The organism is Streptomyces albipurpureus, assembly GCF_023701525.1.
GTDB lineage: Bacteria > Actinomycetota > Actinomycetes > Streptomycetales > Streptomycetaceae > Streptomyces > Streptomyces albipurpureus.
Genome location: NZ_JAMQAW010000104.1, coordinates 1 through 56,046, shown reverse-complemented (window position 1 = coordinate 56,046; position 56,046 = coordinate 1). Strand labels below are relative to the sequence as shown.

Annotated in this window: 52 protein-coding genes, 1 tRNA gene and 1 pseudogene (1 of these 54 only partly in view); 27 read left to right on the top strand and 27 right to left on the bottom strand. The window is 68.9% G+C overall.

The features are described 5' to 3' along the window. Positions 1-511, top strand: partial view of a TetR/AcrR family transcriptional regulator gene (locus tag NBG84_RS39310; RefSeq protein ID WP_250924584.1) — the 3' portion only. Its footprint begins 263 nt before the window's first position; 511 of the gene's 774 nt are visible here — the last part of the coding sequence; the start codon falls outside the window, past its left edge; the stop codon is at positions 509-511. A gap of 168 nt (positions 512-679) precedes the next feature. On the opposite strand, the gene NBG84_RS39305 is transcribed toward NBG84_RS39310, so the two are convergent. The 3 genes and pseudogenes from NBG84_RS39305 to NBG84_RS39295 all read right to left on the bottom strand — a co-directional run. Continuing rightward, the gene (locus NBG84_RS39305; RefSeq protein ID WP_250924530.1) at positions 680-1,810 is read right to left on the bottom strand and encodes a selina-4(15),7(11)-diene synthase; all 1,131 of its coding nucleotides are present in this window, start codon (positions 1,808-1,810) and stop codon (positions 680-682) included. Positions 1,811-2,366: 556 nt separating this feature from the next. Then, the gene (locus NBG84_RS39300) at positions 2,367-2,888 is read right to left on the bottom strand and encodes a YfbM family protein (RefSeq protein ID WP_250924529.1); all 522 of its coding nucleotides are present in this window, start codon (positions 2,886-2,888) and stop codon (positions 2,367-2,369) included. 31 nt (positions 2,889-2,919) lie between these two features. Continuing rightward, a pseudogene (locus tag NBG84_RS39295) lies at positions 2,920-3,576 on the bottom strand (MFS transporter); the annotation flags it as partial. 270 nt (positions 3,577-3,846) lie between these two features. Between NBG84_RS39295 and NBG84_RS39290 the strand changes: the two are divergent. The 3 genes from NBG84_RS39290 (at position 3,847) to NBG84_RS39280 (ending at position 5,571) form a co-directional block, all read left to right on the top strand. Further along, entirely contained in the window at positions 3,847-4,380 is a 534-nt protein-coding gene (locus NBG84_RS39290; RefSeq protein WP_250924528.1) for a helix-turn-helix domain-containing protein, read from the top strand. 25 nt (positions 4,381-4,405) lie between these two features. Continuing rightward, a complete protein-coding gene (locus NBG84_RS39285) occupies positions 4,406-5,125 on the top strand; it encodes a hypothetical protein (RefSeq protein ID WP_250924527.1) in 720 nt (239 codons plus the stop codon). 104 nt (positions 5,126-5,229) lie between these two features. Continuing rightward, a complete protein-coding gene (locus NBG84_RS39280) occupies positions 5,230-5,571 on the top strand; it encodes a DUF2516 family protein (protein ID WP_250924526.1) in 342 nt (113 codons plus the stop codon). Between the two features lie 27 nt (positions 5,572-5,598). Here the strand turns inward: NBG84_RS39280 and NBG84_RS39275 are convergent, their stop codons facing one another. From NBG84_RS39275 to NBG84_RS39265, 3 genes are all read right to left on the bottom strand, one after another. After that, the gene (locus tag NBG84_RS39275) at positions 5,599-6,942 is read right to left on the bottom strand and encodes a PP2C family protein-serine/threonine phosphatase (RefSeq protein ID WP_250924525.1); all 1,344 of its coding nucleotides are present in this window, start codon (positions 6,940-6,942) and stop codon (positions 5,599-5,601) included. A gap of 980 nt (positions 6,943-7,922) precedes the next feature. After that, the gene (locus tag NBG84_RS39270) at positions 7,923-9,053 is read right to left on the bottom strand and encodes a C40 family peptidase (protein WP_250924524.1); all 1,131 of its coding nucleotides are present in this window, start codon (positions 9,051-9,053) and stop codon (positions 7,923-7,925) included. A gap of 264 nt (positions 9,054-9,317) precedes the next feature. Further along, positions 9,318-10,100, bottom strand: coding sequence for a class I SAM-dependent methyltransferase (locus NBG84_RS39265; RefSeq protein ID WP_250924523.1), 783 nt, complete (start codon positions 10,098-10,100; stop codon positions 9,318-9,320). Positions 10,101-10,414: 314 nt separating this feature from the next. Between NBG84_RS39265 and mshA the strand changes: the two genes are divergently transcribed. The 4 genes from mshA to NBG84_RS39245 all read left to right on the top strand — a co-directional run bounded on the left by mshA (position 10,415) and on the right by NBG84_RS39245 (position 14,670). Further along, positions 10,415-11,755, top strand: a complete 1,341-nt coding sequence (mshA, locus tag NBG84_RS39260) for a D-inositol-3-phosphate glycosyltransferase (RefSeq protein ID WP_250924522.1) — start codon at positions 10,415-10,417, stop codon at positions 11,753-11,755. Then, the gene (locus NBG84_RS39255; RefSeq protein WP_250924521.1) at positions 11,748-12,287 is read left to right on the top strand and encodes a type III secretion system chaperone family protein; all 540 of its coding nucleotides are present in this window, start codon (positions 11,748-11,750) and stop codon (positions 12,285-12,287) included. The genes mshA and NBG84_RS39255 overlap by 8 nt, the downstream gene beginning before the upstream one ends. A 235-nt stretch (positions 12,288-12,522) precedes the next feature. Next, positions 12,523-14,130: an MFS transporter gene (locus NBG84_RS39250; RefSeq protein WP_425608788.1), complete on the top strand. Its 1,608-nt coding sequence runs from the start codon at positions 12,523-12,525 to the stop codon at positions 14,128-14,130. Between the two features lie 315 nt (positions 14,131-14,445). Further along, a complete protein-coding gene (locus NBG84_RS39245) occupies positions 14,446-14,670 on the top strand; it encodes a hypothetical protein (RefSeq protein ID WP_250924520.1) in 225 nt (74 codons plus the stop codon). Positions 14,671-14,767: 97 nt separating this feature from the next. Here the strand turns inward: NBG84_RS39245 and NBG84_RS39240 are convergent, their stop codons facing one another. Beyond that, entirely contained in the window at positions 14,768-16,084 is a 1,317-nt protein-coding gene (locus NBG84_RS39240) for an MDR family MFS transporter (protein WP_250924519.1), read from the bottom strand. Between the two features lie 141 nt (positions 16,085-16,225). Between NBG84_RS39240 and NBG84_RS39235 the strand changes: the two genes are divergently transcribed. Further along, on the top strand, positions 16,226-16,987 hold the full coding sequence (locus NBG84_RS39235; RefSeq protein WP_250924518.1) for a phosphoglyceromutase: 762 nt from the start codon (positions 16,226-16,228) through the stop codon (positions 16,985-16,987). A gap of 119 nt (positions 16,988-17,106) precedes the next feature. On the opposite strand, the gene NBG84_RS39230 is transcribed toward NBG84_RS39235, so the two are convergent. The 3 genes from NBG84_RS39230 to phoU all read right to left on the bottom strand — a co-directional run bounded on the left by NBG84_RS39230 (position 17,107) and on the right by phoU (position 18,798). After that, positions 17,107-17,514, bottom strand: coding sequence for a DUF4760 domain-containing protein (locus NBG84_RS39230; RefSeq protein WP_250924517.1), 408 nt, complete (start codon positions 17,512-17,514; stop codon positions 17,107-17,109). 221 nt (positions 17,515-17,735) lie between these two features. Beyond that, entirely contained in the window at positions 17,736-17,882 is a 147-nt protein-coding gene (locus tag NBG84_RS39225) for a hypothetical protein (RefSeq protein WP_250924516.1), read from the bottom strand. Positions 17,883-18,120: 238 nt separating this feature from the next. After that, positions 18,121-18,798, bottom strand: coding sequence for a phosphate signaling complex protein PhoU (phoU, locus tag NBG84_RS39220; RefSeq protein ID WP_250924515.1), 678 nt, complete (start codon positions 18,796-18,798; stop codon positions 18,121-18,123). A gap of 200 nt (positions 18,799-18,998) precedes the next feature. On the opposite strand from phoU, the gene phoR reads away from it, so the two are divergent. Then, positions 18,999-20,342 carry a two-component system sensor histidine kinase PhoR gene (phoR, locus tag NBG84_RS39215; protein ID WP_250924514.1) on the top strand — a complete coding sequence of 448 codons (1,344 nt, stop codon included), beginning with the start codon at positions 18,999-19,001 and terminating at the stop codon, positions 20,340-20,342. A 5-nt stretch (positions 20,343-20,347) separates the two neighbouring features. Continuing rightward, the gene (gene phoP, locus NBG84_RS39210; RefSeq protein WP_486679385.1) at positions 20,348-21,019 is read left to right on the top strand and encodes a two-component system response regulator PhoP; all 672 of its coding nucleotides are present in this window, start codon (positions 20,348-20,350) and stop codon (positions 21,017-21,019) included. Positions 21,020-21,173: 154 nt separating this feature from the next. Here the strand turns inward: phoP and NBG84_RS39205 are convergent, their stop codons facing one another. Continuing rightward, positions 21,174-21,995, bottom strand: a complete 822-nt coding sequence (locus tag NBG84_RS39205; RefSeq protein ID WP_308312161.1) for a DUF461 domain-containing protein — start codon at positions 21,993-21,995, stop codon at positions 21,174-21,176. Positions 21,996-22,699: 704 nt separating this feature from the next. On the opposite strand from NBG84_RS39205, the gene NBG84_RS39200 reads away from it, so the two are divergent. From NBG84_RS39200 to NBG84_RS39170, 7 genes are all read left to right on the top strand, one after another. Continuing rightward, a complete protein-coding gene (locus NBG84_RS39200) occupies positions 22,700-23,182 on the top strand; it encodes a CarD family transcriptional regulator (RefSeq protein WP_003953493.1) in 483 nt (160 codons plus the stop codon). A 313-nt stretch (positions 23,183-23,495) separates the two neighbouring features. Then, on the top strand, positions 23,496-24,254 hold the full coding sequence (gene ispD / locus NBG84_RS39195) for a 2-C-methyl-D-erythritol 4-phosphate cytidylyltransferase (RefSeq protein ID WP_250924512.1): 759 nt from the start codon (positions 23,496-23,498) through the stop codon (positions 24,252-24,254). Then, the gene (gene ispF, locus NBG84_RS39190; protein WP_250924511.1) at positions 24,241-24,729 is read left to right on the top strand and encodes a 2-C-methyl-D-erythritol 2,4-cyclodiphosphate synthase; all 489 of its coding nucleotides are present in this window, start codon (positions 24,241-24,243) and stop codon (positions 24,727-24,729) included. The genes ispD and ispF overlap by 14 nt, the downstream gene beginning before the upstream one ends. Before the next feature lie 198 nt (positions 24,730-24,927). Then, the gene (locus NBG84_RS39185) at positions 24,928-25,332 is read left to right on the top strand and encodes a PPOX class F420-dependent oxidoreductase (protein ID WP_250924510.1); all 405 of its coding nucleotides are present in this window, start codon (positions 24,928-24,930) and stop codon (positions 25,330-25,332) included. A 102-nt stretch (positions 25,333-25,434) separates the two neighbouring features. Continuing rightward, positions 25,435-26,835 carry a cysteine--tRNA ligase gene (cysS, locus tag NBG84_RS39180; protein ID WP_250924509.1) on the top strand — a complete coding sequence of 467 codons (1,401 nt, stop codon included), beginning with the start codon at positions 25,435-25,437 and terminating at the stop codon, positions 26,833-26,835. 92 nt (positions 26,836-26,927) lie between these two features. Beyond that, the gene (rlmB, locus tag NBG84_RS39175; RefSeq protein ID WP_250924508.1) at positions 26,928-27,878 is read left to right on the top strand and encodes a 23S rRNA (guanosine(2251)-2'-O)-methyltransferase RlmB; all 951 of its coding nucleotides are present in this window, start codon (positions 26,928-26,930) and stop codon (positions 27,876-27,878) included. A 121-nt stretch (positions 27,879-27,999) separates the two neighbouring features. Further along, positions 28,000-29,664 carry a DoxX family protein gene (locus tag NBG84_RS39170; protein ID WP_250924507.1) on the top strand — a complete coding sequence of 555 codons (1,665 nt, stop codon included), beginning with the start codon at positions 28,000-28,002 and terminating at the stop codon, positions 29,662-29,664. A gap of 266 nt (positions 29,665-29,930) precedes the next feature. On the opposite strand, the gene NBG84_RS39165 is transcribed toward NBG84_RS39170, so the two are convergent. From NBG84_RS39165 to NBG84_RS39155, 3 genes are all read right to left on the bottom strand, one after another. Next, a complete protein-coding gene (locus NBG84_RS39165; RefSeq protein WP_250924506.1) occupies positions 29,931-30,656 on the bottom strand; it encodes a nucleotidyltransferase family protein in 726 nt (241 codons plus the stop codon). Positions 30,657-30,700: 44 nt separating this feature from the next. Continuing rightward, on the bottom strand, positions 30,701-31,123 hold the full coding sequence (locus NBG84_RS39160; RefSeq protein WP_250924505.1) for a hypothetical protein: 423 nt from the start codon (positions 31,121-31,123) through the stop codon (positions 30,701-30,703). 198 nt (positions 31,124-31,321) lie between these two features. Beyond that, positions 31,322-32,458 carry an ABC transporter ATP-binding protein gene (locus tag NBG84_RS39155; RefSeq protein WP_250924504.1) on the bottom strand — a complete coding sequence of 379 codons (1,137 nt, stop codon included), beginning with the start codon at positions 32,456-32,458 and terminating at the stop codon, positions 31,322-31,324. Between the two features lie 175 nt (positions 32,459-32,633). Here NBG84_RS39155 and NBG84_RS39150 point away from each other — a divergent pair. Further along, positions 32,634-32,707, top strand: a tRNA-Thr gene (locus NBG84_RS39150). A gap of 175 nt (positions 32,708-32,882) precedes the next feature. Here the strand turns inward: NBG84_RS39150 and NBG84_RS39145 are convergent. Then, positions 32,883-33,224, bottom strand: coding sequence for a YbaY family lipoprotein (locus tag NBG84_RS39145; RefSeq protein ID WP_250924503.1), 342 nt, complete (start codon positions 33,222-33,224; stop codon positions 32,883-32,885). 110 nt (positions 33,225-33,334) lie between these two features. Between NBG84_RS39145 and legP the strand changes: the two genes are divergently transcribed. Continuing rightward, positions 33,335-35,197, top strand: a complete 1,863-nt coding sequence (gene legP / locus NBG84_RS39140; protein WP_250924502.1) for a Dot/Icm T4SS effector Zinc-dependent metalloprotease LegP — start codon at positions 33,335-33,337, stop codon at positions 35,195-35,197. Positions 35,198-35,494: 297 nt separating this feature from the next. Here legP and NBG84_RS39135 read toward each other — a convergent pair whose 3' ends face one another. Next, on the bottom strand, positions 35,495-36,892 hold the full coding sequence (locus NBG84_RS39135; RefSeq protein ID WP_250924501.1) for an NAD(P)/FAD-dependent oxidoreductase: 1,398 nt from the start codon (positions 36,890-36,892) through the stop codon (positions 35,495-35,497). A gap of 167 nt (positions 36,893-37,059) precedes the next feature. Between NBG84_RS39135 and NBG84_RS39130 the strand changes: the two genes are divergently transcribed. Both NBG84_RS39130 and NBG84_RS39125 read left to right on the top strand, forming a co-directional pair. After that, the gene (locus tag NBG84_RS39130; protein ID WP_250924500.1) at positions 37,060-37,944 is read left to right on the top strand and encodes an aminoglycoside phosphotransferase family protein; all 885 of its coding nucleotides are present in this window, start codon (positions 37,060-37,062) and stop codon (positions 37,942-37,944) included. Positions 37,945-37,970: 26 nt separating this feature from the next. Next, entirely contained in the window at positions 37,971-38,447 is a 477-nt protein-coding gene (locus tag NBG84_RS39125; protein ID WP_250924499.1) for a GNAT family N-acetyltransferase, read from the top strand. A gap of 147 nt (positions 38,448-38,594) precedes the next feature. Here NBG84_RS39125 and NBG84_RS39120 read toward each other — a convergent pair whose 3' ends face one another. From NBG84_RS39120 to NBG84_RS39100, 5 genes are all read right to left on the bottom strand, one after another. Then, positions 38,595-39,575, bottom strand: a complete 981-nt coding sequence (locus NBG84_RS39120; RefSeq protein WP_250924498.1) for a zinc-binding dehydrogenase — start codon at positions 39,573-39,575, stop codon at positions 38,595-38,597. Positions 39,576-39,670: 95 nt separating this feature from the next. Further along, complete coding sequence (locus tag NBG84_RS39115; protein WP_250924497.1) at positions 39,671-40,840, bottom strand: NAD(P)-binding protein; 1,170 nt, start codon at positions 40,838-40,840, stop codon at positions 39,671-39,673. Positions 40,841-41,040: 200 nt separating this feature from the next. After that, on the bottom strand, positions 41,041-41,538 hold the full coding sequence (locus NBG84_RS39110) for a hypothetical protein (protein ID WP_250924496.1): 498 nt from the start codon (positions 41,536-41,538) through the stop codon (positions 41,041-41,043). 223 nt (positions 41,539-41,761) lie between these two features. Then, a complete protein-coding gene (locus NBG84_RS39105; RefSeq protein ID WP_250924495.1) occupies positions 41,762-42,385 on the bottom strand; it encodes a response regulator in 624 nt (207 codons plus the stop codon). Then, positions 42,382-43,647, bottom strand: coding sequence for a sensor histidine kinase (locus tag NBG84_RS39100; RefSeq protein ID WP_250924494.1), 1,266 nt, complete (start codon positions 43,645-43,647; stop codon positions 42,382-42,384). The genes NBG84_RS39105 and NBG84_RS39100 overlap by 4 nt, the downstream gene beginning before the upstream one ends. A 222-nt stretch (positions 43,648-43,869) precedes the next feature. On the opposite strand from NBG84_RS39100, the gene NBG84_RS39095 reads away from it, so the two are divergent. Next, positions 43,870-44,427, top strand: coding sequence for a GlcG/HbpS family heme-binding protein (locus NBG84_RS39095; RefSeq protein ID WP_425608787.1), 558 nt, complete (start codon positions 43,870-43,872; stop codon positions 44,425-44,427). Positions 44,428-44,473: 46 nt separating this feature from the next. Beyond that, complete coding sequence (locus NBG84_RS39090) at positions 44,474-45,871, top strand: M1 family metallopeptidase (protein ID WP_250924492.1); 1,398 nt, start codon at positions 44,474-44,476, stop codon at positions 45,869-45,871. Between the two features lie 197 nt (positions 45,872-46,068). Here the strand turns inward: NBG84_RS39090 and NBG84_RS39085 are convergent, their stop codons facing one another. Then, positions 46,069-46,644, bottom strand: a complete 576-nt coding sequence (locus tag NBG84_RS39085; protein ID WP_250924491.1) for a TerD family protein — start codon at positions 46,642-46,644, stop codon at positions 46,069-46,071. 226 nt (positions 46,645-46,870) lie between these two features. Here NBG84_RS39085 and arfB point away from each other — a divergent pair, with 226 nt between their 5' ends. After that, positions 46,871-47,299 (top strand): alternative ribosome rescue aminoacyl-tRNA hydrolase ArfB, encoded by a 429-nt coding sequence (gene arfB / locus NBG84_RS39080; RefSeq protein WP_250924490.1) that lies wholly within the window; start codon positions 46,871-46,873, stop codon positions 47,297-47,299. Between the two features lie 248 nt (positions 47,300-47,547). Here arfB and NBG84_RS39075 read toward each other — a convergent pair whose 3' ends face one another. Next, positions 47,548-48,021 (bottom strand): flavin reductase family protein, encoded by a 474-nt coding sequence (locus tag NBG84_RS39075; protein WP_250924581.1) that lies wholly within the window; start codon positions 48,019-48,021, stop codon positions 47,548-47,550. Positions 48,022-48,576: 555 nt separating this feature from the next. Here NBG84_RS39075 and cdgB point away from each other — a divergent pair. Continuing rightward, positions 48,577-50,211, top strand: coding sequence for a diguanylate cyclase CdgB (gene cdgB, locus NBG84_RS39070; protein WP_250924489.1), 1,635 nt, complete (start codon positions 48,577-48,579; stop codon positions 50,209-50,211). 170 nt (positions 50,212-50,381) lie between these two features. Then, on the top strand, positions 50,382-51,368 hold the full coding sequence (locus tag NBG84_RS39065) for a carbohydrate-binding protein (protein ID WP_250924488.1): 987 nt from the start codon (positions 50,382-50,384) through the stop codon (positions 51,366-51,368). Positions 51,369-51,534: 166 nt separating this feature from the next. On the opposite strand, the gene NBG84_RS39060 is transcribed toward NBG84_RS39065, so the two are convergent. From NBG84_RS39060 to NBG84_RS39045, 4 genes are all read right to left on the bottom strand, one after another. Next, positions 51,535-52,392 (bottom strand): class II fructose-bisphosphate aldolase, encoded by an 858-nt coding sequence (locus tag NBG84_RS39060; protein WP_250924487.1) that lies wholly within the window; start codon positions 52,390-52,392, stop codon positions 51,535-51,537. A 123-nt stretch (positions 52,393-52,515) separates the two neighbouring features. Beyond that, positions 52,516-53,442, bottom strand: a complete 927-nt coding sequence (locus NBG84_RS39055) for a 1-phosphofructokinase family hexose kinase (RefSeq protein WP_250924486.1) — start codon at positions 53,440-53,442, stop codon at positions 52,516-52,518. A 184-nt stretch (positions 53,443-53,626) separates the two neighbouring features. Further along, a complete protein-coding gene (gene nagA / locus NBG84_RS39050; RefSeq protein ID WP_250924485.1) occupies positions 53,627-54,820 on the bottom strand; it encodes an N-acetylglucosamine-6-phosphate deacetylase in 1,194 nt (397 codons plus the stop codon). Next, positions 54,820-55,758 (bottom strand): ROK family protein, encoded by a 939-nt coding sequence (locus tag NBG84_RS39045; protein ID WP_250924484.1) that lies wholly within the window; start codon positions 55,756-55,758, stop codon positions 54,820-54,822. The genes nagA and NBG84_RS39045 overlap by 1 nt, the downstream gene beginning before the upstream one ends. Between the last annotated feature and the right edge of the window lie 288 nt (positions 55,759-56,046).

Below are 56,046 nucleotides of genomic sequence, written 5' to 3'. Positions count from 1 at the left end.
GGCGGTCGGCCCGCCCCCGCCGGCTCCCGCGCCGGAGGCGGGGTGGCGGCAGGCGCTGGCGGGGTGGGCGCGGGCGCATCGGGGGGCACTGCGCCGCAACAGCTGGGTGCTGCGCATTCCCATCTCCGGCCCGCCCGCGACCCCCAACTCGGTGGCCTGGTGGGAGCAGGGCCTTTGCGCACTCGAAGGGACCAAGCTGGACGAGGGCGCGAAGATCTCGGTGATCCTGCTGGTCAGCGGCTTTGTCCGCAATGAGGTGCTGCTGCTGACGGAGATCGGCGAGGCCGTCGCATCCAGTGGGACGGGGCCGGAGGAGGTCATGCGCCGCTATGAGCGCACCCTGAAGCGGCTGGCGGACCCCGCGCGCTATCCGGCGGTGGCGCGGATGCTCAGTGCTGGGGTCTTCACCGGCGCGGATGAACCGGACTTCGACTTCGAGTTCGGGCTGGGGACGGTCCTGGACGGAGTGGACGTACTGATCGCCAGGAGGAGCGGGGAACGCGGGGGCTGAGCGGGGCGGGTTGGGTCCCAGGCCAGAGCGGTGACAGCGGCAAGGGGCAGCAGGTGGCCGCCCGTGTCTCCACGGACGGCCACCCCGGTGATCCGGGTTGCTTGAGGGGCGGCCCCGGCCGGCTGAAGTCGGATGCTGCGCGATCCGCGACGCGCTGGAGAAGCGCTACTAGGCCGGTGCGGCCAGCCGGGACGGGGTTGCCGGGGCTTCCCTCGTACCGGAGGTCTCCAGGTACCCGCGACCGACGGTCTCCGGGACCAGGCTCCACCACCAGGTGATGACGGGGATGTCGAGCGGCTGATCGCTGCTGTCCGTCGGGACGTCACTGAAGGTCGTCGGGAGGTCGGCGGGGTCTTCCGGGGTCGTGTAGCGGTGGGAGCTGATGCCCCAATCCTGTGCGCCTCGGATGAAGTGGGTGATGCTGGCCAGATATCGGTGCAACTGCGGGCTGGCGTGTGCTGTGAGGTGCTGGTGGAGCCTCATGTAGAGGCACATCACCCGGTCGCGTTGGGCCACCGCGGTGGTCAACGCCTCATCGGGACTGAGCTGGTGGTGGTGCTCCAGTACGCGCAGCACATTGAGCCAGTAGCCACGAGACCGGCTCTCCTTGTGGTGGGAGAGGATGTCGTTGTCCCAGGTGATGATGAAGGATGCCATTTCGGCTGCGGCGCGCGTGGCGGGGTGGTCCCTCTCATGCGGCTGGAGTTCATAGCCGTGGGCGATCTCCAGCAAGGGGAGCACGACGGTGGTGGCACCGTCGTAGAGCCGCATCAGGGTGTAGTCGTTGAGATCGGGGACGGTTCCGGCCCGGCGGTGATCCGCCTCCCAGGTGACGGAGAAGAAGTACTCGCGCAGGGCGTCTATCCAGCGCGCGGCCTGTCCATGGGTGCCGTGGCGGGAGATACGGGCACGCAGGTCGCGCAGCCCGGTGGCGAGTGGATCGGTGGCCAGTAGCGCTGTGTCGGGGTTCTGGGCGACCCGTAGCAAGCGGTGGAGCACGGCCGTCAGGTCACCTGGCCGGTGGCCGAGATCACTCTCCTCGCAGTAGCCGTCGTCGACGCCGAAGAGCCAGAGAACGAAGTCCGCCAGGATGCTGACGACCTCTTCTTGGCCGTCGGGAAGGATCATGGCCGAGAAGGTGCCTATGTCATGGCGTACGAGCCGCGCACGGAGCTCCGGATTGCCGATGCTGAACGCCTCGGCCCAGGCGGCTGTCTGGGCGTCAATTGCCGCATGGCGGGGATGGATGGCTGGGGGTATTGGCGAGAAGATCGGCGGAACGGTCAGTTCTGGCCCCACCTTCGGCCACCTCTCTGCAAGTGTGATGTGCGTGTCACCCATTGCTGGTGCGTCGAGTGACACCACGCGACTGATCAACTACGGCGCATAGTACTCACTGGTCAGGGGGTCTCCAATGGGGCCTTCACGCCACGCCTGACAGTCTGTACGCGACCGCTATTCGCTCCGGCGTGTATCGGCGACGGGGAATTGCGCCGTTGGTGCGCCCCATGTTTGCGCCGCTGGCGCCCGAAGATGCCCTGATGGCGGGCTGCTGGCCGCGCTGGCTCGAATGCGACACGCCGGGGGCGTCTACTGGCCACCTCGGTGGGCTGACGGATGGTCAAGCGAGCCAGGGAAGAGATGTGCGCCACACCTTCGCTAGGGCCAGGGAAGGCCTACATAGCTAGCGAAAGGGGTAAATCCCCCACTGGAGGGAGTGATTGTCGGGCCTCAGGCTCGGCGTGTCGCCCTATTCGGACGGGTCTATCCGATCTGGATCTGGCCGAAATAATAAGGTCTCATTGTCCGGATGTCATGGTATTGAGTCGCTGTGCCCCATTGGGTCGTTGGGGGGTCAATCCAGCCAGATGAGCATTCCATTGCCATCGAGAGCCGCCGCTTGGAAGAACGAGACCAGGGCCGTGAAGTGTTCGCGTACGTACTCCAGGGATTCGCCCCGCTCCCAGAGCACCCGGGGATAGACGTCGGCGCGGGCCAACTCCTGTGCGGTGACCCCCGCGATGAGTTCTTCCCCCGTCAGTTCGGCGAGGGCTGCGGCGGCCACCTCGACCTGCGGCGGGGTGAGGTAGCGAGGTGGCCCGTACCCCCAGTCGTCCGCTCCGGGGACCGACTCCTCGCCCCGGGTGATGTCCACGGGGAAGTCCCTGCGGCGGAGCAGGAACCCCAGGGCGTCCCAGGCCGTGTCGATGTCGAGGGAGCGGGACTGTGCCGGCTCGCTCCTCCCCGTCTCATCCGCCTCGTCGCTCAGCTCCTCCTCGATCAGCTCATCAATGAAGTCCGATGCCCATTCCGGGTCCTTGACGGCCCGTTCGAGTTCGGCGGCGGTCACACGTACATACTCGGCGATCATGCTCATGCTCAAATGCTAAGGCGGGCCACTGACAGCGGGCGAGGGCGCCGAGCCCAAGGGTGTGCGCCGAACTCCAGCCGCGCTCCTCGGCTTTGACCGCCGCGTAGATAACGATCGTCAACCCTGGGGTGATGAGGGCGGCTCCGATGGCGTCCGCACCGGCCTTGAGGCCGAGCCCGCGGTCGGTGGGGAGCGCGCCTACGGCGAAGGCGAGGGCAGCGATACCGATGGGCCGATTGATGAAGAAGACCCAGTGCCAGTCGAGGGCGTCGGTGAGTATGCCGCCGGCCACTTGAGCGAGGGAAGCGCCGACCGCACCGGTGGAGCTGAAGGCGGCGATGGCTTTGGCGCGTTCCCCGGGCTCGGTGAGGAGGGTGACCAGGATCCCCGGACTGGCAGCGGACGCCATGGCGCTTCCCGCGCCTTGGAGGAAGCGGGCGGCGATGAGCACCGAGGGTGTGGTGGCGGCGCCCGCGATGAGCGATGCCACGGTGAACACCGCGGTTCCGCCGAGGAGCATCCCCTTGCGGCCGGGCAGGTCGCCGAGTCGTCCGGCGAGCAGCGGCAGACTTTCGAACGCGATCAGACAGGCGTTGACGACCCAGCTGAGACCGGCGGGGGAGAAGCCCGGATCGTCCTGGATGGCGGGCATGGCCACGGTCACGATGCTGCCGTCGAGGATCGTCATCCGCATCCCCGTGGCGAGGACGGCGAGGGCTGACCGGCGCCGATGCGGGTCTGCCCGCTGCCGCGGCAGCCCCCTGCCCCGGGTGGGCGGCTGCCGCGCTGGCGGAGGTCCGGATTCTCTCCGGTGGATGTAGATGGGGCTCACCCTGACTGGACCCCGGGTAGGGGGCCGGGTGCGGGCCTCAATGGGTGCCCTCGCCGATATCGAACTGTTGCGCGTAACACTTTTGCAAGCACTTGCTTGCAATAGTTAGCAAGCATGTTGCACCATCGATCCATGGCATCACTCAACGTCGGCAATCTCGGTGAGTACCTCCGCGAGCAGCGGCGAAACGCCCAGCTCTCGCTTCGGCAGCTCGCCGATGCCGCCGGGGTGTCCAATCCATATCTGAGCCAGATCGAGCGCGGGCTGCGCAAGCCGAGCGCGGAGGTGCTTCAGCAGGTCGCCAAGGCGCTGCGGATCTCCGCGGAGACGCTGTATGTGCGGGCCGGCATCCTCGACGAGCGGAACCGGGATGAGTTGGAGACGCGCGCCGTGATCATCGCGGACCCCTCCATAACCGAGCGGCAGAAGGCCGTACTGCTCCAGATCTACGAGTCCTTCCGCAAGGAGAACGGATTCGAGACCGCCACGGGGACGGATGATCCGGATGCCCCGGGTGCGGTCGAGGACGCCGGAGTGGGTACCGGAACCCACAGGGGTACCGGAACCGGAACTGGCGAGGACACCCGCATGGACATCGACCCGGACCCCACCGCCGACGGCCCGAGCGCGGCCGACGGCCCTGGGTCCGACCGACCCTCAAGCTGATCTGCGTCCCAGGAGGACCAACCTCATGGCCATCACCGATGACCTCCGCAAGACCCTGACCGACCCCAAGCCCCTCTACTTCTTCGCCGGCACAGCTGACCTGGCAGTCCAGGAGGCCAGGAAGGTGCCCGCGATCCTTGAGCAGCTCGCGGCCGAGGCGCCCGGGCGGATCGAGGCAGTGCGCAACACCGACCCCAAGACCGTGCAGGAGAAGGTGACCGTCCAGGCCAAGGAGGCCCAGGTCACCGTGCAGACCAAGGTCAATGAGGTGCTCGGGGGGTTCGACGCCGACTTCAGGAAGCTCAGCGAAACCGCTCAGGACCTGGCGCTGCGCAGTGTCGGCGTCGCGGCTGAGTACGCGGTCAAGGCCCGGGAGACCTACGAGAAGGTCGCCGAGCACGGCGAGCAGGCCGTGCGCAACTGGCGCGGTGAGGCGGCCGAGGAGATCACCGAGATCGCCGTCGCCGTCGAGCCCGAGCCGGCGAAGCCTCAGCCGGCGAAGGCCCGCCCTGCCAGGTCCGCTCCCTCCAAGACCGCGGTCCGCTCGCAGCCGAAGACCGAGCCGAAGACCGAGCCGAAGACCGAGCCGAAGACGGAGCCGAAGACGGAGCCGAAGACCGAGGTGAGGAACGGGGTCAAGGCGCCGCAGCCCAAGCCCGCGGCCCGGAAGGCTTCGCCGGCCCCCGGCAAGAGCACCACGGCCCGCAAGCCGGCGGCCAAGAAGACGCCCCCGCCCGCCCAGTAGGCATATGCGTAGGGTCAGAATGGGCCGGGCACCTTTGGGGTGTCCGGCCCGTTCTCCAGGTACCTTTGCGGCGAGGTGCCATATCAGACAAGGCGGTGCTCCCCATGCTTCGCGAGAACTTCGACGCGTCCCTCTCGCTCGTGCTCTTCCTGGTCTTCGTGGTGTCGTCGGTGACCGCGCTGGTCATGGCTGCGATGGCGCGCGAGGACGCCTACCGCGCCGCTGAGAAGCAGACGAAGAACTTCTGGTTGATCCTCCTCGGCGTCACCGTCGTGGTGAACCTGCTCCTGAACATCCTGTTCCTGTCCATCGCCGGGTTGATCGCCACCATCGTCTTCCTCGTCGATGTGCGCCCTGCCCTCAAGCAGGTCGCGGGCGGCGGTGGCGGTAAGCGCGGCGGTTCCAGCAGCGATGGCCCCTACGGCCCGTACAACGGCGGTAGGTGACCGAACCGGCCCGGCGCTGAGCAGGGGCTAGCCCCTGCTCAGCAGCAGTACCGCCACATCATCGGTGAGCTCTCCGCCGTTGAGTTCCCGCACCTCGGTCACCGCCGAGTCCAGCAGTTCCTCGCCCTGCAGTCCCGCCGCCAGCTGCCGGTTGATCATCTGAACCATGCCCTCGTCGCCCAGGCGCTGCTTCTGGCCCGGGCCCGAGCGGCCCTCGATCAGCCCGTCCGTGTACATCATCAGGCTCCATGCCCCGCCCAGCTCCACCTGGAGGCGCGGCCAGCGGGCCTTGGACAGCAGACCGAGCGCCGGGCCACCGCTCTCGTACGGCAGCAACTGCGCGGCCCGGCCCGCCCGCGTGATCAGTGGCGATGGGTGACCGGCCAGACACAGCCCCGCCCGTCGCCCATCCGGTGCGATGTCGACCGTGCAGAGCGTCGCGAAGATCTCTTCGCTCTCCCGCTCGTGCTCCAACACCCGCTGGAGGGTCGACAGCAGTTCGTCCCCGCAGAGTCCGGCGAAGGTCAACGCCCGCCATGCGATACGCAGCTCCACACCGAGCGCCGCCTCGTCCGGGCCATGGCCGCAGACATCACCGATCATGGCGTGGACCGTGCCGTCCGGGGTGCGGACGGTGTCGTAGAAGTCGCCGCCGAGCAGCGCCCGGGAGCGGCCGGGGCGATAGCGGGCGGCGAACCTCAGGTTCGAGCCTTCGAGCAGGGGCGTCGGTAGCAGCCCGCGCTCAAGCCGGGCGTTCTCCTGGGCCCGGAGTCGGGACTCCGCCAACTTGATCTGCGCGGTGTCGGCGCGCTTGCGCTCCACCGCGTACCTCACGGTCCGGCTCAGCAGCCGTTCGTCCAGCTCATCGCGGAAGATATGGTCCTGCGCCCCCACGCGTACGGCCTCTGTGGCGCGTTCCGCGTCGTCCGAGGTGGTCAGGGCGAGGACGGCGTGCCGTGGCGCGAGGCGCAGCACCTGTTTGAGCGCTGCCAACGCATCATCGCCCGAGGTGGGCAGGGCGAGATCGACCAGCACGCAGTGGACGTCATCGGTGAGCAGCCGCTCGGCCTCGGTGAGGTTGCGGGCGCTGCGGATGCGTACCCGAGTGCCCGCGGTGGCGGGCAGCTCGGGAACCGAGAAGGGCCCGGTGGGATCTTCCTCGATCACCAGCAGGGTGAGATCGGTGTTGCCGGGTCCGGCAGGGGCAGCGGACTGCGCGCTGTGGCTGCCGAGGCTGGCTCTGTGGACGCTGTCGCCAGCGGTACGGCTGGCGCCTGGAGCACCGCCAGTGGGTGCGCCGACGGTTGCGGCGCCGCCAAGCGCGGTCTCCGCGGCGGGGACTTTCCGCTGCCGCGGTACGGGTACTGGCATTGATCCGGTTTCCTTCCCTCCCCCGAGGGCACGGCGGGACGACGTTCGACAACCCGCCAGACGGGGACCATAGCGCTAGCCCCGGCGGTTGCGGAATGGCGGCGGGGGTGGGGGTGGCGTCATCTGACCGGGATAAGAAGGCGGTTGGCGGGGCTCCATGACGAACATCACGCCCGTCGGGCACGTTCGGTTACTGGGGGCGGGGGACTCAGGGCGTCGCTGTCGCGCGGGTGGCGGGCCCCGAGACGGCCATCAGGCCCCTGAGCGGGATGCGAGAGCCGCCCTGGGGGTGGGCAGGGGGGAAGTATGGCAGGTGGGGTGGCAGGAGACGGGGTGGTCTCAGCAGCCTGCGCCGGTCTGTCGCGCGGTGCTGCTCGCGGCCCTCTTCGGGATGCCATCCGCCCGTTCGTCTGGCTTCCCATGGCGCCGGGAGGGGTCTCAACAGCCCTCCACGGTGTTCCCAACGGCCTCTGCGGGCCATCCCGGACTTTCCTGGGCTACCGAGCGTGCTCGGCGCTCTACGGGGCGCTGCGATTGCTCACCAGCCTCGTGGGTCCCAACTGTTTCACCGGGACGGCCCACGCATGGCTGATTCTGGTCTCTTCGCGCGATGGTTCGCGGGAGTACTCAATGAAGGGGCTGCCGTGAAACGTCCCTTATGTGTCGTTCGCGAGACCGAGTGGTTCGCAAGTCGAGTTTGTCCACGAGACGTAGTTGGCAGGGGCTCTCCAGGAAACTGGTCGTGAGGGCACAGCCGATGCCGCTCTTCCAGCCACTCCCCGCACCGCCCCGCGCCAGCCGTACCGCCCACGCTGCCTGACACCGCCCGGCGCTGGCCGGTAGCACTCCAGCCGGCCGGTGGCACCCGGACGGCATGCTCACCCACCGCGAGCGCCGACGTTCGACCGCCACCGTGGCCACCACCGGAGCCGGACCGGCGCCCGCTCCGGGGCACATCAGCCCTCCCGGTGTCGTCAGGATCAGGGGCGTACGACTCCGAGGATCTTCATCGAACCCGCACCCGTCAGTGTCACATTCCGTCCCGGGCGCGGGGCGTGCACGATCGTCCCGTCTCCGACGTACATCCCCACATGACTGGCGTCCGCGTGGTAGATGATCAGGTCGCCGGGCTGCATGCTCTCCACCGCGACCTTGGGCAGTTGTCGCCACTGCTCCTGTGAGGTCCTGGGGATGGGCTGCCCGGCCGCCGCCCACGCCTGGGAGGTCAGCCCCGAGCAGTCATAGGACCCCGGCCCCTCCGCACCCCATTCATACGGCTTGCCGATCTGCGACCTGGCGAACTCCACCGCGGTCTCGCCCTGGGAAGCCGCCGCCCCGGGAGCGGCGGCGGTCTCCTGAAGCGGAGTGGATCTCATCCACTCCCGTTGTGCCTTCTCCGCGGCCTGCCGCTCAAGCACCAGCATGCGCTCGTGCTCTACCGTCTTCAGCCGGCCCTCTATCGCCTCCGCGGCGGCGATCTTGGTGGCGATCTCCTTCTTCGCCTTCGCCTGCCGGACGCGATTGGCCTCCAGCTTGCGCCACTCGGTGCCGGCGTCCTTGGTGTACGACTCCAAGTCGGCCTGGGTCTGCTCCAACTCGCGCATCAGATCCCGGGTCGCCTTCATCCCGTCCTTGATCCGGCTCGCGCCGTCGAGGAAGAGTCGAGGATCATCGGTGAGCATGAGGTGGGCTTCGGGGGGCAGCCCACCGCTCTGGTACTGAGCGCGGGCGGCCGCTCCCGCACGGAGTTTGAGATCGTCGATGCGGGCCTGGCCCTGGATGATTCGCTGGGCCAGTTTCCCGATCTCCGCCGACTGCTTCTTGGCCTGTTCCTCGGCGAGGTTGTAGGCGTCGGTCGCCGATACCGCCTGGTGGTAGAGGCCCTCTATCTCCAGGCGGACCTCGTCCAGCGTCTTCTTCGCGGCGGGGGCCGTGCCGCTCGCGCCGCCCCTCGGGAGCGGTTCGGGAGCCTTCGGCAGCAGGGGCGCGCCGGGGGCCGCGGCGGGTGGCCCAGGAGCGAGAGGAGAGGCGAAAGCCGTGCCGGGTGCCGTCAGGACAGTCAGCGCGCAGACCAGTGCGATCGCCGCGGTGGCACAGTGGCGTCGATTCACGCCTTCCCCTCCAGTAACACAGTTGATTGACCGTCAGTACCTGTCGGCGCTGTCGTGATGCTGTGTTGGCGTTCCTCCATGCGGCGGAGTCACCCCATTGATCCCCCGAAGTCACTGACGAACGGCACCACCTGGGCGTTCCCACCTAGCCGTTCCCATCGCGCACCCTGCTCACCCCTCAACAGGGCCCCTGCCATGGCGCCCATGGGCGATGTCACTCACACCGCCGTCCCGCGGCCCGCGCACCTCCGGTCGTCGGGACGGTCACCCGGAACGCGGCGCGAGTGCTTCCCACTCCACCGTGACCTCTCCCTGACGCCACCTTCTGCTGTCGTCGCTCAGCGGCCAGTCGGTTCCCAGGGCGCGAACCGCCGTGATCCAGCGCTGCCGTGCACTGAGTGAGGCATAGGGTGCGGCCGTCGCCCAGGCGCGGTCGAAATCACGGAGGAACGCATGGATCGGCTCGCCCGGCACATTGCGGTGGATCAGCGCCTTGGGCAGTCGCTCCGCGAGGTCGGACGGGCGAGCCAGGGAACCCAGCCGGGCCGCGAAGGTCACCGTGCGCGGGCCACCGGGCCCCAGGGCCACCCACACATGCCGACGTCCGATCTCATCGCAGGTGCCCTCGACCAGCAGTCCGCCGGGGGCGAGCCGCCCACACAGCCGCGCCCAGACCGAAGCCACGTCCCCCTCCTCGTACTGGCGCAGCACATTGGCCGCGCGGATCAGGGCGGGCGCGGGCTCGATGGGGATCTCAAAGCCGCCGTGCCGAAAGCTCAGCCCTTCGCGTTCGTAGGGCTTGGCCGCGCTGACTCGCGCCGGATCGATCTCGATGCCCACGACCTCGCAGCGCGGGTCGGCGGTTCGCAGCCTTCGCAGTAGTTCGAGGGTGGTCCACGGGGCGGCTCCGTAGCCGAGGTCGACGGCCGTCGGGCGATCGCAGCGGCGCAGCGCGGGGCCGTGGACGGCAGCGATCCAGCGGTCCATCCGGCGCAGCCGGTTGGGGTTGGTGGTCCCGCGGGTCGCGGTGCCTACGGGGCGGGTCATGCGTTCGAGCGTATGCGCCGTGGTGTGCGGTCGGAGCCGTCTGGTCCGGCTGCCCGCCCGATGGCGATGAGGGAGTTCTGGACAGACTCCCGTCCCGGGCGAACGGTAGACCGTAGGCCCCTCGAAGAGTGAGCCATAGCTAATCGCCCCAAAGCGGCACAAGGCGACTCGCTGCGGAGAGCTCAGCTCGTTGGTAATAATTTGGTAAAGCGGACATCCGCCGGAAATGGAAGAGGTCGGTCCGCTGTTGACGGCGGGTGGAGGGCTGCCTGTGGCCGCAGCTTGACATGCCCTGAGCGAGGAGGACCTTCGAGGTGAGCCAGTATGTCTCCCGCCTCTCCAGCACGTTCATGGCTCCCCGCATCAGATTTCCCGGCGGTCACCGCAAGCCGCGCCGCATCGCCATGCTCAGCGTCCACACCTCGCCCCTCCACCAGCCGGGGACCGGCGACGCGGGCGGTATGAACGTCTACATCGTCGAGCTGGCCAAGCGACTGGCCGCCATCAACATCGAAGTCGAGATCTTCACCCGGGCCACCGCGGGCGGCCTGCCCCCCGTCGTCGAGCTCGACCCCGGGGTGCTCGTACGCCATGTGGACGCCGGCCCCTACGAGGGCCTGGCCAAGGAAGAGCTACCGGGCCAGCTGTGCGCCTTCACCCATGGTGTGATGCAGGCCTGGGCAGGGCATCGCCCCGGCCACTACGACCTCGTCCACTCCCACTACTGGCTCTCCGGCCATGTCGGCTGGCTCGCCGCCGAGCGTTGGGGAGTGCCGCTGGTGCACGCCATGCACACCATGGCCAAGGTCAAGAACGCCGCACTCGCCGACGGTGACGTCGCCGAGCCCGCGTCCCGTGTCATCGGGGAGACCCAGATCGTCAACGCCGCCGACCGGCTGATCGCCAACACCGCCGAAGAGGCCGACGAACTCGTTCGCTTCTACGAGGCAGACCCGGCCAAGGTCGCCGTCGTCCACCCCGGGGTCAATCTCGACCGGTTCCGCCCCGCCGATGGACGTGCCGCCGCCCGCGCCCGGCTCGGGGTTCCCCAGAACGCCTTCGTCCCCCTCTTCGCGGGACGCATCCAGCCGCTCAAGGCCCCCGACATCGTGCTACGGGCGGTCGCGCAACTACTGGTGCGGGAACCTTCCCTGCGCGCACGGATGTACGTACCCATCGTCGGCGGTCCGAGCGGCAGCGGGCTGGCGAGGCCCGAGGGGCTGCAGAAGTTGGCCGCTCGACTGGGCATCGCCGATATCGTCCACTTCCACCCCCCGGTGGGCCAGGAACTGCTCGCCGACTGGTTCCGTGCCGCGTCCACCCTGGTGATGCCCTCGTACAGCGAATCCTTCGGCCTGGTCGCGATCGAGGCGCAGGCCGCGGGCACCCCGGTGATCGCCGCCGCGGTCGGTGGACTACCGGTCGCGGTCCGCGACGGGCGTACCGGCATCCTCGTCGACGGCCATGACCCCTCCGACTACGCGGCGGCCCTCCACCGGCTCCTCCTCGATCCCGGCCTGGTCACCCGGATGGGCGCGGAGGCCGCCCGCCATGCCGAGCACTTCGGCTGGGACACCGCCGCGGCGGCCACCGCGGACGTCTACACCGCCGCGATGTGCGAACGCCGCCGCCGGGTACGCTCGCAACATGTCTGACGTACGACAGCCCGCAGGGATCATCGAGAGCGCGCTCGACGACGCGGGCCTGGAGTGGGAGAGCCCGGCGAGCGGCTCCTATGTGGTCACCCTCCCGGGCACCCGCAAGTTGTCGACGGCCTGCTCGCTCCGGATCGGCAAGCACTCCCTGTCGGTGAACGCCTTCGTCATCCGCCATCCCGACGAGAACGCCGCCGTGGTGCACCGCTGGCTGCTGGAGCGCAATCTCAAGCTCTATGGAGTCAGTTACGCGGTCGACCGGCTGGGCGATGTCTATGTGACCGGACGGCTTCCGCTCTCGGTGATCACCGCCGATGAGCTGGACCGACTGCTGGGATCGGTCCTCGAAGCATCGGACGGGGCGTTCAACACCCTGCTGGAGTTGGGGTTCGCGACCGCCATTCGCAAGGAGTACGCCTGGCGGGTGTCGCGCGGTGAGTCCACCAGGAACCTGGACGCGTTCACCGGGCTGACCGCCGGGCTGCCCGCCGGACCCCCCGAGGGACTCGGCGAGGACAAGGACCAAGACTAGGGAACAGGGCCAGGAGCAGGACGGGGCAGGTCTGCCTGACGTTCGCCCAGCCCGCTGTGGCGAGGCTGGTGAGCCGTAGCCTCCGCGGTGATGCTGGTGGGCCCTCCTGTCCCACCAGGCCCAGGGCACCCCGCAGGGGCGGGGATGGGACGGCCCACTGTCTTGATCTTGCTCTGGTGGACCGCCCCTTGATGCGCCCCGGACCGGTACGGGTCAGAATCTGCGCATGAGTCAAATGTCCGGTGAGTCCGGGTTCGGGCGACCTGTGAAGGGAGCCGCGGCACCACAGGATCGGGCCCCTCACCAGCGGCTCGCCCTTGCGGCCATGATGTTCGCGGTGTCGATGACCTTCATCGACCAGACGATCGTCGCCATCGCCGCTCCCGACATCACCGATGAACTGGGTCTCTCCTCGGCCGGAATGCGATGGGTGGTCAATGCCTATCTGCTGGCCCTCGCGGCGTTCTTCGCGCTCGGCGGGCGACTGGCCGACGTCTTCGGCCATCGCCGGGTGATGCTCGTCGGCACCCTGGTCTTCGTCGTCTCGTCGATCCTGTGCGGCTGCGTACCGGCGGGCGGTTTCGCCCAATCATGGATGATCATCTTCCGGGCGACCCAGGGGCTGGGTGCCGCGCTGATGTTTCCGGCCGCCCTCGCCGTGGTCGTCGCGGTCTTCCCGGTCGAGCGGCGCGGGCGGGCGCTTGCCCTCTTCTTCGGTGTCTCCGGTGGTCTCACCGCGTTGGGACCGCTGCTGGGCGGTTGGCTCACCACCTGGACCTGGCGGGCGATCTTCTGGGTCAATGTGCCGGTCGCGCTGATCGCGATCGCCCTGACCGTACTGGCCCACATTCCCAACGTCGTACGGCGCGAACGGCTCGATGTCCCGGGCGCGGCGCTGGTGGCCGTTGGCATGGGGCTCAGTGTGCTGGGACTTCAGCAGGCGTCCGGGTGGGGCTGGGGCGCCGCCACCACCTGGCTCTGCGTCGGCGGCGGACTCGCCGTCCTGGTCATCTTCTGCCTGTACGAACTCCGTGTCGCCGAAAATCCCCTGATCAAGCTTCAGGTCTTCCGCGATCGCGCCTTCGCCGCCGATTCCGCGGTGCTCTTCTTCGCGATGCTGGCCTTTGTGCCACTCTTCTTCTTCGCCTCCGTGTACGCGCAGGTGTCCCTCGGCTCCACCCCCAATGAGGCCGCTCTCTATCTCCTCTACTTCTTCATCGGATTTGCGGTCACCTCCCAGATCGGTGGACGCATTCTGGACAAGCGCGGAGCCAGGCCGGCAATGCTGCTCGGCTGCGCGCTGGGCGCGGCCGGATTCGCCCTGTGGGCCGGAAAGCTGACAGACCTCTCCTTCAGTGCCCAGTGGCCCTATGTGGTTCTCGCCGGCGCGGGCATCGGTTTTCTGCTCGCCCCGGCGTCGACGGACGCGGTGAACCGCTCGATCAACGCCTCCTACGGCGAGGTCACCGGCATCACCCAGACCGTGCGCAACTACGCGGCCGCGGTGGGCCTCGCCGTCTTTGGGACCGTGCTCGCCCATGTCACCACCGACCGGGTGGCCCAGACACTGGAGTCGCGCGGGCTGCCGGAGCAACTGGCGCGGCAGGCCGCGCGGAACGTCGCCCAGTCGGTGACCGGCCACGGGGACGGCCGTGAGCCCGCGGGGGAGGGGCCCATCGCCGAATTGGTGAGGAAGTCGTCCCAGGCGTTGCGCATGGACTTCGCCGAGGCCAACCAGTGGGTGTTCTACGGGATGGCGATCGCCCTCGGCCTTGCGTTCGTGTGCGCGCTGGCCCACCCGGGTACCCGGGTCACGGCAGGCACAACAACCACCGAAGGTTGAGGGGCAGGGGTAGAGAGCGCGCCATGGGGAAATGCGGAACCATCGATTCGAGGTGACCTGCAACACAATGCCGTTGTCGGCGGTGAATCCGCTTGTGAACTCCACCGCATGAGTCGCACAGGCCAACCGCGCTCATTCGGCCACAGATGACGCTTCCTCATATGGGTACCGTGTGCAACTACCCTGTTGTGCACTCTGTTTGCAGGCGTACGGCTTCGTTAAATTACCCGCCATCACCCGTCATCAGGAATAACTCCCGACTCGGAACAGTGCGATTGTTCGCTCCACACCCACCTGCCGAAAAGGGAGAGACACATGCGCCGGACCAGACGCATCATCCTGCCCCCGCTCCTCGCCACGCTCCTGGTGTCGGGAACGGGCGGACTCGCCGCGGCCCACGCCGGCCCCCAGCAGCACTCCGGCCACACTCCGAGCGCGGGGGCCGCCCTTCAGGCCGGCAGTCCAGGCGCGATCACCCTCGGCGATCACCATGCGCCCGCCCCGCCGCGTCATGGTGCTGTCCAGGGCCAACGAGGCTGAGAACTGTCCCATCCCGGCCGAGGAGGGCCCCATCGCGTTCTTCCCGGAGATCGCACGCCAGGCCTCCAGCGCGGAAGTCCCGGAGAGCGGAGGAGTCCTAGAGAGAAGAGGAGCCGGCAGCGGTGGGCGACTTCTCACCACCGCTCGCCCCCTCACCGTTCGAAGCGTCCGAGGCCGCCGGCTCGCCATCAGGCTGCTCCGGGGGCAGCTTGCGCATCAGCCCCCAGTACCCCGCACCGGCCGCCGTCCCCAGGACCGCGCACATCCCCCACAGCCACTGGGCCCCCAGCCCATCCACGACCGTACCGGCGAGCACCGGGGCGACCATGGCCGCCGTGGCCCAGGACAGGGTGTACACGCCCTGGTAGCGCCCCCGGCCGCGCACCGGCGAGAGCCTGACCACCAAGCCCATCTGCGTCGGCGCGTTCACCATCTCCGCCAGCGTCCAGACGCACACCGTCAGCGCGTACACCGCGATCGACCCGGCGAACGCGGTCAGCCCGAAGCCGTACCCCGCCATCAGTGCCGAGAAGATCAGCAGTCGTCGTGAGTCGCGGTGCTCGATAAAGCGGGTGAGCGGAATCTGCAACGAGACGATCAGCACGCCGTTGAGGGCCATCACCAGACCGAAGTCGGCCGCCGAGAAACCAGCCGCCCCCATGGCCAGCGGCAGCCCGACGAACCCCTGCATAAAGATGAGCGCGATCAGGAACGACAGCCCGACCGTGCCCATGAAGCGCCTGTCCCGCAGCACCGTGCCCAGGCTCACCCGCTCCTCGGGCACCGCCGGCCGGGTCGGCCCCGCTGCGTCGGTGCTCCCCGGCTGGGACTCGGGCACCTTCACATAGATGAAGATCGCGCAGGCCAGGGTCATGACGGCCTCCCCGAGGAAGCCCACCAGATAGCTGTACTCCGCGATGAACCCCGCCGCCACGGCCGAGACGGCGAAGCCCAGGTTGATCGCCCAGTAGTTCAGGGAGAACGCCCGCACCCGGTCCTTGGGCGGCACGATGTCGGCCATCATCGCCTGCACGGCGGGCCTGGAGGCGTTGGTCGCCGCGCCCACCACCGTGGCGACGACGGCGATGGCCACCGGATGCTGCACAAACCCCAGCACCGCCACCGACACGGCCGAGGAGCCCTGGGAGATCAGCAGGGTGGGGCGCCGCCCCAGCCGGTCGGTCATCACCCCCGCACCGATCGACGAGACCATGCCGCCGAGCCCGTACAGCGAGGCCACCAACCCCGCGTACGAGGCCGAGTAGCCCCGGTCCAGGGTGAGATACAGGGTCATGAAGGTCGCGACGAACCCTCCGAGCCGATTGACCAGGGTGCTGGTCCACAGCCACCAGAACTCGCGGGGCAACCCGGAGACGGAGTCCTTGAACGCGCGTCTGAGCCGAGCGATCGGCATATATCCCCCCAGTGGCCCGGATCAGGTCATGTAATAGCTCTATCGGTATAGGGCACATTACATATGCTGACTTCCGGTCGCCAGGGAGTTGACGCGGACCATCCAGCGAGACGGCGAAGGGCGTCCACTAGGCTCGGACACATGGCCGACGCACCGTACAAGCTGATCCTCCTCCGTCACGGCGAGAGCGAGTGGAACGCCAAGAACCTGTTCACCGGCTGGGTGGACGTCAATCTCACCGAGAAGGGCGAGAAGGAGGCGGTCCGCGGCGGAGAGCTGCTCAAGGACGCCGGCCTGCTCCCCGATGTACTGCACACCTCGCTCCAGCGGCGCGCCATCCGCACCGCCCAGCTCGCACTGGACTCCGCGGACCGGCACTGGATCCCCGTCCACCGCTCCTGGCGGCTCAACGAGCGGCACTACGGCGCGCTCCAGGGCAAGGACAAGGCGCAGACCCTCGCCGAGTTCGGCGAGGAGCAGTTCATGCTCTGGCGCCGCTCCTACGACACCCCGCCCCCGGCGCTGGAGGACGGCACCGAGTTCTCGCAGAGCGACGACCCGCGCTACGCCACCATTCCGCCGGAGCTGCGCCCGCGCACCGAGTGCCTCAAGGACGTCGTCGACCGGATGCTCCCGTACTGGTACGACGGCATCGTCCCGGACCTGCTGGCCGGACGTACCGTCCTGGTCGCCGCCCATGGCAACTCGCTGCGCGGGCTGGTCAAGCACCTCGACGGCGTCTCGGATGAGGACATCGCCGGTCTGAACATCCCGACCGGCATCCCGCTGGCGTATGAGCTCGACGCCGACTTCAAGCCGCTCAAGCGGGGCGGCACCTACCTCGACCCGGCCGCGGCCGCGGCGGCGATCGAGGCGGTCAAGAACCAGGGCAAGAAGAAGTAGCCTTTGTGATCATGCCCCCGACCTGCGCTTACAGCGCGAGACGGGGGCATTTTCACGGCCTGGGGCACCTATCCGCGGTTGCTCCGCAGATAGGGGGCTTGCCTCGGTCGCGGGGCCGGCTAGGGGCCGGCTGCGGGCAGCGGCGGGCATCGCGCGAGGCGGATCGAGGCATGAACCGCGGACATGGGCCGCGCCTTCGCTCTCGCGGCGAGGTCTTCGAAGTAGCTCATGGCGTGGGTGGTGAGCGCCCGCTCCCGGCAGATGTAGGGAGCCAGGGCATCCCACATGGTCACGATGTTCAGGCCGTACGAGCCGATCACCAGCCGCTCGTCCACCACGCCATGGGCGACGAGCTTGCCCACGTCGTCGTAGAACAGGCTGACCCGGCGCAGAACCTCCGGGGGCAGCCTTCGATACCCGTGCTCAGGCGAGTGTTCGATCGCCAGTCGAGTTCCGATGTACGCGATCGCTTCTGAGAACTCTGGTTCGCGAGTCTCTCGAAACAGCTCGATGACTATGGGCAGCACATGGGAGTTCAGGCGAGACGCAGCTGACGATGTGCGACGGCTACCGAGGTTGCCAACGCCGCCAGGGCTATGAGGACGGCAAGCAGATTCAGCGACAGGCTCATGGCGGAGGCTAGGCGCCATCCCCTGGTCCCCGCACGGTCTCTGCCATCGCCACGGCCCGCACTCTCCGCCGACGCCAGGCCCTGTACGACATCGCCGTACAGGGCCCGTGCGCAATTTCAGCAGCTGCCGCCGCACTGGCATGAGCCGCCGGACTGGCAGCCGCAGCCGCAGCCCGCGCCGCAGCCGCAGGCGCCGAGCAGGGGCAGTCGCCTCGCTTCGGTGGTGGTGTCCTGCTGGGGGTCTGGCATGGGGGAATCGGCCATGGGTCCCTCCTGATGGGCGTACGAGCCGTACAAGACGTACGAGAATTGCCGCCTCTCGCCCTTTCATGCCCGCCGAAGCGGGCGCATCAACAGCGCGCGGAGGCACGACCGTCCGCCCGGCGGCCATCATGCGATCCGGCGTACGGCCCCGCCGTCGAAACCCCGTGCGATGTGAACTCCCCAGCTGCCCCAGGGTCTGTCGTCTGGATCGAGCCCGGCAAGATCCAAACGAGAAGCCCTAGGTGGCGTCCACCGGGGTCACGGGCTGGATCTCGTCCGCGTGCTCGCCCGTGACCAGATAGACGACCCGCTTGGCCACCGACACCGCATGGTCCGCGAACCGCTCGTAGTAGCGGCCCAGCAGCGTCACATCCACCGCGGTCTCGATACCGTGCTTCCACCGGTCGTCCATCAGGTGCTGGAAGAGCGTCCGGTGCAGCAGATCCATCTCATCGTCGTCCGTCTCCAGCTGGAGGGCCAGATCGACGTCCTTGGTGATGATGACCTCGCCCGCCTTGGCCATCAGCCGCTGCGCCAGCTGCCCCATCTCCAGGATCGTCGCCTGGAGGTCCAGGGGCACAGCCGAATCCGGGAAGCGCAGCCTAGCCAGCTTGGCCACATGCTGGGCCAGATCGCCCGAGCGCTCCAGATCGGCGCTCATCCGCAGCGAGGTCACCACGATCCGTAGGTCCGTGGCCACCGGCTGCTGCCGCGCCAGCAGGGCGATGGCGCGCGCCTCCAGATCGTGCTGAAGGTCATCGACGCGCTGATCGGCGGCGATCACGGTTTCGGCCAGTTTCAGATCGGCGTCCAGCATGGCCGTGGTGGCGCGTCCAATCGCCGACCCCACCAGCCGGGCCATCTCGACAAGACCTTCGCCGATGGAATCCAGTTCCTCGTGGTACGCGTCCCGCATCGGGTTCCCTTTCTGGCTGTGAACAGAGGTCCGGGTGGGGAACTCAGACCCCCACGCTCCCACGGTGCGGTGATAACCGGTCCAGAGCCTCCCAGCCAAATGAACCGGTTCCGTCCCCTTGGTGAACTCTGGGCGACGAGTGTTCCCGGTGCCACCCGATTGGCTGTGACCATGTCCGTGACCACGCATAACCTGGATGCATGGACGTGAACGCGGCGGTTGCCGCAGCAGCAGCGATAGCCGGTCTGCTGACCGGCGTGATCGCGATGCTGGCGTTCCGCTGGAGCGAGCGGGAGCAGCGCACACCCACCCGTAGCTCGTTGCACACGGATGCCGTACTGCCACCTGGCGTGGACACGGTCCTCTCCGTGCTGCGCTCATCCGCGGTCGTCCTCGACGAGGGCGACTCCGTGGTCAAGGCCAGTTCCGCCGCATATGCCCTAGGGCTGGTCCGTGGCGGAAAACTCACTGTTGACGCGATGCTGAACATGGCCCGTGACACCCGTCGTGACGGAGAGATACGCCAGGTGGAGCTGGATCTACCCCGGCGGGGCACCGGCCGAGGCGAGGCCCTCGCGGTCTCGGCCCGAGTCGCGCCCCTCGGGTCGCGGCTGGTGCTGCTGCTGGTCGAGGACCTCACCGAAGCCCGCAGGATAGACGCGGTACGGCGCGACTTCGTCGCCAACGTCAGCCATGAACTCAAGACCCCGGTGGGCGCCCTCTCGCTGCTCTCCGAAGCCGTGATGGACGCATCGGAAGACCCGGAGGCGGTCACCCGGTTCGCCGGACGGATGCAGATCGAGGCGACCAGGCTCACCAATCTCGTACAGGAGCTGATCGACCTCTCCCGGGTGCAGAATGACGATCCACTGGACGACGCCGAGCCGGTACGGGTGGAAGAACTGGTCGCCGAGGCCATCGACCGCTCCCGGCACCCCGCGTCCACCAAACAGATCACCATGGCCGCCGCGGGAGCAGAGGAACTCCGCATCTGGGGCAATCGCGGCCAGCTCGCAGCCGCCCTCGGCAATCTCGTCGAGAACGCCGTCAACTACTCGCCCGCCCGCACCCGCGTCGGGATCTCCGCACGCCGGGTCTCCGATCTGGGCGTCGACCTGATCGAGATCGCCATCACCGATCAGGGCATCGGCATCCCCGAGAAGGACCGTGAGCGGATCTTCGAACGGTTCTACCGCGTCGATCCCGCTCGCTCCCGCGCCACCGGGGGCACCGGACTCGGGTTGGCGATCGTTAAGCATGTGGCCGCCTCGCACGGCGGGGAGGTCACCGTCTGGAGTACCGAAGGACAGGGCTCCACCTTCACCCTGCGGCTACCCGAAGCCGGCACCGCCAGGGACCGCTCGACCATCGGCCAGGACCCGGCCACCAGCCAGGTCCCAGCCACCCGTACGGATGGGCCCGACGGCGACAACCCGCCCGACGGTCGACCCGCCAACGGCACGGATCGCCCTGCCGAGGACGACAACCGGCCCTACGACACCGATCCGAACACCGAAACCCCTGCCCCGGAGGTCCTTCCGTGACCCGAGTGCTCGTCGTCGAGGATGAGGAATCCTTCAGCGACGCCCTGTCCTACATGCTCCGCAAGGAGGGCTTTGAGGTCGCCGTGGCGACCACCGGCCCCGAGGGGCTCGACGAGTTCGAGCGCAATGGCGCCGACCTCGTCCTCCTCGACCTGATGCTGCCCGGGCTGCCGGGCACCGAGGTCTGCCGCCAGTTGCGCGGTCGATCCAATGTGCCCGTCATCATGGTGACCGCCAAGGACAGCGAGATCGACAAGGTTGTCGGGCTGGAGATAGGAGCGGATGACTATGTCACCAAGCCCTTCTCCTCGCGGGAACTGGTCGCCCGCATCCGCGCGGTGCTGCGCCGCCGCGGAGAGCCGGAGGAGGCCACCCCGGCCGCCCTGGAGGCCGGTCCGGTCCGGATGGACGTGGACCGCCATGTCGTCACCGTCTCCGGCGGCAAGGTCGACCTCCCCCTGAAGGAGTTCGACCTACTGGAGATGCTGCTGCGCAACGCCGGGCGGGTGCTCACCCGGATGCAGCTGATCGACCGGGTCTGGGGCGCCGACTACGTGGGCGACACCAAGACCCTGGACGTCCATGTGAAGCGGCTGCGCGCCAAGATCGAGCCGGACCCGGGGGCGCCGCGCTATCTGGTGACGGTCCGTGGCCTGGGCTACAAGTTCGAGCCCTAGCAGCCTGGGGTCCCATAGGACCCCTTGGGCCCGGGTAACGGGAAATGCCCCACCGAATCGCCCGGTGGGGCATTTCCCGTCGCTGTGGGTGCTTCGCTGAGCCACCGGAGGCACCGAGGTGCCGGCCGGGAGCGGCCAAGACGCCCCGGAGGGGCTAGCGCAGAGCGGAGTCGGCGGAGTCGCCCTCCGCCTCGCCGTCGCCCTCTTCGTTCCGGCCCTGCTCGTTCTGCTGCTCGCCCTGCGCCTGGTCGGCCTGGTCGCCCTCGGTGCCGGGCTGGCCCTCCGTGCCCGGCTGGCCGGAGTTCGCGGGGTTCGCCGGGTTCTCGGCGTTCCCGGCGTTCTCGGCGTTCCCGGACGGAGAGCTCCCCGGCTCACCGGCGGACTCCGACGGCTTCGGGGACTCAGCGGGCTTCGTGGGGGCCGGCTTCGGCGGTGCGGTCGGACCGAAGTCCTTGAAGTCGCCCGTCGAGGCCATCACAAAGGCCTTGAGCTTCACGTCGCCGGTGGCGCTGAAGCGGAAGACCGTCTCCTGCACCCCGCCGATGTTCTTCGTCAGATCGCGCCCGTTGTCGACGACCGCGGAGGCGTTGCCCTTGCCGCCGATGACGATCGAGCCCTGGGCCGGAACGCTGATCGGACCCGATCCCTTCGCCGGCTTCAGCTTCACCGTGCCGGCGCCGGGCAGGGTGATCGAGTCGATCGTCTGGGCGGCCCGGCCGTTGTTGAAGACCGTGGCGGAGACGGCTGCGGGCCCCTCGGAGTCGGCCTTCGGCTGGGTGATGACGTTCGCGTTCTGGACACTGATCGTGTCGACCGTCACCGCTGCCGTGTCCGGCTTGACGCCGAGGGACTGGGCGTTGTTGCCCGCACCGCAAGCGGTGAGCGCGGCGATCGACAGCGCGGCAGCGGTCACGGCGAGGGCACCGCGTCGAAGGCCGCGGTTGCGGCCTCCCGACGGAGTGTGATGGAGGCTCACGGCGGCGGCATCTCCTTGGACGTACGGACTGCGGACGGGTCGGGCCAACGCCTGCCGACTGACGGTGGGCGGGCCGGCTGAACCGGCGCAATACCGGCCGGGACCGCGACAGTTCGCGATACCGGCCGAGACGACATCAGTTCGTCGCCAGATTACAGAGCCGCCTCTCCGGCCCTGCACCCGACCCGCCCCTTCGCGCCGCACCGGCCCCGAACGCAACTCCGAAGGCGTCTTCCGACTACCCGACCGGAAGTCGGCGGCACTGTTTCCGATGACGCTCACAAATCACCGGTGATCAATTGCCGGAGCCGCTCCGCATTCCTTCCGAATACCTTCGGCGTGAAAACCTCCCCCAGGACTTAGTCACACCTCCGCACGCCTGTGTTGATCAATTCGGGATTCACCCGCCCATCAGGCCGAACGGGTGAACGACGGCCGAACGGAGTACGGGAAGTTCACCATGAAGAACCCGGCATATCGGGACGTTAGGCCCCGTCTAAGGGGTCGGTACGGGGCGTAACGTGCGCGTTTCGCTTTGCCCGTGCAGCGGCTCCGACCTGCGAATACCGCCTTCCGGAAGCCGTTCGCAGCACGTTCCTGTTGCTGTTGTCAAGCCCCGAGATATGCCCTGACCTGCGAAAACGCCATTCAGAAGAAGCCGTATCCGTGTTACCCTGGATAGCCACGGAAGGGGTACCTGTCACATGACGTTCAAGGTTGGCGACACCGTGGTCTATCCCCATCACGGGGCCGCGCTGATCGAGGCCATCGAAACTCGCCAGATCAAAGGCGTGGACAAGACCTACTTGGTGCTCAAGGTCGCTCAGGGCGACCTGACAGTTCGCGTGCCAGCGGACAATGCGGAGTTCGTCGGCGTACGCGATGTGGTCGGTCAGGACGGGCTCGACCGGGTCTTCGAGGTGCTTCGCGCACCATACGCCGAAGAGCCGACTAACTGGTCCCGTCGCTATAAGGCAAATCTGGAGAAGCTTGCCTCCGGTGATGTCATCAAGGTCGCTGAAGTGGTTCGTGACCTGTGGCGTCGTGAGCGTGAGCGCGGACTCTCCGCAGGTGAGAAGCGCATGCTCGCCAAGGCTCGCCAGATCCTGGTGAGCGAGCTTGCTCTCGCGGAGAACACCAACGAAGACAAGGCCGAGGCTCTGCTCGACGAGGTCCTCGCGTCCTGACGCGTGACGCACCAATGCCGCGGTGCCCGATGACATGTCATGATCACCATTGATCATGGCCTTGTCGCCGGGCGCTGCGGCATGTTTCGTGGTCCGCCCAGGTGTGGTGCTGGTACTACCCGTGCTGGCCCGCGCCGTGCCGCTACCCACTACCGCCCCCTAGGAATCACAGCACCGAATCCCTATGGTGTGCCGGGCCCGGGCGGCTGGCGCAGACCAGTAGTCACGGAAGGGTCCGTCAAGGCGTCGCGCCCGGCACGCTTGAGGCCATACCCATGTCGGCCGAGGAAACAAACCTGCCGGAGTGCAACCGATGTCAGACGTATCGCATCCGCCCCGCACCGCAGCGGTGATTCCAGCCGCCGGACGAGGGGTGAGGCTCGGCCCCGGCGCCCCCAAGGCGCTCCGCACGCTGAACGGCACGCCGATGCTCATCCACGCCGTACGAGCCATGGCGGCCTCCCGGGCGGTCACCCTGGTGGTGGTCGTCGCCCCGCCCGATGACGCGCCGGGAGTGAAAACCCTCCTGACGGATCTCGCGCTGCCCGACCGCACCGATATCGCCGTCGTCCCCGGCGGTGAAACCCGACAGGAGTCGGTACGGCTCGGGCTCGAAGCCATCCCCGACGACATCGAGATCGTCCTCGTCCACGACGCCGCCCGTCCGCTGGTCCCCGTCGACACCGTGGACGCCGTCATCGAGGCCGTACGGGACGGGGCTCCGGCCGTCGTACCGGCACTGCCGCTCACGGACACCGTCAAGGAGGTCGAGCCGGCACCGCCAGGGCACCCCACCGACCCCGAGCCCGTGGTCGCCACTCCGGAGCGCGCCCGGCTACGGGCCGTCCAGACCCCTCAGGGCTTCGACCGCGACACCCTCGTCAACGCCCACCGCACCATGGCGGCCGCCGGCGGCGACGGCGCCACCGACTGCGCCGGCATGGTGGAGCGACTGGGTGCTCCCGTGGTGGTGGTGCCCGGCCACGAAGAAGCCTTCAAGGTGACCCGACCGCTCGATCTCGTACTCGCCGAGGCAGTGCTCGCCCGCAGGAGGGCCAATGACGGCTTCTAGCATTCCGCTGGTGGGCATCGGCACCGATGTGCACGCCTTCGAGGCGGGCCGTGAGCTGTGGTGTGCCGGGCTGTTCTGGGAGGGCGAGACGGGCCTCGCCGGCCACTCCGACGCCGATGTGGCCGCCCATGCCGCCTGCGACGCACTCTTCTCCGCCGCGGGCATCGGCGACCTCGGCGCCCACTTCGGCACCGACCGCCCCGAGTGGTCCGGTGCCTCCGGCGCCACCCTGCTCGCCGAGGCGGCCCGGCTGGTGCGCGCCGAGGGCCTGGAGATCGGCAATGTGGCCATTCAGGTGATCGGAGTGCGCCCGAAGATCGGAAAGCGCCGTGCCGAGGCCCAGAAGGCGTTGGGTGCCGCGATCGGCGCAGCGGTGTCCGTCTCCGGTACGACAACGGACGGACTGGGGCTGACGGGGCGGGCCGAGGGCATCGCCGCCATCGCCACCGCCCTGGTGTTCCGAACGGGTGAGTAGTTCGTCAGTCTGAAACATCCGGCGGGTGTGAGGCGCTGTTCGCGGCGGGTAGGCGTAGGGGGACCCCACCCCCGAACCGCGGCGACGAGTTCTCAGCCGGACCGGGCTTTGCGGGACACGAGCAGACACGACCGGGTTCGATCATGTTTCATCGAACCCGCACTCCTTGGCGTTCACCCAACCCGAAAGGCCGCGTATATGACCGCCGAACTCTCGGACGAACTGAAGACGCTTCTCGACTCCCCCGTTTTTGTGAACATCGCGACCATTCAGCCCGACGGCAGTCCTCAGGTGTCGCCGGTCTGGGTGAAGCGGGACGGCGACGACGTTCTGATCTCGACGACCGTCGGTCGTCGCAAGGAGCAGAATCTGCGCCGTGATCCCCGGGTGACGGTCCTGGTGCAGCCCTTCGACGCCCCGTACACCTACGCCGAGATCCGTGGCACCGCGACCCTCACCAAGGAGGGCGGGCAGGAACTCATCGACGAACTGGCCGTGAAGTACGTGGGCAAGAAGTACGCGGAGTTCAATCCCGCCGCGGGCCAGGACGACGAACGGGTGGTTGTCCGGATCACTCCGCGCAAGGTTGTCGGACGTATCTGAACCCGACAAAGTCAAGGGCCCCAAAGGCCACAATCGCAAAGTTTGGCCCCGCGTCCCACACTGGGTCGCGGGGCACTGCCATGCGCCCACTACCCTTGTTGCGTGACCATTCGCCTGTACGACACCAGCGCCCGGCAGATCCGTGACTTCGTCCCGCTCACGCAGGGCTGTGTCTCGATCTACCTCTGTGGCGCGACCGTGCAGGCCGCACCGCACATCGGCCATATCCGCTCGGGACTCAACTTCGACATCATGCGCCGCTGGTTCGAGTACCGCGGCTATGACGTGACGTTCATCCGCAATGTCACCGACATCGACGACAAGATCATTCAGAAGTCGGCGGAACAGAACCGCCCCTGGTGGTCGATCGGCTACGAGAACGAGCGCGCCTTCAACGACGGCTACGCCGCACTCGGCTGCCTTCCGCCCACTTATGAGCCCCGCGCCACCGGCCACATCACCGAAATGGTCGAAATGATGCGCGGACTCATCGAGCGCGGACACGCCTATGAAGCCGACGGCAATGTCTATTTCGACGTCCGGTCCTTCCCCGGCTATCTCCAGCTCTCCAACCAGGACATCGACGAACTGCGTCAGCCTTCCGGCGAAGGCGAGACCGGTAAGCGCGACCCGCGCGACTTCGCCATGTGGAAAAGCGTCAAGCCCGGCGAGCCCAGCTGGGAGACGCCCTGGGGCCGTGGCCGCCCCGGCTGGCATCTGGAGTGCTCGGCCATGGTGCACAAGTACCTCGGCTCCAGCTTTGACATCCATGGCGGCGGAATCGACCTGGTCTTCCCGCACCATGAGAATGAGATCGCGCAGGCCAAGGCCTTCGGCGATGACTTCGCCCAGTACTGGGTGCACAACGCCTGGGTCACCATGAGCGGTGAGAAGATGTCCAAGTCCCTCGGGAACTCGGTCCTCGTCTCCGAGATGGTCAAGCACTGGAAGCCCATCGTCCTGCGCTACTACCTGGGCACCCCGCACTACCGCTCGATGATCGAGTACAGCGAGGAAGCCCTGCGCGAGGCCGAATCCGCCTTCTCGCGGATCGTCGGCTTCATGCAGCGCGTCGCCGAGAAGGCGGGGGGCAGCGTCGAGCCCGCCACCGAGGTGCCGCTCGCCTTCGCCGAGGCCATGGACGACGACCTCGGCGTCCCGCAGGCCCTCGCCGTCATCCACACCACCGTCCGGCAGGGCAATTCGGCGCTCGCGGCGGATGACAAGGAAAGCGCCGTCGCCCGGCTGGCCGAGGTCCGTGCCATGCTCGGTGTCCTGGGCCTCGACCCGCTCGATCCCCACTGGGCGGGCGAGACGGAGAGCGGCGAAGACCTCCATGGCGCGGTCGACACCCTCGTCCGGCTGGTCCTCCAGCAACGCGAATCCGCCCGCAGCCGCAAGGACTGGGCCACCGCCGACGCCATCCGCGACCAGCTCCAGCAGTCCGGCCTGGTCATCGAGGACGGCCTGGACGGACCGCGCTGGACCCTCGGACCGCGCTGACCCATCCGCGATGTGCCGCCCGGCTCTGAGGGCGGCACACTTTCCCTCATACGTACGTACGCCTTCGAGCTTTCAGGAAACAGGTAGTAGCCATGGCCGGGAACAGCCAGCGCAGGAACCGCCGCACGTCCAACAAGAAGGGCGCGCAGGTCGGCAGCGGTGGCAATCGGCGCCGCTCGCTTGAGGGCAAGGGACCGACCCCCCCCGCCTCAGCCCGCAAGGGACACGTCAAGAACCGCGTCGCCAACGCCAAGGCCAAGCAGACCGCCCGCCGTCCCGTCGCCCGACGCGGCGGCAAGGGCAGCTCCGAGATGGTCGTCGGCCGCAACCCCGTCTTCGAGGCGCTGCGCGATGGGGTGCCGGCCAACACGCTCTACGTCCAGCAGTTCATCGACAACGACGAGCGGGTCCGGGAGGCCCTTCAGCTGGCGGCCAAGCGCGGCAACATCCATCTGATGGAGGCCCCCCGGCCCGAGCTGGACCGGATGACGGGTGGCCTCAACCACCAGGGAATGGTGCTCCAGGTCCCGCCGTATGAGTACGCCCACCCGGAGGACCTGGCGGTAGCCGCGCACGACGAGGGCGAGGACCCGCTGATCGTCGCGCTCGACGGGGTGACCGACCCGCGCAACCTGGGCGCCGTCGTACGCTCGGTCGCCGCCTTCGGCGGCCACGGAGTGGTGGTGCCCGAGCGCCGCGCCGCGGGTATGACCGCGGGCGCCTGGAAGTCCTCGGCGGGCACCGCGGCCCGTACGCCGGTGGCCCGCGCGACCAACCTGACCCGCGCCCTTGAGGGGTACCAGAAGGCGGGCATCACCGTGGTCGGACTGGCCGCGGACGGTGAGCACGAGGTCGGCGAGCTCGCGGCCCTCGGCGGTCCGGTGGTGATCGTGGTCGGCAGCGAGGGCAAGGGCCTGTCCCGGCTGGTCGGCGAGACCTGTGACTTCCTCGTGCGCATTCCCATGCCGGGCGGAGCCGAATCGCTGAACGCGGGCGTCGCGGCGGGCGTGGTCCTCTACGAGGCTGCCAAGCGGCGCGCCTGACCCCGCGTGGCGGGTTGACGCCGGCCCGCCACGCCGTTCACAGGGCGCTCACCAGCCTTGACGGGCCTCGGACAGATCGGGTCCTCCGTGGCAGTGTCCAAACACCTTGTCACTCGGTTAGATGAGTGTGGACACCAGAACGCCCCGGCCCGGGTTCGATGATCAGCCTGCGTTGAGCATGGTCAAGGTTGACTGCGACCCCGCGCAGGTCATCGTGAACCACGCCAGCTTCCGGGTGCGGCTCGCCCAGAGCCCGCGCCCCGCACGCGCCATGGCGGACACCTCGCGTGTCCCCCATCTGGGCGCGGCCCAGGCGGGGCGGCGGCGGGCTCCCGTCGTCTGGAGCGGCAGGTCCGCACCGGGGGACGTCGGGGCGACCGGGCTGCTCCAGGCCGTGCGCAACACGGCCACCACCGGATACCAGCACACCGGACACGAGGGCCACGACCGCTATGACGGCGGGTCGACCCAGGTGATCCCGCGAGTCGACCTGGGCGGCTCGGTGGACGATCCGACCGCGCCCCACCCGCTCGCCGTGCCGCACAGCCGCTCGGAGAGCCCCCTGCTGCCCCCGATGCGGCAGGCGGTCGGCGCCTACGACGGCTATGACTCGTACTCCTCGTATGAACAGGGTCCCTACGAGGACGAGTTGGACGAGTCGGACGAGTCGGACGATGCCGTCGGGGACACCCGGCCGCACCGGGCCGGTCAGGACGCGGTCCGGCACGGCTACTACCCCGGCCGGCGGATGAACCTCGGCGTGGTGCTGCTGCCGATGCGGGTCTTCCTCGGCTTCATCTCCATCTACGCCGGCATGGGCAAGCTCAGCGATCCCGTCTACTTCGACGGCGGCGAGCGCGGCTCCATGGTGAAGTGGCTCACCTCGCTGCACCCGTGGGGACTGGCCGAGCCGCTGCGCGACTTCGCGCTCTCCCACCCCGTGGGCAGCGGTCTGACCGTCGCCTTCCTCCAGGTGGTCGTCGGTGTCCTGACGGTGCTCGGCCTGTGGCAGCGGGTCGCCGCCGTCGTGGGGGCGCTGCTGTCGGCCGCGCTGATCCTGACGGTCAGCTGGCGGACCGTCCCCGCCTATGACGCCCCCGACATCATCTATCTCGCCGCCTGGTCCCCGCTGATCATCGCCGGCGCACCCGTCTACTCCGTGGACGGCAGACTGGCGAGCGAGGCATGGCGCAAGCTCGGACCGCGCTCCGAGCTCTGGCAGCTGCGGCAGCGGGTGCTGCGGCGGGGTGCGGTCGTCGCCACGGTGGTCGTCGGGCTCACCCTGCTCGTCGGTTCGCTGCTGGGCGGGGCCGTTCGCTCCACGGACATGGTCACGGTGCCCGGTCCCAACCAGGACCCCACCAACCATCTGCCCGGCTCCTCGCTGCCGCAGGACGAGCCCACGGGTGAGCGCAGCTCATCGGGCCCGGTCGGTGAGAAGGACGCCAAGCCCGAGCCGTCGGTGAGCCGGGTGGAGGCTCCGAAGAAGGAGCAGGCCACCCCGTCCGGTGAGGAGGCGCGTGAGCCCGGCCGTACGGCGCAGCAGCGGTCCAGCGAGCCCCAGGGCAACGGGGGCGACACCCGACAGGCGCCGAGCCGCTCAGAGCCCGTCCAGCAGGCCCCAACGACGAGCTCGGGCCCGTCCTCTTCGGGCGGTGGCAGCGGCGGCAGCGGTGCGGCCGACAGTGGCTCCGCGGACCCGGGGGCCGGCAGCGGCGGCGGCTCGGGCACGGGCGGTTCCGGTAGCGGGGGCAACGAACGGGTGATCGGCGGGCTGCTCGGCTGAGGAACGCGCTGACGCGCACCGCGAGGAGGCGGCCACCGGAGGGATTCCGGTGGCCGCCTCCTTCCTGCTGTGTCCACCCTCGGTGGGGCCCGCGGACGGAACGTCCTCGCTGAAAGCGTTCAGCGGCTCCGGGAGAGCGGAGGGAGAGGCTCGACGGTGGCCCTTCGGCGCTGCGGCGGCTCGCATGTGACCGCCGTGACCGCCCTGACCGCCCTGCGGGCTGACCGGGCTGATCTGCCGGTGGGATCGACCGATGGGCAAACGCCCTACGTGGCCTGCTGAGCGGCCAGTTCCTTCGCGGCCTCGGTCAGGTCCTTGGCGGTGTCGATCGCCCGCCAGTAGGCCCCCTGGGGCAGTGGGAAGCCCGCCAGCAGGCGCTCGCGGGCCAGCTTGGGGAAGGTGGTGCGCTCATGGTCGCCGCGGTCCGGCAGCAGTTCGGCGAAGGCCGCGGAGAACACATAGACGCCCGCGTTGATCAGATAGGGCGACGGCGGGGCTTCGATGAAGTCCGTGATGTGGCCGAACGCGTCCGTCTCGACCGCTCCCCAGGGGATACGGGGCCGGGCTAGCGCGAGTGTGGCGGCGGCGTCACGCTCACCGTGGAAGGCGGCCATGTCCCGCAGCGGGAAACGGGTCCAGATGTCGCCGTTGGTGGCGTACCAGGGCAGATCGGGCCGGGGTAGGCGGGCGGCGGCGTACTTGAGGCCGCCGCCGCGGCCGAGGGGTTCGGGTTCGACGACGGTGGTGACGCGCAGCGGCAACTCGGTGCTCGCGAGCCACTTCTGGAGCACCTCGGCGAGATGGCCACAGGAGATGACGGCGTCGGTGACGCCTTCCGCGGCGAGCCAGGAAAGCTGATGGCCGATGATCGGGGTCCCGGTTCCGGGGATCTCGACCATCGGCTTGGGGCGGTCGTCGGTGTACGGGCGTAGCCGTGAGCCCTGGCCACCCGCCAGGATTACGGCCTGCGTCGGATACGTGGGCGTACTCATGCCCTGGACGATATGCCGCGCGGGCCGTGGCTCCCCAGAGGCGCTCAGCTGCCCTGGGTCTGTGCGGCGACCCCGGTGGCGAAGGACGTGTCGCAGACGGGCTTGGAGAAGGACTGGGCGCGGGTGGGGCCAAGGCGCTCCACGGCGGCGCGGCCGAGGTCGCGGGCGATCGACATGCAGTGCTTGGCGAGCGACGGACGGGCTTCCACCTCGCGCTGGAGGTGGGTGAGGGCGGTGCCGGGGTCCTTCTCCTGGAGTTCGGTCAGGAGCCGGTCGCGCAGGACGTCATGGGGCGCGCGGGGCTTGGCGGGCACGGAGACGTTCTGCGAGGAGGCGGTGAGCATCTGCGACTGGCTCGGCTGGCCTGCCCACGGAACGCTGGTAACTGCGAGGGTTCCGGAGAGCACCAGGACGACGGGCAGAACGAGAGCGAGAGTGCGGCCGATTCGGCGGGCTGAGTGGGTCACGCGAGCGAGCGTAGCGGTCAGTGATGATTTGGCGACATTTAGTCACTCGGGCGGGGGACGGTTCGACGAGCCCTTTCGAATCCCGTGTTGACGTCGAGTGCCGAAATGCCCGGAGCGGTGGGGCTTTTGGTCGGATACGCGAAACGGCCCCGCCGGAACTGCGGGGCCGTCACTGTGCGTTGAGCTCGTCAGGCGGACTCAGTCGGTGAGGCGCTCACCGGTCGAGGTCGCGAAGACGTGCAGCTCGTCCGGGCGCGGTACGACGTGCAGCTCGGCGCCCTTGTCGGGCACGGAGCGACCGCCGACGCGGACGACCAGGTCCTGGTACTTGCCGCCGACCTCGGAGGAGCCGTACACAAAACCGTCGGCGCCGAGTTCTTCCACGACGTTGACGGAGATGGCCAGGCCGGCCGGGGCGTCCTGGGTGTCCTTGGACAGCGACCGGGCGGCGGCGCCGTTGTGCTCGACGACGTCGAAGTGCTCGGGGCGGACACCGACGGTGACGGTGCTGTCACCGCGGGCTTCGGCGGCGCTGAGGGCCTCACGGGAGACCGGCACCACGCTGTTGCCGAACTTCACTCCGCCGTCGGTGATCGGGACCTCGACCAGGTTCATGGCGGGGGAGCCGATGAAGCCGGCGACGAAGAGGTTGGCCGGGCGGTCGTACATGTTGCGCGGGGAGTCGACCTGCTGGAGCAGACCGTCCTTGAGCACCGCGACCCGGTCGCCCATGGTGAGCGCCTCGACCTGGTCGTGGGTCACGTACACGGTGGTGATGCCCAGCCGCCGCTGGAGCGAGGCGATCTGGGTACGGGTGGACACACGGAGCTTGGCGTCGAGGTTGGACAGCGGCTCGTCCATGAGGAAGACCTGCGGCTCACGGACGATCGCGCGGCCCATCGCGACCCGCTGGCGCTGACCACCGGAGAGCGCCTTCGGCTTGCGGTCCAGGTACGGGGTGAGGTCGAGGATCTTGGCGGCCTCTTCGACCTTCTTGCGGATCTCGGCCTTGTTGACGCCGGCGATCTTGAGCGCGAAGCCCATGTTGTCGGCGACGCTCATGTGCGGGTAGAGCGCGTAGTTCTGGAACACCATGGCGATGTCCCGGTCCTTGGGCGGCAGATGTGTGACGTCACGGTCGCCGATGCGGATTGCTCCGCCGTTGACGTCCTCAAGTCCCGCGAGCATCCGGAGAGAAGTGGACTTGCCACAACCGGAGGGGCCGACGAGGACGAGGAACTCGCCGTCTTCGATCTCGATCTGGAGCTGGTCGACCGCAGGCTTGTCGCCGCCGGGGTAGATGCGGGTTGCCTTGTCGAAAGTAACGCTGGCCATGCTGATGTTTCCCTTCACCGGCAGGAACGTGCCGGACGATCCGAGTAAAGGAGTGGTTTAGTCCACCTGTGTGGACGTGGGGTGACGCTACCTGGCCTTTTCTGATCTGTCAGCTGCCGTAGGCAACCAGTTTTTCGACCAGGACCGGCCCGCTGTTGGTTACACTGCTACGGCTGCCTCCTTAGCTCAGCTGGCCAGAGCAACGCACTTGTAATGCGTAGGTCGTCGGTTCGAATCCGACAGGGGGCTCTAGAGGTTCGCAGATGTGTCCCGGATCACTGTGGTCCGGGACATATTTCTGCCCGGAGCGGCTTCACGCCCAAGGCTCCCCTCCCGGCTATCCCGTCCTGTTGGCCCGCTCCGCCCCTTGTACGGCACCAGCCGATGACCCGTCCCGGTGCCTTCGCCGCGCTCACCGCTCTGGTCAGCTCGCCGCGCTCAGCTCCACCACGACGCGGTTCGGATGCCCGTCGGTGAGCACCGGATAGGCGCGGGTGGTGACCAGGTCATCGGTTGCCACCAGCCCCGAGCCGTCGCTGTCCGCGTGCACCCGGACCGTGTAGCGGGCCCGCGGGTCCGGCGGTGGTGCCTCCAGCAGAAGGCGTTGAGGCCGCTCCAGTCGTACGCCGTGCAGGACCTCGCGGGCCACCACCCGAGCCGGGGCGTCCACCGCGCTCACTTCCTCCACCTGGGCGCGCAGGGTGACTTCCGCGCCGGGGGCGGTTATACCCGGCGCGAGTTTCACCGTGATTTCTACGGTCGGCATACGCTTGCGTACCCCCTTGTCGGCCCCTGCTCATCCTGATATTCCACAGTACGTTCCGTAAAACTCTTTGCGGAATGCGAGGACAGGAAGTCGAACCGCAGGGGGAACTCATGTCCAATGCAGAGACCAGTGGGGCTGGAGAGAGTCACGGTGAATTCCATTCCTCGGCAGAGGTCAGAACCGCGCTGATCGACGGAGTCAGTTTCCAGGCCAAGTCCGTGCAGTATGTCGAGATCGACGGGCAGGCCGTCTTCGAGGGAGACATCATTCTCGGTTCCGTCGAGGATGTTGATCGACGGAACGAGGAACTCATGGCGCGGGGGGACGCCGATCTCCCCGAGTCCGCGGTCATCATCTCCGGGAAGCAGTTTCGCTGGCCGGCCGCGCTGGTGCCCTTTGAGATCGATGCGAACCTGCCCAATCAGCAGCGGGTCACCGATGCCATCGCGCACTGGCAGGGCCGTACCCCGATCCGCTTCGTCCAGCGGACGGCGGCGAACGCCGCCCAGTACCCCGACTTCGTACGGTTCGTACCGGGGGGCGGTTGCTCCTCGTTCGTCGGACGGCAGCGCGGACAGCAGAACATCACCCTCGGCGCCGGCTGTACGACCGGGAACACCATCCATGAGATCGGTCACGCGGTCGGGCTCTGGCATGAGCAGAGCCGGGAGGACCGCGACCGATTCGTCTCGATCGTCTGGGCCAACATCAGCCCCGGCTTCGAGCACAACTTCAACCAGCACATCACCGATGGCGATGATGTGGGCCCGTATGACTACGGGTCGATCATGCACTACCCGCGCACCGCTTTCTCCAGCAATGGGCAGGACACGATCGTGCCCACCGCGGCGGGTGCCGTGATCGGCCAGCGGACCGGGCTGAGCACCGATGACATCGCGGCGATCCGGGCCATGTACGGTCCCTCACCCGCCTCCGGGCCCGCCGTCTCCTGGGAATCCGCCCGGCTGGACGTCTTCGGTATCGGCACCGACTCCGCGCTCTTCCACAAGTGGTGGGACGGCAGCGCCTGGGGCCCGAGCGTGCAGGGCTGGGAGTCGCTGGGCGGAATCGCCACCAGCCGCCCCACCGCGCTGTCCTGGGGCCATGACCGGCTCGATGTGTTTGTCATCGGCACGGATTCGGCCCTGCACCACAAATGGTGGGACGGGAATGCCTGGGGCCCGAGTGCGCAGGGTTGGGAATCCCTGGGGGGAATCTGCACCAGCCCACCGGAAGCAATCTCCTGGGCACCCGACCGGCTCGATCTCTTTGTACGAGGCACGGATTCCGCGATCCACCACAAGTGGTGGGACGGAAACCGGTGGGGGCCTTCGGTACAGGGTTGGGAATCCCTCGGTGGAATTTCCACCAGCGATCCGGTAGCGGTTTCCTGGGGCGCGAACCGACTTGATCTCTTTGTGATCGGGACCGATTCGGAGCTCTATCACAAGTGGTGGGACGGAAGGGCCTGGGGGCCATCCATCTCCGGTTGGGAATCGCTCGGCGGCACCTGTATGGGAGCGCCCGCCGCGGTCTCCTGGGGGCCCGACCGGCTCGATCTCTTTGTCATCGGCACGGATTCCGCGCTGCACCACAAATGGTGGGACGGCCGTGCCTGGGGCCCGAGCCTCCAGGGCTGGGAGTCCCTGGGCGGCGTCTGTACGGGCACCCCCACGGCTGTCTCCTGGGGCCGCGATCGGCTCGATGTGTTTGTCATCGGTACGGATTCGGCGCTGCACCACAAGTGGTGGGACGGCCGAGCGTGGGGGCCGAGCCTCCAGGGTTGGGAGTCGCTCGGCGGGATCTGCACCAGCTCACCCGAAGCGGTCTCCTGGGAGCCGGGCAGACTCGATCTCTTCGTCCGGGGCACGGACTCGGGGCTGCACCACAAGTGGTGGGACGGCCGAGCGTGGGGGCCGAGCCTCCAGGGTTGGGAGTCGCTCGGCGGGATCCTGACCCGCTTCACCGACTGAGCGGACCTGGGCGGACCTGGGCGGACCTGAGCGGTACCCGGGCGATGGCGAGGGGGTGGGCCGTGCCTGAAGGACCGCGGACCGAAGGAGCCCGGTCGGAGGGGCCCGGGTTGGGGCAACCGCCCCTGACGGGCCCCGGATCGAAGGAACCCGGGGTCGGGTCGACATCCGAAGGAGTCCTGCCCGCTGAAGGAGCACCGTCGCCGGGCTCACCGAGCGGGCTGAGCCACCCCGCGCATCGCAAACCCCCGGGGGGAGCCCCCTGACTCCCCCCGCGGGAAACCCGTCTCGGGCTGCTCAGTGGCGGCCCGAGACGCGGTCCGCGACTCGCGCCACCCGGTCCGTCCGTGCGCTACGGGCCGCTGACTCCCGCCGATCGGCGCCTCGGTAGGCCGCGTACATCGCCTGCACCCCGAGCCAGCGCAGCGGCTCCGGCTCCCACTTGCGTACCTTGTGCCCCACCCAAGGCAGCGTGCTGAGGTCGGTCGCTCCCGACTGACCGGAATCCTGTTGGATCAGATCGCGCAGCGTACGGCCGGCGAGGTTGGTGGTGGCGACGCCGGAGCCGACATAGCCGCCCGCCCAGCCAAGCCCGGTGGAGCGATCCAGGGTGACCGTGGCGCACCAGTCGCGCGGTACGCCCAACACCCCCGACCAGGCATGGTCAATCCGTACTCCGGCGGTCGTCGGGAAGAGCCGCACCAGCATCTCGCGCAGCGCCTCGATGGTCACCGGCTGGGTGCGGCCGTCGTTGTCGGTGCGGGAGCCGTAGCGGTAGGGCACTCCCCGGCCGCCGAGCGCGATCCGGTCATCGGCGGTGCGTTGGGCGTAGACATAGGCGTGCGCCATATCGCCCAGCGCCTCGCGGCCCTCCCAACCGATGGTGTCCCACAACTCCGGGGACAGCGGTTCGGTGGCGATCATGGAGGAGTTCATCGGGAGCCAGGCCCGGCGCTGGCCCTTGATGGCGGCGGTGAACCCCTCGGTGCAGCGCAGTACATAGGGCGCGCGGACCGTGCCGTAAGGGGTGACGGCGTGCTGGGGGCGGATCTGCGTCACCGGAGTGGACTCATGGATGGTGACCCCCAGCGCTTCCACCGCCGCGGCCAACCCCTTGACCAGCTTCACGGGATGCACCCGGGCGCCGTAGGGAGTCCACGAGGAGGTGACCGCACCGCTCACCCGGATGCGCTCCGCGGTCTCCTGGGCCCCGAGCAGTACCCGCTCCTTCTCGCCGAAGGCGACTTCCGCCGAGTGGAACGCCTTGAGGCGGGCGGCCTGCGCCGGGGTGTAGGCGACCTCAAGGACTCCACCACGATGGATGTCAGCGTCGATGCCTTCCTCGGCGGCGACCCGGATCACCTCGTCGACGGTGTCGTTCATGGCCTGCTGGAGCCGGACCGCGGAGTCCCGGCCGTGCAGCCGGGCGTAGCGGTCGCGTCCCGCGATGCCGTTGAAGAGCCAGCCGCCGTTGCGGCCCGACGCGCCATAGCCGCAGAACCTGCCCTCAAGGACAGTGATCCTCAGATCTGGGGCCGCCTTCTTGAGGTAGTAGGCCGTCCACAGACCGGTGTAGCCACCGCCGATGACGCACACGTCGGCCGAGGAGTCACCGGGAAGGGGCTCACGGGGTGCGGGGAGGCCGTCCTGCGCGTACCAGAACGAAATGCCGCCGTTCACGGTGCTCGTGGTCATGGTGTTCCTGCCGCTCTGGGCTCGCTGCGTATGCCGATCCGGTGGCCCCGGGCCGTGCCGCGCCCGCCATAGCGGACGACTGTACGTAAAACCGCCCCCCTGCGCGCCGGTGCGGATGCCGGAAAATGAGGCGAGCGAGTCGGCACTGTGTCCATACGATCGCAGTCATGATCGAGGTACCGGAAGCACTGGCCGAACTCCACCAGGAGCATGGCGGGGAGGCGGGCCGCGCCTTTGTCGCGGTACTGCCCGAGCGGGCGGCGCAGTTCCTGGAACGTTGGGATCTACGGCGCACCGGGGACGCCATGCACGGTCAGACCGCACTCGCCCTCCCGGTCCAGCGCGCCGACGGCACACCCGCCGTGCTCAAGCTCCAGTCCCTCGACGAGGAGAACGCCGGGGAACCCGCGGCACTGCGGGCCTGGGACGGGGACGGCGCCGTTCATCTCCTGGAGCATGATCCCGACACCAACACCCTGCTGCTGGAGCGGCTGGTCTCCGCCCGCCCTCTGTCATCGCTCCCGGACACCCGCGAAGCGGTCCGCGTCCTGGCGGAGTTGCTGGCCCGACTGGCCGCCCGGCCCGCGCCGCCGGGAATGCGCGGCCTGGGGCAGATCACCGCCGGGCTGCTCGCCGACGCCCCGGACGCCGCGCAGCGCCTGCGCGATGGCAGTGAGCGCCGGCTGCTGCTCGACTGTGCCGCCGCCGTCAGGGAGGTGGCCGATGGGAGCGGGGACCGACTGCTGCACTGGGACCTGCACTACGACAACATCCTCGCGGCCGACCGGGAGCCCTGGCTCGCCATCGACCCCAAGCCGCTGGCCGGGGACCCCGGTTTCGAGCTGATGCCGGCGCTCACCAATCTCTTCGACCCGGCCGAGACGCGGTGGCGGTTCGATCTGCTGACCGAGACGCTGGGCCTCGATCGCGAGCGGGCCAGAGCATGGACGCTGGGACGGGTACTCCAGAACAGCCTGTGGCACCTGGCGGACGGCGGGTCAGGGTTGGAGGAGCGGGAGTTGTCCATCGCTCGGACGCTACTGGCCCGCTGATCAGCGGGTAAGGCAGGCTAAATCCTATGATTCGTAACGCTACGCCCGCAGATATCCCCGAGATCCATCGCATGGTCCGCGAACTCGCCGAGTACGAGAAGGCCCTGGACGAGGTCCATGCGACGGAGGAGCAGCTGCGTGAGGCCCTGTTCGGCGAGCGCCCTGCCGCGTATGCGCATATCGCGGAGACGGACGACGGTGAGACGGTCGGATTCGCGCTCTGGTTCCTGAACTTCTCCACCTGGCGCGGGGTGCACGGCATCTATCTGGAAGACCTCTACGTCCGCCCCGACCGCCGTGGCGGAGGCCATGGCAAGGCGCTGCTGACGGAGTTGGCCCGGATCTGTGTGGCGCGTGGCTACCAGCGTCTTGAGTGGTCGGTGTTGAACTGGAACACCCCGTCGATCGCGTTCTACGAGTCGCTGGGGGCGAAGCCGCAGGATGAGTGGACGGTGTACCGGCTGACGGATGAGGCGCTCGGCGAGCTGGGCGCGGCTTCCTAGCGCCGGTGCGGGGCGGGTGTCCGGGGTGGGGAGAAACCGCAGCACCCCGTCGACGCGCCGGCCCGTGCTCCCGCCCGTAGAACACGGGGACGGTGTGCCTGCCGATCGACGAGATGCCGGGTCCGTGCGGGCCAGCGGCCGTACGGGTCAGGGGATGAGGACCACCTTGCCGACCGTGCCCCGGGTCTCCAGCGCGCGATGGGCGCCCGCCGCGTCGGCGAGGGGGAAGCGTTGGACCGCGGGGCGCAGCCGACCGGACGCCGCCTCGGCGAGGGCGCGCTCCTCCAGGAAGCGAAGGTCCCCGCCCGCCTTCTCGATCATCACCGGGCCGAGTACGCCTTCCGAGGTGATGCCCCGCTGGACGAGCTCCTCGTCGGTGAAGGTCACCTCGTCCCCGAACCCGCCGAACACGATGTGCCGGCCGCCCCTGCCCAGCAGATCGACGGCCGCTCGGGCGGTGTCGCCACCCACCGAGTCAAAGACAACGGTGGCGCGGGTGTCGCCGAGATAGCCGCGCACCTGCTCGACCCACCCGGGGCTTCGGTAGTCCAGGGCGAGATCGGCGCCGTTGGCGAGCGCCAGGGCTGCCTTGGCCGGCCCACCGGCGAGGGCGATCACGGTGGCCCCCGCGTTCTTGGCGTACTGGACCAGGAGCGTGCCGATCCCACCGGCCGCCGCCGGGACGATCGCCACATCGCCGGGGCCCAGTTCGGTGAAGAGGAGGATGCCCAGGGTCGTACGGCCGGTGCCGATCATCGCGACCGCCTCGGCGGCGTCGAGGTTCGACGGGATCTCATGGAGCCTGGCCGCGTCGGTGACGGCGAGTTCGGCATAGCCGCCGGGGACCATGCCCAGATGCGCCACGACCCGCTTGCCGAGCCAGGCCGGGTCGGTGCCATCGCCGAGCGCGTCGACGACCCCGGCGACCTCACGGCCGGGGACGGTCGGCAGCTCGGCGGGTGCGGCCGGGTGGCCTTCGAGCCCGCCCCGCAGGACCGTGTCGAGGTAGTGGACACCCGCCGCGGCGACGGCGATCCGTACCTGGCCCGGGCCTGGGACCGGGTCGTCAGCGTGCTCATGGACGAGGTTCTCGGCGGGGCCGAAGGCGTGGAGGCGGATGGCATACAAGGCGGGCTCCCCTGGGATGTGACTGTTCCGAACGCCGGGTCCGTGGTCTGGGTCCAGCTTCCAACCTCAAGTTCGCTTGAGGTCAAGCCCCGGGTTCAGTGGATCTGGGACCCCGTTGGACCCGGAGCCCGCTGGGACACCAGCGAAACCGCCGAGAGGGCGCTGGTGAAGGACACCTCCGACAGCACGCCCGGCGCCGCCACCTGATCGCCCACCAGATACACCCCGCCCCCGCGGTCGATCGCCGGGCGGTCCCGCCAGGTGGTCCCCGGCGCGTCGACCGCTCCGGTGCGGCCCTGGGCCAGGCTCTCCCGCCGCCAGACCGTACGCTCGCGCCAGTGAGGAAACCCCAGGTCAAGCAGGTCCTCGGCATGGGTTACCCCGTCGGCCTTGGACTCCTTCGGCGCGATCGGCAGCTGGCCCTGGATCAGCGAGTACCCGGCCGGGGCGAGGGAAGGGTCCTGTGCGGTGAAGCGCTCCAGCCAACCGGGGGCGTCCAGGTCGGAGAGGATGAACGGGTCCTCGCGATGGGCGCTCAACACCAGGTCGATCAGGGTCGTACGGCCGCTCGGCCAGCGCAGTGAATCATCCTTCAGCAGCCCGCGCGCCGCGTCGAGCGAGGTGGCGACGATCACCGGACCCTCCCGCTCCGGCAGCACATCGACCCGGGAGCCACTCTCGATCCGTACGCCCAACCGCCGGGCACGGTCGACCATCCGCTCGATGACCTGGCCCCAACCACCCCGCGGATAGCTGGCCTCCGGGGGAAGCGAGGTGGCGCGCCTCAGCCGCTCCTGGACGAAGGCCGCGGACAGCGAGCCGGGATCATGGTGAAAGAGCGCGACCCCCGTATAGCGGGCCGCCGCCCGGGCGCCCTCGACACCGACCCGGTCACTCGCCCAGCTCAGGAAGTCGCAACCCACCGGTGCCCGCCCACGGTTCCCGTAGGCGAGTCGGACCATGGCCAGCGGCGGCACCTTGCGCAACGCCCCACCACGGCGGAACCGGAACCGTACGCCCTCCCGCGGGGGAATCGCGGCCAGCGGACCGATCAGATCGCGCCGCCTCAGCCAGTCCCAGTGCGGGCCGCGGCGGTAGAGGGCGTGCGGGCCGTCGTTCGTACGGTAGGGGCCGTCACTGGTGCGGGCCCGGCCGCCGAGGGTCTGGTGGGCCTCGTACAGCCGGACGTCGGCTCCCGACTCGGCGGCGGCAATGGACGCGGTGAGTCCGGCGAAGCCGCCGCCGATCACGGTGATGCGGTGCATGGGGAACATCCCTTCCATGAGCTCTCAGGGCTCTTGGAGAGAAGACGATCGCGGTGGCCGGTTATGTGACATCGGCGCGCGGCCAGGGCCAGGGCCGCGGAGCCGGCAGGGCGTCAGCGGTCTGGGGCGTCAGCGGTCCGGTCCCGGACATCAATGAGGTGGGAGCGCGGTCCGAGGCCTCGGGGAGGAGCGCGGCAGCGTCACATACGGGGAAAACGGGACTGGAGGTCCCAGATCACCGGGTTGTCGGCCAGTCCCTCATGGAGGTCGAAGAGGTCGGCGAGCAGATCCTGGAGGAAGTCGCGGGATTCCCGCCGTAGATCGCGGTGGCTGAAGGTCAGCGGTGGCTCATCACCGGGCATCCAGTCGGCTTCCACCTCGACCCAGCCAAAGCGCCGTTCAAAGATCATGACATCGCTGGACTCGGTGAAGTCCAACTCGGCGTACTGGGGAACGGAGGCGCGATTGCCGCGCGGATCGCGGTCGATGCGCTCGACGATGTCGCACAGGGCCCAGGCGAAGTCCAGCACCGGAACCCATCCCCAGGCGGTGGACAACTCGCGGTCGGCCTTGGTGTCGGCGAGATAGACATCGCCGCAGAACAGATCGTGGCGCAGGGACCGGGTGTCCGCGCGGCGGTAGTCGGTCTGCGGGGGGTCGGGGAAGCGCCGGGAGAGGGAGTAGCCGATATCGAGCACCGCCCGATGGTGTCACGCCCCGGAGCGAGGATCGGCGGCGGCCGCGCCTCCCCCGCCGGGTGAGCCCCCGGGGGCGGGGTCGCACCGACCGCCGGGCGGGTGTCCGCGTCGACTACCAGACAGGTCACCATCCGATGGCAAGACGGGCCCGCATCGACCGTCGGGCGGGTCACCACCGGCCGCCCAGACGGCCCCGCAGCGGCCCTGGGGTGAGCCGGCGGCATCACGGAAGGAGCCGTTGCTCCTTCGCCACCGCCACCGCACCGGCCCGGGTGTCCACCCCGAGCTTGGCGTAGATCCGGCCCAGATGCGTCTTCACCGTCGCCTCGCTGATGAACAGCGCCCTGGCGATCTCCCTGTTCCCGAGCCCCCGCCCCAGCTGCCCGAGAATGTCCCGTTCCCGCTCGGTGAGTGTGGGACTGCCCGTGCCCCGCATCCGGTCCATGACCCGGCTCGCCACCGGCGCGGACAACGCCGTACGGCCCACAGCCGCCGCGCGGATCGCCGCGAACAGTTCCTCCGGGCGCTCCGCCTTCAGCAGATACCCCGTCGCCCCCGCCTCGATCGCCCGGGTGATGTCCGCGTCCGTGTCATAGGTCGTCAGCACCAGTACGTGCACCCGTGGTGAGGCGATCCGGCGGGTGGCCGCCACCCCGTCGATCCCGGCCCCGAGCTGGAGATCCATCAGCACCACATCGGGCTCCAGCTTCGCGGCCATGGCGACGGCCTCCTCACCGCTGCCCGCCTCGCCGACCACCTCGATGTCCGGCTCACTGCCCAGCAGCGCCAGCAGTCCGGCACGTACCACCGCGTGGTCGTCGCAGAGCAGAATCCGTACCGCGGTCATGTCCGCTCCCAAGGAATCGCCGCGGACACGACCGTGCCCTCGGCCGGTGTCGACTCGATCGTCAGAGTGCCGCCGAGCTGTCTCACCCGGGCCCGCATCGCCGCCAACCCATGCCCGCGCACCCCCGGCACCGCCCCACCCGGGACGAACCCCGAGCCGTCATCCGCGATGTCCAGTACCACCTGGTCATCGAGATGGCTCAGGGTCAGCGCCGCCGCCGTCGCGCCCGCATGTTCCCGAACGTTGGCCAACGCACCCTGAGCGATCCTCAGCAACGCCGACTGCACCCGGTCGGGCAGCCGCTCCGGGGTGCCCTCCAGATGGAAACGGACCCGTAGGGAGTCCGAGGACTCCCGCTCGGCGAGCGCCCGCAGCGCCTGGGCCAGCCCGCCACCCGCCGCCAGATCGGCGGGGGCGAGATCATGGACAAAGCGTCTGGCCTCGGCGAGGCTGCGCTCCGCGATCGACTCGGCGGTACGGACATGGCCGCGCGCGGCCTCGGGATCGCTCACCCAGGTACGGTCCGCGGCCTGGAGCAGCATCTGCTGGCTGGACAGGCTCTGGGCGAGGGTGTCGTGGATCTCCATCGAGAGACGTTCGCGTTCCGCGAGGGTTCCCTCGCGCCGTTCGGTGGCGGCCAACTCCCGACGCGTACGGACCGACTCGTCGATCAACGCCTGGAGTCGGTCGGCCTGGCGGCGCATATGGATGAAGACGGCGGTGGCGAGCACGGCGACGGCGGGCGGCACCAGAAAGAGATTGGGGTCCACCCCGTCCCGCAGCCGCCACTCCGCGATCATGACCAGGGCGCAGAGGACGGCCACCATGGCGACCGCGGCCCGGGTCGGCAGGGACCGTAGACCGGTGTAGATCAACGGGACCGCACACCAGGCGAAGCTGGGCGCCAGCAGCACGATCACCGTCCAGCAGCCCACGATCAGACCGAGCCGCACCAGATCCGCGTGGCGATACCGCGAGGTCAGCCGGTGACCGACGAGCTGAAGCAGGGCGAGGGCGGCGCTCAACCCGATGACCCAGGGCAGCCAGGGGCTGTCGGGGTGCTTGATCAGATAGCGCAGCAGCGATCCGGCGAGCAGGGCGATGAACGCGATGTTCATCAGCCGCTCCAGCCACCGGGTGTCCCACTCCCCGTCCTGTGTGTGGCCGCCCTCCGGTGCCGCGCCCCAGGTCCCGTTCCCCCGGGTACGGGTTTCTACTCCCCGCCCGTCGCGGGGTGCTTCGGCCCGCGGTATCGGGGACATGGCCATCTCCTGCGTATCGATCTGGGGCACTTCTCTGCATCGTGACCCGGTGGGGCCACGGCCGCATCAGCTGATCGGTTGACCCGCCCCTCCACCATCATGCCTGCGGCGAGGAGCCAGTACGCCGACGCCCACCAGGCCCGGTGAACCCCAAGATCGAAGACAGCAGGACCCACGGACCACAGGAACCCAGCCCCACAGGAGTCAACAACCATGAAGAAGCTGTCGTCGATATCGCTCCGCACCCGCGTCCTCACCGGTGCCGTCGCCGCCGCAGCGCTCAGCGCGGGCACCTTCGGGGCCGTCTCCGCCAGCGCCGACGCACCCGCCGCCGAGTCCCGCGCCGCGGTCAAGGCCGACACCTCGAACCGTCACCTCCAGCAGACCACCCACCTCACGGTCGACGCCGCGTCCAGGGCGGCCCAGGCCACCCTCGACGCCGCCGAGCGGGCCGGCCAGCGCGTCACCGTCGCCGTGGTCGACCGCAACGGCAACACGATCGTCACCCTGCGCGGCGACGGCGCGGGACCGCAGTCGTATGAGTCGGCGGAGCAGAAGGCGTTCACCGCGGTCTCCTGGAACGCCCCCACATCGGAGCTCGTCAAGCGCCTCGGGTCCACGCCGAACCTGAAGGACATCCCGGGCACCCTCTTCCTCGGCGGCGGAGCTCCGGTCCAGGTCAAGGGCGCACCGATCGCCGGCATCGGGGTGGCGGGCGCTCCGAGCGGCGCACAGGACGAGGAGTTCGCCCGTGCGGGCGTCGCCGCACTGACCCGCTGAGCGCGCTTGCCGGCCCCTGGCACCCGGCCCTCACTAGGATCACCGCGTGCGCCTGCCGACACCCCCGCGCGTCCTCGCGCCCGTCATCGCCCTCACCCTCCTCCTGGGATGCAGCGGCGGCGGGTCAGGACCGCGGGGTGTCCAGGGCGCCCCGGGCGGGGTCGGCGTACGGGACCCCCTCTTCCCACGGCTCGGCAACGGCGGCTACGACGTCCAGCACTACGCCCTCACCCTGGGCTATGAGCCGAGCACCGGACGGCTCAGCGGCCTCGCCGAGATCACCGCACGCGCCAGCCAGGACCTCAGCGCCTTCAACCTCGATCTGCATGGGCTGACCGTCGACCGGGTCAGCGTCGACGGCGCACCCTCCACCGCCCACCAGAGCGGCGACGAACTGACCGTGCGCCCGCGCCGGGACCTCACCCGCGGCAAGACCTTCCGTACCGTCGTCCGCTACTTCGGCACCCCGAAGACCATCACCGACCCCGATGGCTCACAGGAGGGCTGGCTGCGCACCGAAGACGGCGCACTGGCCGTCGGTGAACCCGCCGGGTCCATGGCCTGGTTCCCCGGCAACCACCACCCGAGCGACAAGGCCACCTACGAGATCGCCGCCACCGTCCCCAGCGGCCTGGACGCCATCTCCAACGGAGAGCTGACCAGCGAGACCACCCGCGCCGGCCGCACCACCTTCGTCTGGAAGTCGGGCCGGCCGATGGCGAGCTACCTCGCGACGCTGGCCATCGGCGCCTATGAGACCGACGCCTCGCACACACCAGCGGGCCTGCCCGTCTTCACGGCGGCGGCCCCCTCGGTAGCCGACGACAGCGCGGAGCTGCTCGCCCGCATCCCGGAGATCATGCGCTGGTCAACGGAGAAGTTCGGCCCGTACCCCTACTCCTCCATCGGCGCGATCGTCGTCCCCGACGGCGAGGTCGGCTACGCCCTGGAGACCCAGAACCGCCCGGTCTTCCCCGCCGAGTACTTCCAGCTCGACATCCTCGTCCATGAGATCGCCCACCACTGGTACGGCAACTCCGTCACCCCGGCCAGCTGGCGGGACATATGGCTGAACGAGGGGTTCGCCACCTACGCCGAGTGGCTCTGGGTGGAGGACTTCGACGGGGTACCGGCGCAACAGAGCTTTGAGGAGGCCTTCGAGGAGTCGGCCAACTGGGACTTCCCACCCGCCGACCTCCCCTCATCCGCCCGCATCTCCAGCGCCCCGGTGTACGGGCGAGGGGCGATGGTCCTCCACAAACTCCGCCAGGCGGTCGGCGAGCGGACCTTCACCGCGATCCTGAAGGGCTGGCCCGCGAAACACCGTCACGGCAACGCGTCGACCGCGGACTTCACCACGTACGCCGAGAAGTCGGCGGGCCGCAAGCTCGATGACCTCTGGCGCGTCTGGCTGTACGGGGACGACCGCCCGGCTCGGCCCTGACGGGGTCGCTCTGGGGGTTGTGGGCGGGCTCGTCGTCCCCAGCTGTGTGGCGCGGGGACGAGGTGGGATGCGCACCAGGCGACAGGAGTAGCGGGCGGGTTCGGGGTTGTGCGGGGTGTGGCCCGGAAGCACCGTGCCCCGGCCGGATCCTTCCCGGCCGGGGCACAGCGCTTCGAACGACTAGCGATGCACGACGACTAGAGGTTCACACCGAAGTCGCGGGCGATGCCCTCAAGCCCGGCGGCGTAACCCTGGCCCACCGCGCGGAACTTCCACTCGGCGCCGTTGCGGTACAGCTCGCCGAAGACCATGGCGGTCTCGACCGCCGCGTCCTCGCTCAGGTCATAGCGGGCGATCTCGGCGCCACCGGCCTGGTTGAGGATGCGGATGTAGGCGTTGCGCACCTGGCCGAAGTTCTGCGAGCGGGTGACGGCGTCGTAGATCGAGACCGGGAAGACGATCTTGTCGACGTCGACGGGCAGGCCCGCGAGGTTCACATTGATCTGCTCGTCGTCGCCGCCGCCCTCGCCGGTGCGGTTGTCACCGGTGTGGACGATGGTCTGGTCGGGCGTGGCCCGGTTGTTGAAGAAGATGAAGTGGTTGTCCGACGCGACCTTGCCCGCGGGGTTCACGCCGATCGCGGAGGCGTCGAGGTCAAAGTCGGTGCCGGTCGTGGTGCGGACGTCCCAGCCGAGGCCGACCGTAACGGCGGTCAGGCCCGGTGCCTCCTTGGTGAGCGAGACGTTGCCGCCCTTGGTCAGGCTAACTGCCATTGGGAAGTCCCCTTCGTATTCGAGTCTGCCGGCTTCTTCTCGTACGAAACTACCGGTACCCGTCATAACGCAGTCAGGGGACTACCAGGTTCCATGTGGATGCAGGTTCTTCGCCGGGTTCGCGCCACGCGCCCCGGGTCCGGTTTCGGCCCGACGCTCTGCGAGAGGTACGACACGCTCGGAAAACGGGGTGACGTGGACACCACCGTCGCGGGACCATGGGGGCATGTCCGGGCCCTATGTCATCCGTGGTTCGGTCTCCCTGCCGGAGGCCGAGCTGATCTGGCGTTTCTCCAGATCGTCAGGGCCTGGCGGCCAACATGTGAACACCACCGACTCACAAGTCGAGCTGCGTTTCGACCTCGCCAAGACGGAAGCCCTGCCGCAGGTGTGGAAGGAACGCGCGCTGGAGCGGTTGGCCGGGCGGCTGGTCGGCGGTGTGGTCGCCGTTCGCTCATCCGAGCACCGCTCCCAGTGGCGCAACCGGGAGATGGCAGCCGTCCGCCTCGCCTCGCTGCTCGCGGACGCGACAGCGCCGCCCCCGAAGCCCCGGCGCACCGCACGGGTCCCGCGGGGTCTCAACGAGAAGCGGCTACGGGAGAAGAAGCAGCGCGCGGACGTCAAACGCGGTCGCTCGGGCCGGGACTGGCACTGAACCCACCGCGTACTACGAGCTCTCAACCGCTCGGATGGCGGGATCCGCTCGCAGCCTCGATGCCGTGACCGGTCGTCTCGTCGTGATCGGTGGTCTCTTCGCCATGACCGATGGACTTGCCGTGTCCACGAGCGGGGACGCTCGGGGTGGGACGGACGCCGTTGTCCGTCAGCAGGTTCCGTCAGCGGGTTTCAGCAGCGGGTTCCGTCAGCGGGTTCCGTCAGCGGGGTTTCGCCGGGTGAGCCCGCTCAGCCCAACTGGCGGTAGCGGCCCCGGAAGTACATCAGTGGTCCACCCGACGGGCTCGGGAGCTCCACCTCCAGCACCCGCCCGATCACCAGGGTGTGGTCACCCGCGACCACCCGGTTCTCCGTACGGCATTCCAGTGTCGCCAGCGCTCCACGCACCAGCAGGGCGCCGCTCACCTTCCCCCGGGTATAGGGGATGTCCTCGAACAGCAGCCGATCGCTGATCCGCCCCTTCATCGCGAATCGCCCGGCGATATGACGTTGGCTCTCCGACAGAACGGACACCCCCCACAGGGGCTGTTCCGCCAGTAGATCGTCCATGCGCGAGCCGTTGCGGAGGCTGACCATCACCAGCGGGGGGTCGAGCGACACCGAGAGGAAGGCGGTCGCCGTCATGCCGACGTCCTCGCCGTGCGGGCCGTCGTCGCTGTCGTGCGCGGTCACCAGGACCACACCAGCGGCCAACTGGGACATCGCAGCGCGGAACTCCTCATTGCTCACCCCCTCAGCATGGGGGATGAGCGCAGCCGAGTCCGGGTGGGCGGGACTCGGTGGATGCAAGGGGCCTGAGAGACCCGAGGGGCTAGCGGTCAACGAGGGCGAAGTCGTATGCAGCACACATGTAACGCTAACCGCGCCCACCCGGTCGGCGCATCGGCCCTGAGGACCGGCGAAAGTCCTAGGACCCCGGTATGCCCCCGATCCCAAATATGTCGCGAACATGTCGTGGAGGCGCATTACCCTTCCATGGACCGACTCTGGGAGGCTCTTGTGAGGAGTGCGCCCGTACGGCGGAAACGAGCGGATTTGCGTTCGTAGAACACTGGTAGAGACCAAACGCACATACATTCGGCCAGACCCGCCCTCCATCTGATGATGTGACTTGAGTCACAGAGGGCGGTATTTGTTGACCCTGTGTACCGGGTGAAGAGCTCGCTGTGATTCAGTGGCCGGGAAACCGCAACAAGAAGGCCGAAGATAAACCTGGAGTTTCTGGAGTTTGCTGTCGAGGTCTCGGGGAGAGCGAGCATGGAGACCGAGTCGGAGCCGTACGTCCGTCTTGCTACCCTGCGGCAGCTGCACAAGGTGGTCGCGGACCTCAACACCGCCCGCAGCCTTGCTGACACGCTTCAGACCGTTGCCGACGGCATTGTGGCAGGCCTCGGTTACGAGCTCGCCTGCGTCAACCTCGTCCGCGCGGACGGAGACCTGGTCGTCGCCGCCTTCGCAGGTAGTGCCGCCGCGGAGGCTCTGATCACCGGCAGGGTCGGTTCCCGCCCCTCCTGGGAACGCCGGCTGTCCATGGGGGAGGCGTGGGGCGAACTGCGGTTCATACCCCACACCGAGGGCTGGGTGCTCATCGAGGACGATGTCCCGCAGTGGCACACCGAGGGACCGGACCCCCGCTTCGAGGGCGAGTGGCACCCCCAGGACCGCCTCTACGCCCCCATGTACGCATCAGGCGGCGGCCGCGAGCTCTTGGGCGTCATCTCCGTCGATCGGCCGCGTAACGGCCGTCGTCCCGGCTCCTGGGGACAGGAAGCCCTCCAGATGTACGCCTCCCAGGCCGCAATTGCGATCAGCAATGCTCGCCTCAGAGCAAATATGCAGCGCGCGCTGGTTCGGCTGGAGCGCGAACAGCAGGCGCTGAGGGCGAGCGAGGAGTCCTTCCGGCAGGCGTTCGAGTACGCCCCCAGCGGCATGGCGATCGCCGAGATGGGTGGCGACCAGCACGGCCGGCTGCTCCGCACCAACGACGCCCTGTGCCGACTGCTCGGGCGGCCCGCCTCCGCGATGCGGCGCTACTCCTTCGCCGACCTGGTGCACCAGGACGACGTCGGAACCCTGCTGCGTACCTCCGCCGAGGGGGGCAGGGCAGAGCTTCGACTCGGCCGGCGCGACGGCACCTATGTATGGGTCTCCCTGCGAAACTCCGTGGTCGCGGACACCGCGGACGGCCCCCGCTTCCTGCTGACCCACATCGAGGACATAGAGGATCGCAAGCGCCATGAGCTCCAACTGGCGCACCGGGCCTCGCACGACGCCCTCACCGGTCTCCCCAACAGCGCCGAGCTACGCACCCGGTTGAGCGCCAAGCTGTGCGAACGGTCGGCCTCCCGCGACCAGGAGCTGGAGACCGTCGGCGCGGGGTACGACCAGGAGACCGGGGGGCTGTTCCGCGACGGCTTCGACTTCGGCCCGGCGGGCGCGGCCTTTGACCACCACGTACATCTGATCGCCCCCGATGAAGAGGTCGACGACGGCACGAAGGGGCTCGCGGTCCTCTTCTGCGACCTGGACGGCTTCAAGTCGATCAACGACCGGTACGGGCACCAGACCGGCGACGCGGTACTCGTCGAGGTCGCCCGTCGGCTCACCACGGGGGTGCGGGAGGGCGACACGGTGGCCCGCCTGGGCGGCGATGAATTCGTGGTCCTCGCCGACGGCCTCGGTTCCGCCGACGCCGCCGATCTCGCCGTACGGCTCCGCAACGCCATCATCCTGCCGATACGGGTCGGGGGACGCGGAGTGCGGGTCGGGGCGAGCTTCGGCATCAGCTGGGCGAGCTGCGGAATGACGGTCGACGAGGTGCTCCAATCCGCCGACCAGCGGATGTACATAGAGAAGCGTTCCCGGTCCAAGGTGCACCGGCGTGCGGGCTGAGCGCAGGGCCCGAGAACACCAGCTCGGCCTGTTCCCTTCTTGTGTAGTGGTTCTGTCCTGGTCTTGTGACGAGTAACCGATCGAGGTCAAGGCCATCCGTCCGGTTAATCCAAACCGGGTAGGCTCGCCGGGGTCGGCGTAGGGCTGACGAGGGTGAGGAGGTACCAGGCATGACGGCCGGGAACAACGGCGCGAATACGCCCGAGGACGACGATCCTTTCGGCTATCTGTACGAGGACGGACAGGCAGCGGGCGCCACAGCGCCCTCGGGCCGGGGCCGCGGCTATGGCTATCCCGGTCCCGCTCCACAGCCTGGTGTGCCCCGCACCTCCTACAACCACGTACGCGCCGTCGGTGACCGCCAGGTCAGCCACACCCAGGGCCACGGCCAGCAGTTCCCCCAGCAGCAGGGTCACCCCCAGCAGGGATACGGCCATCCCACCGCCCAGTACGCGGCGCCTGAGACCTACCCCGGCGGCGTGACGCCCCGGTCCGCTCAGCAGCAGCCCACCGGCGGTCGCGGAAGCGGTCGGGGACCCAACACCAAGGGGCTGCTGATCGGCGCGCTCGTGGTGCTCGCGGTCGTCGTCGCCGGTATCGCCGCCGCCCTGATCAGCCCCGACGACAAGGACGACAAAGCCGGTGGCGAGGTCAAGCCCAGCACCGCGCCGAGCCAGACGGAGTCGACCCGGTCCAGCGAGCCCGAGTCCAAGGAAGAGAAGCCGGCGGGTCTGCCGAAGCAGGACGCGGCGACGCTCAAGCTGGGTGCTCCGGCCCAACTGGACACGGTCATCAAGGGCGCCAAGGGCGCGGACGGCGCCTATGTGAAGTTCAACGGCGTCGGGGGCTCGGCAAGCTGGTCGGTGGACGTACCCGCCGATGGCCCGTACACGATGTTCATCACCTACGGTGTGCCGGGCAAGGACGCCGAAACGTCGCTGACCATCAACGGCGGCACCCCTCGCAAGATCAATATGTCGAACTTCGCGAAGGCCGCCGCCGGTGACTGGGAGAAGGGCTGGACGCGCACCTTCGTCTGGATCCAGCTCAAGCAGGGCAAGAACGACCTCAAGATCTCCTGTGAGCAGGGCAACCAGTGCGAAGCCGTGCTCGACCAGGTCCGGCTGGAAGCCGGCGAGAAGCGCTCAAGTTCGTGACCGGTCGGAGGTAGAGCCCTGTCGCGCCCGGCGTAACAGGGCTTTACCTGGTGGAGACCAGAAATGCGCCCGGGCGGTGCGGCCGCTCTTGAGGGAGCTTCCGTCCACCGTTGCCACGTAATGCCCGCGTCAGTGTGAACGCATCGGGGCGCTGGGCTAGGGGCTGCTATTCGGCCGCGCGCATGAGCGTCAGAAAAGCTTCCACCGTCCCCGCCATCGCCTCCCGCCCCGGCCCCAGGTACTTCCGTGGGTCCACCGTGTGAGGGTTCGCCGTCAGATAGCCGCGGACCGCGGCCGTAAAGGCCGTGTTGAGCGCCGTACCGACATTGATCTTCACCATTCCGGCCGCGACGGCCGCGCGGATCTCGTCGTCCGGGACGCCGGATGAGCCATGGAGCACCAAGGGGACCGGGACCGCGGTTCGCAGTCGGGTGATCAGGGGATGGTCCAAGGTCGCCGTGCGCTCGGTCATCGCATGGGACGAGCCGACCGCGACCGCCAGCGCGTCCACCCCGGTCGCCGCCACATAGGCCGCCGCCTCCGCCGGGTCCGTACGCACCCCCGGAGCATGTGCGTCGAGCGGGCTCTCGCCCTCCTTGCCACCGACCCTGCCCAACTCCGCCTCGACCCAGATGCCCCGTTCACGGCCCCAGCGGACCGCGTCCGCCGTGGCCTCGACGTTCTTCTCGTAGGACAGCTTTGACGCGTCGAACATCACCGAGCTGAAGCCCTCGCCGTCCGCCGCGCGCAGCAGGTCGGGGGAGACCACATGGTCGAGGTGGAGGGCGAGCCGGGCGGTCGACGTACGGGCGGTGGCGGCGGTCGCCGCGGCTATCGCGGAGAGCCTCCCGCCGTGGAACCGCACCGCGTTCTCGGAGATCTGGAGGATCGCGGGCGCCCCCGCGCTCTCGGCGCCCGCCGCGATGGCCTCCGCGTGCTCCAGCGTGATGACGTTGAAGGCGGCTACGCCCCGGCCATCGGCCGCGGCGGCCGAGACGAGTTCACCGGTGCTGACGAGTGGCATGGTGCTGTCCCATTTCCCGGGCGTTGGGCCCGTGGTGCGTGCGGGCGCGCCCCGATGGTGCGGTGGTGCGCGGTGCTGGAGTGGCCACCGGGGGCTGGAGAAGCCGAAACGGCGATCCACCACTCATGCCGTTGCCTCCTGCTCGGTCACCGTGACCAGGGGCAGCAACGTCTCGTACCCCGTACGGTCGAACTCCCCGGCCGTCGGGGCCAGTACGGTCGCCGCCGAGAGGGCCACCGCGTGAGCCAGCCGTTCCGGCCAGGCCACGCCTTCCACCAGCCCGGCGAGCAGCGCGGCGACCACGGAGTCGCCGGCGCCGGTCGGATTGCCCTTCACCGGTGCGGGTGGGGACGCGTGCCAGACGCCCTGTCCGGTGGCGGCCAACAACCCAGCGGCGCCCAGCGAGGTGACGACCGTGTGCGCCCCACGACGGCGTGCCTCGCGGGTGGCGCGCAGGGGCTCACGGGATCCGGTGAGCTGGGCGAGTTCATCGAGGTTCGGTTTGACCAGGTCAGGGCGGGCGGCGATACCCCGTCGCAGCGGTTCGCCGCTGGTGTCGAGGAGGACCGGCACCTGAGCGGCGTGGGCCCTGCGGATCAGTTCGGCGTAGGCGCCGACATGGACTCCCTGCGGCAGGCTGCCGCAGAGAGCCACGGCGTTGGCATGGTGCAGCAGTACTCCGTACGCACGGAGGAAGGAGGCCCACTCCTCGGCGGTGATGGTGGGACCGGGCTCATTGAGTTGGGTGGTGTCACCGCTCGCCCCGTCGACGACCGCGATGGTGCGGCGGGTGGACCCCGCGATCGGGACGAGTGCGTCCTGCACGGTCAGTGGGGCGAGTAGTTGGCGCACCACGGCTCCGACCGCGCCGCCCGCGAAGCCGGTGACGATGCACTCCTGGCCGAGAGCGGAGAGCACCCGGGCCACGTTCACACCCTTGCCGCCAGGGCGCTCGACGACCTCGTGGACGCGATGGCTGCCGTGCGGGATCAGGGCATCGACCCGGTAGGTGATATCGAGGGCGGTGTTGAGCGTGACCGTGAGGATCACCGCGACACCCCCTGCTGCACTGAACCACTGGCCGGTTCTGATCTCTGGTTCCGATCAGTACGGGTGACCAGCGCCGGTACTGATCACCGGTACTGATCATGCCAAACGGAAGGCGGTCGGCCCAGACCCCGGACCGACCGCCTCGCCGACATGGCCACGATGTGCAGCCAATACTGGATAAAACCTACTTCGGTTCGATCACCCAGGTGCCCTGTCGCATAACGCCCTTGAGGTGGAACTCCTCATCCAGGACCACCAGGTCGGCGTCCTTGCCCGGCTCCAGCGAACCGATCCGGTCATAGGCGCCCAGGAGCTTCGCCGGGTTCACGGAGATCGCCTGGACGATGTCGCCGACCGGCAGTCGGTCCACGGTGGCCGCTCGTCTGAACGCGGTGTCCAGGGTGAGCGTCGAGCCCGCGATCGAACCGCCCTCGGTGAGCCGGGCCACCCCGTCGATGACATCGACGGCCAGCGGGCCGAGCTGGTAGCGGCCGTCACCGAAGCCCGCCGCGTCCATGGCATCGGTGATGAAGGCGACCCGGGAGGCACCCGCCCGATGGAAGGCCAGTTCGAGGGCGGCGGGGTGCAGATGCGTGCCGTCGTTGATCAGCTCGACGGTGATCCGCTCGTCCTCCAGCAGCGCGACGATCGGACCGGGGGAGCGGTGGCCGAGTGGGGGCATCGCGTTGAACAGGTGCGTGGCCACCGTCGCGCCGGCGTTGATGGCCTCGACGGTCTGCTCATAGCTGGCGTCGGTGTGTCCGATCGCCGCAATGACCCCGTGCTCTGCGAGCAGCCGTACGGAGTCGATACCGCCGGGTAGCTCGGCGGCCAGCGTCACCATCTTCGCCGTGCCGCGGGCGGCGTCGACAAGCTTGCGGACCTCGGCCGGGTCGGGGTGGCGCAGCAGCTCCTCGCTGTGTGCGCCCTTGCGGCACGGGGAGATGAAGGGGCCCTCGAAGTGAATACCCGCCAGGTCGCCCTGCTGGACCAGTTCGGAGAGGGCGCTGGCGCGCTGGACGAGGTAGTCGATCTCGGCGGTCACCAGGGAGGCCACCAGTGTGGTCGTCCCGTGCTCCCGGTGTGTCCGTACGCCCTGCAACACATCCTCGGCGCTGCCGCCGGTGAACGAGCCTCCGCCGCCTCCGTGGTTATGGATATCGACGAAGCCGGGGACGATCCAGTGACCGGTCAGATCACGGCTGGGGGCGCTGTCGGGGGCGGCGCTGGCGATCTTTGTGCCCTCGATGATCACCTGCCCGTTCTCGACAGTGCCGGTGGGTAGCACGACCCGGGCTCCGGTGAGGATCGTGCTGTCGCCGGATGCCCCGTGTGCGACGCGTGCGGCGCTATCGGCAAGTGCGGCGCGTGCGGCCATTAGGCGGTTACCTCCGAGTCGGTGGCGATCAGATCCCAGGCGAGCAGCCCCGCGCCCAGGCATCCAGCGTTGTCTCCCAGGGCTGCCGGGACGATCGAGGGCAGTTTCTGGAACGTCACCCGCTTCTCAACCGCAGCCCGCAGGGGTGTGAACAAGGTTTCCCTGGCCTCGGCCAGCCCGCCACCGATGATCAGGGTGCGCGGGTCCAGCAGAGTGATCGCGGTGACGAGCCCGGCAGCGAGGGCGTCCACCGCGTCCTGCCAGACGGCGATCGCCCTGGGGTCACCGGACTCCACCGCCTTGGCGCAGTCCGCGGCATCCGCGGTGGGGTCGCCGCTGGCCTTGGCCCAGGCACGGGTGACGGCGGCTGCGGAGGCGAGGGTCTCCAGACAGCCGCGCTGACCGCAGCCGCACAGGGGCCCATCGGGGCGCACCACCACATGGCCGATCTCGCCCGCGTACCCATGGGCGCCGGCCTCGATGGAACCCGCGATGCCGATGGCGCCGGCGATGCCGGTCCCGAGGGGTACGAACAGAAAGCGGTCGGCGCCTCGCCCAGCGCCGATACGTCCTTCGGCGAGACCGCCGGTGCGGACATCGTGGCCGAGGGCGACGGGGATCCCTGCCAGCCGGTCGCTGAGGAGCGAGCGCAGGGGGACGTTCGTCCAGCCGAGGTTGGCCGCGTAGGTGGCGATGCCTCGCTCGGAGTCGACGATCCCGGGGACGGCGACACCGGCGGCGAGTGCGGGATAGTCCAGCTGCTCCTTGCCGTAGGCGCGGAGGTCGTCGGCGAAGTCGAGGATGGACTGGACGACGGCATCGGGCCCACGGTCCCGCCCCGTGCGGCGGCGGGCCTCGTAGAGGAGGGTCCCGTCCACCCCGACGAGGGCGGCCTTCATGCCGGTGCCGCCCACATCGAGGGCGATGACGTGTCTCACGTGGACAGTCTGGCGCGAGAGGCCCCGAAAGGTCTAGTCCACTACGTGTGATTGTTGCGGGCCCGTACAAAACCGAACGGTAAGGTTTGATAGAGGTTTGGGGTATTTTGCCTGATCGGTTGCGCCTGTTGTGGGTGGGGCTGATGTGAGGACGAGGTTGGCTGGGCTTGTTTTGGTTCTCACATTTTGAGGGGGGCGTGTCTCTGGGGCCTTGGCCCGGGTGAGGTTCCCCCGGGATGCGGGGGGTGGTGATAGCAGGTCAGATGGGTTTTATGAGAGGAACCCAGA

Excerpts from the sequence above, each read along its gene's own strand:
- arfB (WP_250924490.1), top strand. The coding sequence starts at position 46,871 with ATGTCCGGGCCCTATGTCATCCGTGGTTCGGTCTCCCTGCCGGAGGCC.
- NBG84_RS39130 (WP_250924500.1), top strand. The coding sequence starts at position 37,060 with ATGATCGAGGTACCGGAAGCACTGGCCGAACTCCACCAGGAGCATGGC.
- NBG84_RS39115 (WP_250924497.1), bottom strand. The coding sequence starts at position 40,840 with ATGCACCGCATCACCGTGATCGGCGGCGGCTTCGCCGGACTCACCGCG.
- cdgB (WP_250924489.1), top strand. The coding sequence starts at position 48,577 with ATGGAGACCGAGTCGGAGCCGTACGTCCGTCTTGCTACCCTGCGGCAG.
- NBG84_RS39170 (WP_250924507.1), top strand. The coding sequence starts at position 28,000 with ATGAGTGTGGACACCAGAACGCCCCGGCCCGGGTTCGATGATCAGCCT.
- NBG84_RS39085 (WP_250924491.1), bottom strand. The coding sequence starts at position 46,644 with ATGGCAGTTAGCCTGACCAAGGGCGGCAACGTCTCGCTCACCAAGGAG.
- NBG84_RS39100 (WP_250924494.1), bottom strand. The coding sequence starts at position 43,647 with ATGTCCCCGATACCGCGGGCCGAAGCACCCCGCGACGGGCGGGGAGTA.
- NBG84_RS39145 (WP_250924503.1), bottom strand. The coding sequence starts at position 33,224 with ATGCCGACCGTAGAAATCACGGTGAAACTCGCGCCGGGTATAACCGCC.
- NBG84_RS39245 (WP_250924520.1), top strand. The coding sequence starts at position 14,446 with ATGCGCCGGACCAGACGCATCATCCTGCCCCCGCTCCTCGCCACGCTC.
- ispD (WP_250924512.1), top strand. The coding sequence starts at position 23,496 with ATGTCAGACGTATCGCATCCGCCCCGCACCGCAGCGGTGATTCCAGCC.
- NBG84_RS39065 (WP_250924488.1), top strand. The coding sequence starts at position 50,382 with ATGACGGCCGGGAACAACGGCGCGAATACGCCCGAGGACGACGATCCT.
- NBG84_RS39255 (WP_250924521.1), top strand. The coding sequence starts at position 11,748 with ATGTCTGACGTACGACAGCCCGCAGGGATCATCGAGAGCGCGCTCGAC.
- NBG84_RS39285 (WP_250924527.1), top strand. The coding sequence starts at position 4,406 with ATGGCCATCACCGATGACCTCCGCAAGACCCTGACCGACCCCAAGCCC.
- NBG84_RS39250 (WP_425608788.1), top strand. The coding sequence starts at position 12,523 with ATGTCCGGTGAGTCCGGGTTCGGGCGACCTGTGAAGGGAGCCGCGGCA.
- NBG84_RS39235 (WP_250924518.1), top strand. The coding sequence starts at position 16,226 with ATGGCCGACGCACCGTACAAGCTGATCCTCCTCCGTCACGGCGAGAGC.
- NBG84_RS39225 (WP_250924516.1), bottom strand. The coding sequence starts at position 17,882 with ATGGCCGATTCCCCCATGCCAGACCCCCAGCAGGACACCACCACCGAA.
- NBG84_RS39185 (WP_250924510.1), top strand. The coding sequence starts at position 24,928 with ATGACCGCCGAACTCTCGGACGAACTGAAGACGCTTCTCGACTCCCCC.
- NBG84_RS39155 (WP_250924504.1), bottom strand. The coding sequence starts at position 32,458 with ATGGCCAGCGTTACTTTCGACAAGGCAACCCGCATCTACCCCGGCGGC.
- NBG84_RS39060 (WP_250924487.1), bottom strand. The coding sequence starts at position 52,392 with ATGCCACTCGTCAGCACCGGTGAACTCGTCTCGGCCGCCGCGGCCGAT.
- NBG84_RS39135 (WP_250924501.1), bottom strand. The coding sequence starts at position 36,892 with ATGACCACGAGCACCGTGAACGGCGGCATTTCGTTCTGGTACGCGCAG.
- NBG84_RS39290 (WP_250924528.1), top strand. The coding sequence starts at position 3,847 with ATGGCATCACTCAACGTCGGCAATCTCGGTGAGTACCTCCGCGAGCAG.
- NBG84_RS39165 (WP_250924506.1), bottom strand. The coding sequence starts at position 30,656 with ATGAGTACGCCCACGTATCCGACGCAGGCCGTAATCCTGGCGGGTGGC.
- phoR (WP_250924514.1), top strand. The coding sequence starts at position 18,999 with ATGGACGTGAACGCGGCGGTTGCCGCAGCAGCAGCGATAGCCGGTCTG.
- ispF (WP_250924511.1), top strand. The coding sequence starts at position 24,241 with ATGACGGCTTCTAGCATTCCGCTGGTGGGCATCGGCACCGATGTGCAC.
- rlmB (WP_250924508.1), top strand. The coding sequence starts at position 26,928 with ATGGCCGGGAACAGCCAGCGCAGGAACCGCCGCACGTCCAACAAGAAG.
- NBG84_RS39275 (WP_250924525.1), bottom strand. The coding sequence starts at position 6,942 with ATGCCAGTACCCGTACCGCGGCAGCGGAAAGTCCCCGCCGCGGAGACC.
- phoU (WP_250924515.1), bottom strand. The coding sequence starts at position 18,798 with ATGCGGGACGCGTACCACGAGGAACTGGATTCCATCGGCGAAGGTCTT.
- nagA (WP_250924485.1), bottom strand. The coding sequence starts at position 54,820 with ATGGCCGCACGCGCCGCACTTGCCGATAGCGCCGCACGCGTCGCACAC.
- NBG84_RS39265 (WP_250924523.1), bottom strand. The coding sequence starts at position 10,100 with ATGACCCGCCCCGTAGGCACCGCGACCCGCGGGACCACCAACCCCAAC.
- NBG84_RS39280 (WP_250924526.1), top strand. The coding sequence starts at position 5,230 with ATGCTTCGCGAGAACTTCGACGCGTCCCTCTCGCTCGTGCTCTTCCTG.
- NBG84_RS39240 (WP_250924519.1), bottom strand. The coding sequence starts at position 16,084 with ATGCCGATCGCTCGGCTCAGACGCGCGTTCAAGGACTCCGTCTCCGGG.
- NBG84_RS39300 (WP_250924529.1), bottom strand. The coding sequence starts at position 2,888 with ATGAGCATGATCGCCGAGTATGTACGTGTGACCGCCGCCGAACTCGAA.
- NBG84_RS39200 (WP_003953493.1), top strand. The coding sequence starts at position 22,700 with ATGACGTTCAAGGTTGGCGACACCGTGGTCTATCCCCATCACGGGGCC.
- NBG84_RS39075 (WP_250924581.1), bottom strand. The coding sequence starts at position 48,021 with ATGTCCCAGTTGGCCGCTGGTGTGGTCCTGGTGACCGCGCACGACAGC.
- NBG84_RS39125 (WP_250924499.1), top strand. The coding sequence starts at position 37,971 with ATGATTCGTAACGCTACGCCCGCAGATATCCCCGAGATCCATCGCATG.
- legP (WP_250924502.1), top strand. The coding sequence starts at position 33,335 with ATGTCCAATGCAGAGACCAGTGGGGCTGGAGAGAGTCACGGTGAATTC.
- NBG84_RS39105 (WP_250924495.1), bottom strand. The coding sequence starts at position 42,385 with ATGACCGCGGTACGGATTCTGCTCTGCGACGACCACGCGGTGGTACGT.